Raw genomic sequence first — 57671 nt, forward strand, 5'->3', positions numbered from 1 at the left:
GACGAAGATTATGCGATGGTACGTTGAATCTCGATGATCTCGAACACTTCGATCATATCGCCAACGCGAACGTCGTTGTAGTTCTTCACGCCGATACCACATTCCATACCGTTACGGACTTCGTTCACGTCATCTTTGAAGCGGCGCAGGGATTCCAGCTCGCCTTCGTAGATAACCACGTTGTCACGCAGGACGCGGATTGGGTTGTGACGTTTGATCGTCCCTTCGGTCACCATACAGCCCGCGATGGCACCAAATTTCGGTGATTTAAACACATCACGAACTTCAGCCAAACCGATGATCTGCTGTTTCAGTTCCGGAGACAGCATACCGCTCATCGCCGCTTTCACTTCGTCGATCAGGTTATAGATGACGGAGTAGTAGCGCAGATCCAGGCTTTCGGATTCAATCACTTTACGCGCAGAAGCATCCGCACGAACGTTGAAACCAACCAGAATCGCGTTGGACGCTGCGGCCAGGGTTGCGTCGGTTTCGGTGATACCACCGACACCAGAACCGATGATCTTCACTTTCACTTCGTCGGTAGACAGTTTCAGCAAGGAGTCGGAGATCGCTTCCACAGAACCCTGAACGTCGGCCTTCAGCACGATGTTCACTTCGTGAACTTCGCCTTCGGTCATGTTGGCGAACATGTTCTCGAGTTTAGATTTCTGCTGACGTGCCAGTTTCACTTCACGGAATTTGCCCTGACGATACAGTGCAACTTCACGTGCTTTCTTCTCGTCACGTACCACGGTCACTTCGTCACCGGCTGCCGGAACACCGGACAGACCCAGGATTTCCACCGGAATGGACGGACCTGCTTCCAGAACTTCCTGACCCAGTTCGTTACGCATCGCACGAACGCGACCGTATTCGAAGCCGCACAGTACGATATCGCCTTTGTGCAGCGTACCTTCACGCACCAGAACGGTTGCAACCGGGCCACGACCTTTATCCAGGAAGGATTCAATCACTGCACCGCTCGCCATCCCTTTACGGATCGCTTTCAGTTCGAGAACTTCGGCCTGCAGCAGGATCGCATCCAGCAGTTCGTCGATACCAGTACCTGCTTTTGCAGAAACGTGGACGAACTGGCTCTCACCGCCCCACTCTTCCGGCAGAATGCCGTACTGGGACAGTTCGTTTTTAACGCGATCCGGATCGGCTTCCGGCTTATCGATTTTGTTTACTGCAACCACAACCGGCACACCCGCCGCTTTCGCGTGCTGGATAGCTTCGATGGTCTGCGGCATCACGCCGTCGTCTGCTGCAACAACCAGAACCACGATATCCGTTGCCTGTGCACCACGAGCACGCATGGAGGTAAACGCGGCGTGGCCCGGGGTGTCCAGGAAGGTGATCATACCGTTGTCGGTTTCAACGTGGTAAGCACCGATGTGCTGGGTAATGCCGCCCGCTTCGCCAGAGGCCACTTTCGTTGAACGAATGTAGTCCAGCAGAGACGTTTTACCGTGGTCAACGTGACCCATGATGGTCACCACCGGTGCGCGCGGTTCAGCCGCAGCACCCGTATCACGGTCGCTCATTACGGCTTCTTCCAGCTCGTTCTCACGACGCAGGATAACTTTGTGGCCCATTTCCTCGGCAACCAGCTGTGCGGTTTCCTGGTCGATCACCTGGTTGATGGTCGCCATTGCACCCAGCTTCATCATCGCTTTGATGACCTGAGAGCCTTTAACCGCCATCTTGTTCGCCAGATCGCCAACGGTGATGGTTTCGCCAATCACAACGTCACGGTTAACAGCCTGCGCAGGCTTCTGGAAGCCCTGCTGCAGTGCGGAACCTTTACGCTGTTTGCCGCCTTTACCACCGCGAACCGCGGCACGCGCTTCTTCACGGTCGGCTTTGGATTCAGCGTGTTTGTTGCCTTTCTTCGCCGGACGCGCCGCTTTCGTGTTGCGGCCACGGCCACGACCGCCTTCCACTTCACGATCGTTTTCGTCTTCGGCCTGGCGAGCGTGCTGAGAAGTGGTGACATGATAATCGCTCTTATCTTCTTCCACTTTTTCCTGCTCAGCCCACACGCCTGCGTTCTCTTCCGCCATACGGCGAGCTTCTTCCGCTACGCGGCGCGCTTCTTCTTCAAGCTTGCGACGTGCTTCTTCTTCCGCTTTACGCTTCAGCTCTGCAGCTTCATTCTCACGGCGGGCTTTCTCGGCCTGGGCGGTTTTGGTCATATCGTCAGTCTGTTGATTGCTCACTTTGTCTTTTTCCGCAGCTTCGCGTTTCGCTTTATCAGCGGCGTCACGCTTAGCTTGTTCTGCGGCCTCACGGTCAGCTTTTTGTTGCGCCTCGCGTTTGGCCATTTCTTCTGCCTCACGACGGGCCTGCTCTTCCGCTTCACGCTGCGCTTGCTCTTCCGCGGCAAGGCGTTCGGCCTCTTGCGGATCACGTTTCACAAAGGTGCGCTTCTTGCGGACTTCGATTTGTACCGATTTGCTTTTTCCACCGGTACCTGGAATGTTCAGGGTGCTACGCGTTTTACGCTGCAGCGTCAGCTTATCCGGGCCAGAACCATTTTCACGGTTCAGGTGCGCCAGTAAAGTCTGTTTTTCTTGTGCGGACACAGAGTCATCAGCAGACTTCGGGATACCGGCATCAGCAAATTGCTGTACCAGGCGATCCACGGAGGTCTGTATCTCTGCGGCCAGCGTTTTTACGGTTACATCTGTCATGCTGTTCCTTCCTGCTACAGTTTATTACGCTTCGTCGCCGAACCAGCAAATATTACGGGCAGCCATAATCAGCTCACCGGCTTTTTCGTCGGTCAACCCTTCGATATCAGCCAGATCATCAATGCCCTGTTCGGCGAGATCTTCCAGCGTACAAACACCACGGGCAGCCAGTTTGAAGGCCATATCGCGATCTAATCCTTCCAGATTCAGCAGATCGTCAGCCGGCTTGTTATCACCGAGGCTTTCTTCCTGGGCCAGTGCCAGAGTGGTCAGTGCGTTTTTAGCACGCTCGCGCAGTGCTTCAACGGTCGGCTCATCAAGGCCATCGATTTCCAGCAGTTCTTTCATTGGCACGTAGGCCAGTTCTTCCAGAGTGGCAAACCCTTCTTCAACCAGAACAGTGGCGAACTCTTCATCAATATCGAGATATTTGGTGAAGGTATCGATCGCGGCATGTGCTTCAGCCTGATGTTTAGCCTGGAGGTCATCAACGGTCATCACGTTGAGTTCCCAACCGCTTAATTGCGAAGCCAGGCGGACGTTCTGACCATTACGTCCAATTGCTTGCGCCAGGTTACCGGCTTCAACGGCGATATCCATGGTGTGTTTATCTTCATCCACCACGATAGACGCAACGTCAGCCGGTGCCATTGCGTTAATCACGAACTGCGCCGGGTTATCATCCCACAGGACGATATCGATGCGCTCGCCGCCCAGCTCGGTCGAAACCGCCTGAACGCGTGCGCCACGCATACCAACACACGCGCCGACCGGGTCGATACGCTTGTCGTTGGTTTTCACCGCGATTTTCGCACGGGAACCCGGATCGCGAGCGGCGGCTTTAATTTCAATCACTTCTTCGCCAATTTCCGGCACTTCAATGCGGAACAGTTCAATCAGCATTTCCGGCTTGGAACGGGTCACGAACAGTTGCGCGCCGCGTGCTTCCGGGCGAACAGAGTAAAGAACGCCACGAATACGGTCGCCAGGGCGGAAGTTTTCACGCGGCAGCATGTCTTCGCGCAGGATCACCGCTTCAGCATTGCTGCCCAGATCCAAAGAGATATTGTCGCGGTTCACTTTCTTCACCACGCCGGTGATGATTTCACCTTCGTGTTCACGGAACTGATCAACAACCATCGCGCGTTCAGCTTCACGAACCTTCTGTACGATAACCTGTTTTGCGGTCTGGGTAGTGATACGGTCAAAGGTCACAGATTCAATCTGATCTTCAACGTAATCGCCCAGGTTCAGGCTTTCGTCTTCAAAACGTGCGGCTTCCAGCGTGATTTCTTTCGTCGGCTGGGTCACTTCTTCAACAATCACCCAACGACGGAAAGTGTCAAAATCACCGCTTTTACGATCGATTTCTACGCGAACGTCAATCTCTTGTTCATATTTTTTCTTTGTCGCTGTAGCCAGCGCACTTTCCAACGCTTCAAAAATTTTCTCGCGTGGCAGCGCCTTTTCATTGGATACGGCTTCAACAACAGCCAAAATTTCTTTGTTCATCGCGGGCTTTTCACCTCATCCAGACTGTTAAAAGTGGGGAACCAGGTTCGCCTTCTGGATATTACTCAGCGCGAACACTTCATCTTTTCCTTCGACTGTGACGGTGATCATTTCACCATCTACCGCTTTGATAACGCCCTGCCATTTACGGCGGTTCTGTACCGCCATGCGGAGTACCAGCGAAACTTCTTCACCCAGGAAACGCACATAGTGTTCAGCAGTGAACATTGGGCGGTCGAGACCCGGTGAGGAGACTTCCAGGTTGTAAGCCACAGTAATAGGATCTTCAACGTCCAGAACTGCGCTCACCTGGTGGCTCACATCAGCACAATCATCAACATTGATGCCATCTTCACTATCAATATAGATGCGCAGTGTGGATGTGCGACCGCGAATAAATTCGATGCCGACCAGTTCGTAACCTAAGGCCTCAACTGGCGCTGTAATCATCTCTGTTAATTTTTGCTCTAATGTGGACAAGCCCACCCCCAAGACATAAAAAAAGGGCCTAAAGCCCAGTTATTCTGTAGTCAGATAACAAAAAACCCCGATAAATCGGGGCTTTAGATAACTGAACCCTATAACCGCAACTGCGGTCTGGAGAACCTTCCGAAAGAATTTTTTTCAAATCCAGCTACGAAGGCCATGGTCTTCACAGTATATTTGAAAAAGAACTCTAAGGGAAAGTGGTTGCGGGGGCCGGATTTGAACCGACGACCTTCGGGTTATGAGCCCGACGAGCTACCAGGCTGCTCCACCCCGCGCCTGAAACGTGGCAAATTTTACTCGTTTTGGGTAAAAGATGCAAATACTGCTGGGATTTGGTACCGAGGACGGGACGTAAAATCTGCGCGTATTATATTGATTCCCCCCCCATTGTGTCAACCTTGTTAACGACATAACCTGACATGCCGTCATCAGCGTAATTTACGGAAATAAACACGAAACTCTTCCTGTCTTCGTAAAAAGATGATTAAATGAAAACTCATTTATTTTGCATAAACATGCACTGAGAGCAGAAAGCCGATCTCACCATCAGTCTATCAAGCAGGGTTTTATTTTATGACGACGATTCTCAAGCATCTTCCGGTAGGTCAACGTATTGGTATCGCTTTTTCCGGCGGCCTGGACACCAGCGCGGCACTGCTGTGGATGCGACAAAAAGGGGCTGTCCCATATGCATATACTGCGAACCTGGGTCAGCCAGACGAGGAGGACTATGATGAGATCCCTCGTCGTGCAATGGAATACGGTGCAGAGAACGCTCGACTGATCGACTGCCGTAAACAACTGGTTGCTGAAGGTATCGCCGCGATTCAGTGTGGGGCATTCCATAACACCACTGGCGGGCTCACCTATTTCAATACTACGCCGCTGGGTCGTGCAGTCACCGGCACTATGCTGGTTGCAGCGATGAAAGAAGACGGCGTCAATATCTGGGGCGACGGCAGTACCTATAAAGGAAACGACATCGAGCGTTTCTATCGCTATGGCCTGCTGACCAACGCTGAACTACAGATCTACAAACCGTGGCTGGATACGGACTTTATTGATGAACTGGGCGGTCGTCATGAGATGTCTGAGTTTATGATCGCCTGCGGTTTCGACTACAAAATGTCCGTCGAAAAGGCCTACTCCACGGACTCCAACATGCTCGGCGCGACGCACGAAGCCAAAGACCTCGAGTTTCTGAACTCAAGCGTTAAGATCGTCAACCCAATCATGGGCGTGAAGTTCTGGGATGAGAACGTGAAGATCGCCGCGGAAGAAGTCACCATTCGCTTCGAACAGGGTCATCCGGTCGCGCTGAATGGTAAGACCTTCAGTGACGATGTGGAAATGATGCTGGAAGCGAACCGCATCGGCGGGCGTCACGGACTGGGAATGAGTGACCAGATTGAAAACCGTATTATTGAAGCCAAAAGCCGCGGTATTTACGAAGCCCCTGGGATGGCGCTGCTGCATATCGCCTATGAGCGTCTGCTGACTGGTATCCACAACGAAGACACCATCGAGCAGTACCACGCCCACGGCCGTCAGTTAGGTCGCCTGCTCTATCAGGGCCGTTGGTTCGACTCTCAGGCGCTGATGTTGCGTGATGGTCTGCAGCGTTGGGTCGCCAGCCAGATTACCGGTGAAGTGACGCTGGAACTGCGTCGCGGCAACGACTATTCGATCCTCAATACCGTGTCCGACAACCTGACCTACAAGCCAGAGCGTCTGACAATGGAGAAAGGTGACTCCGTGTTCTCACCGGACGATCGTATTGGGCAGTTGACCATGCGTAACCTGGACATCACCGATACCCGCGAGAAGCTGTTCGGCTATGCACAGTCAGGGCTGCTTTCTGCCTCTTCGGCTACTGGTTTGCCCCAGGTTGAAAACCTGGAAAACAAAGCGAAGTAACGATTTGATTATTAAATGAAGGCCGCGAAAGCGGCCTTTTTTATCTATGCCAGATAAGTGCAATCCCATGGAGCATAACTTATTAATGATATCTGCTGGATATAGTAGAGAATTTCTACACATCAGAATGTAACAGCAAAAAAGCACTCCTGGGATTATTGATAAAAATATTATTCTATTCCCAATTGAGCGAATTTTTATTTATTTATCCTGTATTTCATTCACCTCGTAACTAATGAAAATTGTTCTTCAACGCTGATTTTCGGATTTTTATATTTGCACTCAAAAAGTCATCCTCGATATTCTTTTCATAAACGATGAAGATTAAACCAATTTGGTAATTATCTGAATCAATTGTTAATAAAGAAGCAAAAGGATGTTGCTTATGTATAGTTATAATGAAAATAATTGTCTGAAAATAAAAATGCTTACTATAACGATCATGATGGCGTTAGCACCGTGGAAGGCTATCGCGGTCAACGATGGTACCGTTATGGCTGGCGCAAACCAGATAATAACCTTAACGCCAGGTGGACAATATACGAATACCGCCTCCACTGTTGTTCTGGACGCTTACCGCACCGGAGGTATCATCAGCGGTAACAACGTGGAGATTTATGCTGACCGTACGCTTTATGGTGCGACATATACGCTTTTGAGAGCATATGGCGGTGGGGAAATTCGATTGTCGAATTCGACAGCCAGTCTTACTTCAACCACACAGTCAGGCTCTTATCACGATCGGCTTTTTTTGGCTCAGGATGCTGGAAGTCTATTAAATATTGCCAATACATCACTATGGAGTTATGCCTATCTTGGCGAAGTAAGTAATGGTGCATCTGCGGTTATCAGCAACAGTACAGTCTCCACTGGGCGAGGCGTGAAGGTTACTGGCACCGGCTCGCACCTGGATATAAACAATGATTCTGATATCACCATTCGTGGAGATAGCTACGGTTTAGATGATACAGGAATTAAAGTCACCGGCGGCGCCACGCTGAATATTGAGAACAGTCGGATTACTGTTCTGGATAACGGGGATGATTCAAGCTCATCATTACCGCCGAATCCGGCAGCCATTACCGTCTCGAATGCTCTGGCCCCGAGCGATCTTGCAACCAGAGCCACATTAAATAACCTCTCGATTGAAACAAGAGGTTATCAGTCAAATGCCGTGACTGTCACTCACGGAAATGTCTCCGCAGCGATGAACAATCTCACTATTGTCACACGCGGTCTGGGATCACATGGACTTTATATTGATGCAACTGCAAATGTTGCCTCTTCACTCTCCAATTCTTCCATTGAGACGTTTGGTTACTCCGGCGTAGGGGCGCAAGTCATAGATAATACAGAGTTGACACTGGATAACATCGATATCACATCTCACGGATACCGCTCAACCGGGATGATCGCTGCCCAGAGGGGGAGCGGTTTACCCCAGACAACAATCCTGACCGCCACAGACATCGATATTACCATGAATGGTAAAGACAGTGTCGGTGTGGAAAATACCCGGTCTAAAACCTACCTGAATGATATTCGACTCACGCTTAGAGGTGATAACTCTACGGCCGTCAGTGTTGGTGCGTATATTTATGAGGCCACAGCCCATATTGACAACCTGACAGCACAAGTTTCAGGCAATAACTCGACGGGGATGTTTCTCGGCGGAAGCCCGGATATCAGATTCAATCAGAACAGCATAAACATGACAGGTAATAATAGTCATGGTTTGCTGGTCGGCTACCAGACAATAAGCTCCAGCAGCGCGTTACCGATGGTTGATAGCCATATTGAAACCCGGGATGGCTACGCAGTGCGAACGATTAATACCGACCTTAATCTTGATTTAACCCGCTCGACGCTGACGGGACGTAGCGGCGGAGAGGCAGGTACAGCGATCAGTGTCGAAGACAACGGCGCGTACCAGTCCGGTGTGGTGAACGTCGCTGCCAACGACAATTCGCACATTTTTGGTGATGCGGTTTCGCGTTCTGCTAATGCCACGGCGCTGAATATCGCCCTGAATGGTTCATCAACAATGACCGGTCGTATTGTTCGCGGGTACAGTATGGCGCTGGATGAGACCAGCCGCTGGAATGTGACAGGGGATTCCGACATTACGAGCCTGACGAATACAGGCACAGTGGCATTTACTCCACCGGGGGAGAACGGCGTCTTCAAAACCATTACTGTCGGAAATTATCTGGGTGGCGGTACGTTAATCATGAATACTGCGCTGGGCGATGATAGCTCAGCAACCGACAAACTGGTCGTGACAGGTGATACTGCCGGAACCACCAGACTGTATGTAAACAATTTCCATGGGTCCGGCACCACAACGGTAGATGGTATAGAAGTGATAAGCGTGGGCGGGCAATCAGATGGCCTGTTTACGCTTGAAAATCGCGCTCTGGCCGGGGCATACGAATATTTCCTGCATCAGGATGAGGGTGACTGGTATTTGCGCTCTGCACTGGCTCCAGAACCAGAGCCAGAGGACCCTGTGGAACCGGAAATACCGGTCAACGATCCTGAAGAACCAGAATCACCAGAAATACCGGGCAATGACACGCCAGTTGCACCTCCATCGCCCGCTGCGGAAACCGAGCAGAAACCGCAAATTTATCGCCCTGAAGCCGGGGCCTATCTCGCCAACATGGCAGCGGCAAATCGTCTTTTCAGCCATACCCTGAAAGATCGTGAAGGTCGGGCACAAGATTCCAGTATATGGTTACGGCAACAGGCGTTCCGTAGTAAATCACAAGACGGCAGCGGTCAGTTGCAGATGCGCGGAAACAGCTATGTCATTCAGGGAGGCGGTGAACTGTGGAGTGGTCAATTCAGCGAAAAGGATAGACTCGGTGTAGGCATCATGGCGGGCTATGGCTACAGCCGCGGGAATACGCAATCCACAAAAACACATTATGACGCCAAAAATAGCCTCCATGGCTACAGCGTGGGCACTTACGCCACCTGGTATCAAAATTCAGAGTCCCGCAACGGCTTGTATTTCGACAGCTGGTTGCAATACAGTGCGTTTCGCGCATCGGTGAATGGCGATGGAGTGGCGAGCGAAAGTTATAACATCAGTGGTCTGAGCGGTTCACTGGAGAGTGGCTATCGTCAACCGCTGCACCAGAGCGCAAATGGCTCGCTTTTCATCACCCCGCAGGCACAAGTCATCTGGAGTGGCATTAAAGCCGATCCTCATCAGGAAGTGAACGGTACACGAGTTGACGGTAGCGCCGGCACCCAAACACGTCTTGGTCTGAATCTTTCGTACGACACGCTGAATGCGCAAACCAGGGGTAAGCAGCTTACCGTTTACGGTGAGGTCAATTGGCTGCACAACACCCGGAATGTCAATGCCACGCTGGACAACGTCAGGGTTGAACAAGCTGGAAGTCGCAATGTCGGGGAAGTGAAACTGGGTCTTGAGGGTCAGGTGACGGACACCCTCACTCTCTGGACAAACCTTGCACATCAGGTGGGAACGAAGAGCTACAGTGATACCTCGGCAAATATCGGTATTAAGTACCATTTTTGAGTCGATGATAACGCACTGAAGCGACCGTATTCTGGAAACAATCTCAGTCCGCACAGAGAAGCCGTGTCGATGTTCTCCTGACTGACTTTTCAGGGTATGGTTATCAAATAACTCCAACCTAATCGACAATATCTGCCCGGGCTAGTCCCGGGTTCTTTTTATCCGCATCCTGATGCGCCAGCGAACGGTAAGATCGCCGTAGAGGCATTCTGGGTTATCAAAGGAGCGGGTAAAAATGAGGAAGGACATCAGCATTACGCAGGCTTCAGATACGACAATGGACGTCTATTGACGTCCATTGCTTGAATATTGGTACCGAGGACGGGACTTGAACCCGTAAGCCCTATTGGGCACTACCACCTCAAGGTAGCGTGTCTACCAATTCCACCACCTCGGCACAGAAATCTTACTGTGGGATATCGCTGGTCGGCTTAGCCGGAGCAGTTGGCTGAGGCTGTTCGGTTTTCGCCGGCGCGCTCAGATTTTCCCACTCACTTCCTTTATTGGTTTTGTTGCTGTTGATATTGCCCAGCACCAGACTGATGATAAAGAACAACGTCGCCAGCACAGCCGTCATACGGGTCATGAAGTTACCAGAACCACTTGAACCAAACAGCGTAGCGGAAGCGCCTGCTCCGAAGGAGGCTCCCATATCAGCGCCTTTACCTTGCTGCAGCATGATCAAGCCCACAAGGGCAATTGCCACAATAAGGAAAACTACCAAAAGAGCTTCGTACATAATCAACCTGTTCCTTGCGGAGTTGCCGCATACCAATTGCTTCTAACCAATAAAGCGGGATATTTTACTGTTTCCCACTGAAGCGGGTGTGAATACTAACCAAAGCGAATGACCTTCGCAAGGGCAATTTTAGTGCATTGTATCAACTGCGGAAAAAAACAGCAAAAGCCGGGTTTCCCTTTAATAAAAAGGCAGCAAATGCCGCCTTTTTATGCAGTTAAGTCTGTATTACACCGCTTTAACCGCATCCGCAATGCGATGGGCAAACTCGGTCACCAGGGCTTCATCTTCGCCTTCAACCATCACGCGGATTAACGGCTCAGTGCCCGATTTACGCAGCAATACACGCCCACGACTTCCCAGCGCAGATTCTACGTCCGCAGTCACGGCTTTCACCGTATCATTTTCCAGCGGATCGCCGCTACCGGCGGTGTAACGCACATTTACCAGGATCTGCGGGAACATTTTCATGCCGCTGCAGAGATCGTGAAGGCTCATGTGGTTACGCACCATCGCCGCTACTACCTGCAAACCGGCAACAATGCCGTCACCGGTGGTGGTTTTATCCAGCAGAATGACGTGACCAGAGTTTTCCGCCCCGATACGCCAGCCTTTTTCCTGCATTTTTTCCAGCACGTAGCGGTCACCGACTTTCGCACGGGTAAACGGAATGCCGAGTTGCTTGAGCGCCAGTTCCAGCCCCATATTGCTCATCAGCGTCCCGACCGCGCCACCGCGCAGTTGTCCCTGACGCAGGGCTTCACGGGCGATGATATACATGATCTGATCGCCATCGACTTTATTGCCTTCATGGTCAACCATGATCACGCGGTCACCGTCGCCATCCAGCGCGATACCCAGATCGGCTTTTTCCGCGAGCACGCGGGCCTGCAAGGCACGCACATCGGTGGCACCGACTTCTTCGTTAATATTCACGCCATTGGGCTCACAGCCAATGGTAATCACTTTCGCACCCAGTTCACGCAGCACGTTAGGCGCAATGTGGTAGGTTGCCCCGTTAGCGCAATCCACCACAATTTTAAGTTCGTTCAGGCTTAACTCGTTCGGAAAGGTGCCTTTGCAAAATTCAATGTAGCGCCCTGCTGCATCAACGATGCGGCTGGCTTTACCGAGCTCAGCGGAGTCCACACAGGTGATCTCTTTTTCCATCTCCGCTTCAATGGCTTCTTCGACGGCGTCGGGTAGTTTGGTACCGTCGATGGAGAAGAATTTAATACCGTTGTCATAGAACGGGTTATGCGATGCGGAGATCACAATCCCGGCTTCGGCGCGGAAAGTACGCGTCAGGTAAGCAACTGCAGGCGTCGGCATTGGGCCCGTAAACGAGGCGGACAACCCTGCTGCCGCCAGACCCGCTTCAAGTGCTGACTCCAGCATGTAACCGGAAATACGGGTATCTTTGCCGATGATGATTTTACGCGAGCCGTGGCGCGCCAGGACTTTACCGGCCGCCCAGCCCAACTTCAGTACAAAATCAGGCGTAATCGGCGCATCGCCCACACGGCCCCGGATCCCATCAGTGCCAAAATATTTACGGTTACTCATAGCGTTTGTTTTCCTTTGCGGACAATGTGGCTTCCACCACACGCATCGCTTCTACGGTTTCTTTGACGTCATGGACACGAATGATCTGCGCCCCCTGCATAGCAGCAATGACCGCACAGGCAAGGCTACCGCTCAGACGCTCTGATGGGCCCACATTGAGCAGTTGGCCCACCATCGATTTACGTGACATTCCCACCAGCAGCGGCAGGTTAAAATGGTGAAATTCAGCCAGTCGCGCCAGTAATGTATAGTTATGGGAGAGATTTTTACCGAAACCGAATCCCGGGTCGAGCAACAATTTCTCTTTTGCGATGCCTGCCCTTTCACAACGTGCTATTTGCTCAATAAAGTAGCGATTTACCTCCGCAAACACGTCCTCATATTTGGGCGCTTCCTGCATGGTCTTCGGCTGTCCCTGCATATGCATCAGACAAACCGGTAAACCGGTTTCTGCCGCCGCCTCCAGCGCGCCGGGTTCAGAGAGCGAGCGAATATCGTTAATGATGTGAGCACCGACTCTTGCCGATTCGCGGATCACTTCAGGCTTTGAGGTATCAACAGAAATCCAGACTTCAAAACGTTGGGCAATCGCCTCAACCACCGGGATAACACGCGCCAGTTCCTCTTCCACACTCACATCCGCCGCACCGGGGCGCGTAGACTCACCGCCGACATCAATGATAGTCGCCCCGGCATTAATCATCAGATTGGCATGTTTCACTGCCTCAATCAGCGTGTTGTGCGTTCCACCATCCGAGAAAGAGTCTGGCGTGACGTTAAGGATCCCCATCACATGAGGATGGCTGAGATCCAGTGAAGTGCCCTGGGCATAGAGTTTCATGGTGTTATCCCTGGTATAAATTGATAAGAAAAAACCCCGGAGCAAGCCCCAGGGTTTTCAATTAAACGCAGTCATCAACAACGGTAACTTATTTGTCGCCTAACTGCTCTGACATGGTATTACCTGGGTTCGGCGTGCGCGGTTCATCAACCGGGCGCGGCGCACGAGGCGTGCCATTGTTGTCAGAATTGTTAGAGCCCGGTTCTTCCCAGCCAGCTGGCGGGCGAACATCGCGGCGAGCCATCAGGTCATCAATCTGCGGCGCATCGATGGTCTCATATTTCATGAGCGCATCTTTCATGGCGTGCAGGATGTCCATGTTGTCATTCAGGAGCTGGCGTGCACGATTGTAGTTACGCTCAATCAGTGCTTTCACTTCCTGGTCGATGATACGCGCGGTTTCATCGGACATATGTTTCGCTTTTGCAACGCTACGACCGAGGAATACTTCGCCCTCTTCTTCCGCATACAACAGCGGACCGAGTTTGTCGGAGAAGCCCCACTGGGTCACCATGTTACGCGCCAGGTTAGTGGCCACTTTAATGTCGTTCGACGCACCGGTAGAAACATGTTCAACACCGTAGATGATCTCTTCTGCCAGACGACCGCCGTACAGCGTGGAAATCTGACTTTCCAGCTTCTGGCGGCTGGCGCTGATCGCATCGCCTTCAGGCAGGAAGAAGGTCACACCCAGCGCACGACCGCGCGGGATAATCGTCACTTTATGCACCGGATCGTGTTCCGGTACCAGGCGACCAATAATCGCATGGCCTGCTTCGTGGTACGCGGTTGATTCTTTCTGCGCTTCCGTCATCACCATGGAGCGACGTTCCGCACCCATCATGATTTTGTCTTTCGCTTTCTCGAACTCAACCATCGACACGACGCGCTTGTTGCCACGAGCAGCAAACAGTGCCGCTTCGTTCACCAGGTTCGCCAGGTCCGCACCGGAGAAGCCCGGCGTACCACGGGCAATGATTGCCGCGTCGATATCCGGCGCCAGCGGTACGCGACGCATATGTACTTTCAGGATTTGTTCACGACCACGCACATCCGGCAAGCCGACCACAACCTGACGGTCGAAACGGCCAGGACGCAGCAGTGCTGGGTCAAGAACGTCCGGTCGGTTAGTGGCTGCAATAACGATGATGCCTTCGTTACCTTCGAAACCATCCATCTCAACCAGCATCTGGTTCAGGGTCTGTTCACGTTCATCGTGACCGCCACCCAGACCTGCGCCACGCTGGCGACCTACGGCATCGATTTCATCGATGAAGATAATGCACGGTGCTGCTTTCTTGGCCTGTTCGAACATGTCACGCACACGAGATGCACCAACACCGACGAACATTTCCACGAAGTCAGAACCTGAAATCGTAAAGAATGGAACCTTCGCTTCACCTGCAATGGCTTTCGCCAGCAAGGTTTTACCGGTACCCGGAGGACCGACCATCAGGACGCCTTTCGGGATTTTACCGCCCAGTTTCTGGAAGCGGCTCGGCTCGCGCAGGTATTCAACCAGTTCCGCTACCTCTTCTTTCGCTTCGTCACAGCCTGCGACGTCGGCAAACGTGGTTTTGATCTGATCTTCCGTCAGCATGCGCGCTTTGCTCTTACCGAACGACATGGCACCTTTGCCACCGCCGCCCTGCATCTGACGCATAAAGAAAATCCAGACGCCGATCAACAGCAGCATTGGGAACCAGGAAATGAAGATGGAAGCCAACAGGCTCGGTTCTTCTGGTGGTTCACCCACAACCTTGACGTTCTTAGTCAGCAGGTTATCAAGCAGCTTCGGATCGCTTACCGGAATGTAGGTCGTGTAACGGTTACTATCTTTCTTGGTAACGTTGATCTCACGTCCGTTGATACGTGCTTCACGAACCTGGTCGTTGTTGACCTCTTGCAGGAAGGTAGAGTAATCCACCTTACGGCCATTAGACTCGCTGGGCCCAAAGCTCTGGAATACTGACATCAGCACAACGGCAATGACCAGCCAGAGTATTAGGTTTTTCGCCATGTCACTCAAGGGATTAACCTCTTATTACAACTGTGTTAAAAACAGCGTCAGGATACTCTATATCCAGCGTCTTTCAAACTTTCGTCTGAAATCGACCAGTTATGGTTTACGCCCGGTCGCTACAATATACACTTCACGCGAACGTGCGCGAGAAGAGTCCGGTTTACGAACTTTCACCTTCGTAAACAGGGAGCGAATTTCCCTTAGGTACTCATCGAAACCTTCGCCCTGGAACACCTTCACTACAAAACTGCCACCCGGCGCTAGCACATCACGACACATTTCTAACGCCAGTTCCACCAGATACATGGCACGGGGGATATCCACCGCTGGTGTTCCGCTCATGTTTGGTGCCATATCTGACATGACAACCTGGACTTTACTGTCACCCACGCGTTCCAGCAGCGCTTTCATGACAAGTTCATCACGAAAATCGCCCTGAAGAAAGTCCACACCAACGATAGGATCCATAGGTAAAAGATCACAAGCGATGATACGGCCTTTGCCGCCAATCTGCGAGACCACATACTGTGACCAGCCTCCTGGCGCAGCACCGAGATCGACTACCGTCATCCCCGGCTTAAAAAGTTTGTCACTTTGCTGTATTTCATCAAGTTTAAACCAGGCACGGGAACGCAACCCCTTTTTCTGTGCCTCTTGAACATATTTATCGCTAAAGTGTTCCTGAAGCCAGCGACTCGAGCTGGCAGAACGCTTCTTACCTGTCATTTAACTTTCCCATCGGGGCAGAACATCGTTGCCATACGGCGTAAATTTCCACGCACTATTTGGCGATATATGGGAGATGGCGGTAGAATGACCCGTTTTCAATCCCAACGTAAGCAAAAATATACGATGAATCTGAGTACTAAACAAAAACAGCACCTGAAAGGTCTGGCACATCCGCTCAAGCCGGTCGTTATGCTTGGCAATAATGGTTTGACCGAAGGGGTACTGGCCGAGATTGAACAAGCGTTAGAGCACCATGAACTCATCAAGGTGAAAGTCGCGTCTGAAGATCGCGAAACAAAAACCTTGATCGTGGACGCTATCGTGCGCGAAACCGGCGCCTGTAATGTACAGGTCATCGGTAAAATGCTGGTGCTTTATCGCCCGAGTAAAGAACGCAAAATCTCGCTGCCACGCTAAGAATATCCTAAAGTCGAACACAAAACCTGTGTAAAACGAGGGATTTCCCGCAAGCAGGAGAGCAAAATGCCACGCTCTCTTCGTTGATAAAAGGCCGCTATGCGGCCTTTTTCCTTTCTTTACAATACATCAACATCTTGAGCACTTACAGGTATTCTACCTTAGTGATTTCATATTCGACTTCGCCGCCTGGCGTTTTGATCACCACGACGTCATCCTGTTCTTTGCCAATCAGGCCGCGTGCAATCGGCGAATTGACGGAAATCAGGTTCTGTTTGAAGTCCGCTTCGTCATCGCCCACGATACGCCAGGTCTGCTCTTCGTCATTATCAAGGTTCAGAACGGTGACCGTCGCGCCAAAGACAACGCGACCGTTATTCGGCATTTTGGTGACATCAATGACCTGTGCATTCGACAGCTTCGCTTCGATGTCTTTGATACGACCTTCACAGAACCCCTGCTGTTCACGCGCCGCATGATATTCCGCATTCTCTTTCAGATCGCCATGCTCACGCGCTTCGGCAATAGAGGCGATAATTTCAGGGCGGCGCACAGATTTCAGAAAATCCAGCTCTTCGCGTAATTTTTCTGCACCACGTAAGGTCATCGGAATCGCTTGCATTTGTTATACCTCTTGAACATTCCTGTAGGGGGCGATTGCTATGCCCCGGCTGTTAAGCCTGCCCCGGTATGGCGTCATACCCGGACCAGAAGCAAAAAAATACCGACCCGGACGCAAGGTCCAGGTCAGCTACAATTCTTAATTTGATACTCATTTTACCCTGGAGTTCCCTATGGGTCATCGTTTACTTTCCAGGGCATTGCGCCGTAGTATGTCGGCTTGTTTCCAGGTTGTTAGCGCGAGATTATGCGATTTTCCAGATTTATCATCGGATTGACCACCAGTGTAGCGTTCAGCGTCCAGGCCGCGAACGTTGACGAGTACATCAACCAGCTCCCTGCCGGAGCTAACCTTGCCCTCATGGTCCAGAAGGTCGGCGCCCCGACCCCCGCAATTGATTATCATAGTCAGCAAATGGCACTTCCTGCCAGTACGCAGAAAGTGATTACCGCGCTGGCGGCCTTAATTCAGCTTGGCCCTGACTTCCGCTTTACCACCACGCTGGAGACCAAAGGCAGCGTTGATGCGGGCGTTCTCAAAGGTGATTTAGTGGCGCGATTTGGTGCCGATCCGACGCTAAAAAGGCAGGATATTCGGAATATGGTGGCGAACCTGAAAAAAGCAGGCGTCACGCAAATCACCGGAAACGTCCTGATTGATACCTCTGTTTTTGCCAGTCACGATAAAGCGCCGGGATGGCCCTGGAACGACATGACCCAGTGCTTCAGCGCGCCGCCTGCGGCCGCCATTGTCGATCGAAACTGCTTCTCGATTTCGCTCTACAGCGCGCAAAAAGCGAACGATTTGGCCTATATTCGCGTAGCGTCTTACTACCCGGTCACCATGTTCAGCCAGGTTCGCACCCTCCCACGCGGCTCTGCGGAGGCGCAATATTGTGAACTGGACGTGGTTCCGGGCGATTTAAACCGCTTCACGTTGACCGGGTGTCTGCCGCAGCGTGCCGACCCTCTGCCGCTGGCATTTGCCATTCAGGACGGCGCCAGCTATGCCGGGGCGATCCTGAAAGATGAACTCAAACAGGCCGGTATCACCTACAGCGGAACCTTATTACGCCAGACACAGGTTAATGAGCCAGGCACCATTGTGGCCAGTAAGCAGTCTGCGCCGCTGCACGATCTGCTTAAGATTATGCTGAAAAAGTCGGACAACATGATTGCCGACACCGTCTTCCGAATGATTGGTCACGCACGGTTTAATGTACCGGGAACGTGGCGTGCGGGCTCCGATGCTGTGCGGCAGATCCTGCGTCAACAAGCCGGAGTCGATATTGGCAACACGATTATTGCCGATGGCTCCGGCCTGTCGCGCCATAACCTGATCGCCCCTGCCACCATGATGCAGGTTCTGCAATACATCGCGCAGCATGACAACGAGCTGAATTTCATCTCAATGCTGCCGCTGGCGGGCTATGACGGCTCTCTGCAGTACCGTGCGGGTCTGCATCAGGCGGGCGTCGATGGTAAGGTCTCAGCGAAAACGGGATCATTGCAGGGGGTGTACAACCTGGCAGGCTTTATTACCACCGCCAGCGGGCAACGGATGGCGTTTGTACAATATCTGTCGGGTTATGCGGTAGAACCTGCCGATCAACGTAACCGCCGCATTCCTCTGGTTCGCTTTGAAAGCCGATTGTACAAAGATATCTATCAGAATAACTGAGTCCGCAAAAACAAAAACCCCGGCAACATGTCCGGGGTTTTCCTGAGATTAACGCTTATAGATGAACTCGACGCCTTCTTCGTCGTCTTCGTCCCAGTCGTCATCCCAGTCGTCTTCCGCTTCTTCTTCCACTTCAGCGATTTGTTGGCGATGATAATCATCCCACATGAACTCGACTTTCTCTGGCTGCTTCGCTTCTTCCGCCTGAGTAATCGGGTTCTCGATAATAAAGGTCATCACATCCCAGCAGAGATCTTTCACGCCCAGTTGGCTGGCGGCAGAGATCAGATAGTATTTATCTTCCCAGCCCAGCGCCTGCGCGATAGCTTTGGCTTTCTCTTCCGCTTCGGCTTTGTCCAGCAAATCGATCTTGTTGAACACTAACCAGCGCGGTTTAGCTGCCAGATCCTGACTGTATTTTTCCAGCTCGCCGATGATGATGCGCGCATTCTCAACCGGATCGGAACCGTCGATAGGATCGATGTCGATGAGATGCAGTAGTACGCGGCAACGCTCAAGGTGTTTCAGGAAGCGGATGCCCAGACCGGCACCTTCCGCAGCGCCTTCAATCAGCCCCGGAATGTCCGCCACCACAAAGCTTTTCTCGTTATCCATACGGACAACACCGAGGCTCGGCACCAGCGTGGTAAACGGATAATCCGCCACTTTAGGCTTCGCCGCAGAGACCGCACGGATAAAAGTCGATTTACCGGCATTTGGCATCCCCAGCATGCCCACATCCGCCAGCAGCATCAGCTCCAGCAGCAGATCACGCTTGTCACCCGGCGTCCCCATCGTTTTCTGACGTGGCGTACGGTTGACGGAAGATTTGAAACGGGTGTTACCCAGACCGTGCCAGCCGCCTTTTGCGACCATCAGACGCTGACCGTGCTTAGTCATGTCGCCCATGGTTTCGCCCGTGCCCTGATCGATCACACGCGTACCTACCGGCACTTTAATCGTGACATCTTTCCCGCGTTTACCGGTACAGTCACGGCTGGCGCCATTCTGGCCTCGTTCTGCGCGGAAAGATTTCTCAAAACGGTAATCGATCAGGGTGTTCAGGTTTTCGTCGGCTTCCATCCAGACGTCGCCACCATCACCGCCATCGCCGCCGTCCGGGCCGCCTTTCGGGATGTATTTCTCACGGCGGAAGCTTACGCAACCATTGCCGCCATCGCCTGCAACGACCAGAATCGTTGCTTCATCAACAAACTTCATTTTACTCTCCGTAAATCATTCGCCTGAGCGGGGCTGCGATACCACCGATTCATGCTTACGTAATCCGCCCCAAATACGATGACCAATGGCGGAGTACATCGCGCCCGCAACCACGACAAACGCACCGAGATAACCGAGAAGGTTTAACATCGGTCTGGCGAAGAAATCGGGCCAGGCCATAGATAAAAGATCTGAAAATAACAGCGTAAACAGCGGGGTGAGTGTGATTAATGCGCTCACCTGCGCTGCCTGCCAACGCGCCATCGCTTCCGCCAGGGCGCCATATCCTACCAGTGTATTCAGCCCACAGAAAATTAAACAGGCAAGCTGCCAGTCATTGAGCTGGGCTATCACGCCGGGCTTCGCCAGCGGCAATAGCGCTATCGTACATAAAGTGTACAGTAAAAACAGGATCTGCGGTGATGCCAGACGCCGCAATAACACCTTTTGCGCGACACCATAGCTTACCCAGACCGTAGCAGCACCGACGCCAAAAATGACGCCCCAGGTGTAATCGGTCAGCCTGGTAAAAATTTCGATCAGACTGGTGTTGAAGAACATCACCAGTCCGCACATCAGCATTATCGCGCCGACAATCTGCGTACCGCGCATTTTCTCTTTAAGGATAAATACGCTCGCGACCATCATGCCCACTGGCGACAGTTGGCCGATCACCTGCGAAGCCGTTGGGCTTAAATACTGCAGGGAAGAGCTAAACAGGATGAAGTTGCCAAAAAGCCCACCGGTAGCAATCGCCAGCAGAACCAGCCAGCGCGCTTTGCGAAAAATTCGCAGCGGCGGAAGCTTACGCTTCGCGGCCAGAATCGCTCCGAGGCCAATACTGGCGATTAAAAAACGGTAAAAAACGATGGTAGGAGGCTCCATCACCTCCAGCACCTGCTTCATAGCAATTGGCAAAGCCCCCCAACACACCGCCGTTGTGAGCGCCAAAAGAATACCAATGCCAGCCTGCTGCTTCATGCCCGTTTCCCTGCAAGGGCTCGTTATCCGGTACAAAGCGGTTTCACGAGCATATTTACCGGTCGTCGAATGTAAAAAGCCCCGCAACAGGGTGCGGGGCTTTTATCCGTTACCGGACCACGAAAAACTTACTCAGCAACGATGCTGATGTATTTACGGTTGTTCGGGCCTTTAACTTCAAATTTCACTTTACCGTCTGCTTTAGCAAACAGAGTGTGGTCACGACCGCAACCTACGTTAGTGCCAGCGTGGAACTTGGTACCACGTTGACGAACGATGATGCTACCCGCCAGAACGGATTCGCCACCGAAACGCTTAACGCCCAGGCGTTTAGCTTCTGAATCGCGACCGTTACGAGTTGAGCCGCCAGCCTTTTTATGTGCCATTTAAATCTCTCCTCAGGTCTTAGGCGCTGATGCCAGTAATTTTCACATCAGTGAACCACTGACGATGGCCCTGCTGCTTACGATAGTGTTTACGACGACGAAACTTAACGATTTTAACTTTCTCGCCACGACCGTGAGCAACAACTTCAGCTTTGATAACGCCGCCATCAACGAAAGGAACGCCGATTTTGACTTCTTCACCGTTTGCGATCATCAGAACTTCAGCGAATTCAATAGATTCGCCAGTTGCGATGTCCAGCTTTTCCAGGCGAACGGTCTGACCTTCGCTTACTCGGTGTTGTTTACCACCACTTTGGAAAACCGCGTACATAAAAAACTCCGCTTCCGCGCACACCTTTTCAATGATTCAGAGTGCGCTATAAATATTCACAATAGGGCGCGAATATTACGCAAAACGTGAGCCTTTGACAAGTGCTACAGTCAATACATGAAGAAAAAAAACACAACGTGTACGGTAACGTTTATCTGCGGCGTTTTTTCAGTACAATCAGCATATATTTCTAACCCTAAACCCTAAGTTACCTTGCCGCATGATGAGGTAAACGGGGCGAAAAGCCCGGCTTTTGCGATGAATTTAGAAAAAATCAACGAGTTAACCGCGCAAGATATGGCGGGTGTCAATGCGACAATCCTTGAACAGCTTAATTCCGACGTCCAACTGATCAATCAGTTAGGCTATTACATTGTGAGCGGTGGCGGTAAACGCATTCGCCCGATGATTGCCGTCCTCGCGGCGCGCGCCGTTGGCTATCAGGGAAATGCCCATGTCACGATTGCGGCATTGATCGAATTTATCCACACCGCCACCCTGCTTCATGACGATGTAGTGGATGAATCCGATATGCGCCGGGGTAAAGCCACGGCGAACGCTGCGTTTGGTAATGCCGCCAGCGTGCTGGTTGGCGATTTTATCTATACCCGAGCTTTCCAGATGATGACCAGCCTCGGCTCCCTGAAAGTGCTGGAGGTGATGTCTGAAGCCGTAAACGTCATTGCTGAAGGTGAAGTCCTGCAGTTAATGAACGTTAACGACCCGGATATTACGGAAGACAGCTATATGCGGGTGATCTACAGTAAAACAGCGCGTCTGTTTGAAGCGGCAGCGCAGTGTTCCGGTCTCCTCGCGGGCTGTAGTGAAGCCGAGGAAAAAGGACTGCAGGACTATGGTCGCTATCTGGGCACTGCATTCCAGTTGATTGACGATCTGCTGGACTATAACGCCGACGGCGAACAGCTCGGTAAAAATGTCGGTGATGACCTGAACGAAGGCAAACCGACGTTACCGCTGCTACATGCGATGCGTAACGGTACGCCAGAGCAGGCACAAATGATTCGCCATGCGATCGAGCAAGGCAATGGCCGACATCTCCTGGAGCCCGTGCTGGAAGCGATGAACGCCTGCGGCTCACTGGAATGGACACGTCAGCGTGCGGAAGAAGAGGCTGACAAAGCCATCGCCGCGCTGCAGGTGCTGCCGGATTCGCAATGGCGCGAAGCGTTGATCGGCCTGGCGCATATCGCCGTCCAGCGCGATCGCTAATAACGATGGAATCATCCCACCACTCTGCGCGGGATGATTCATAAAAGATCTAATAAAACCCACCAAACCTCTCTATTCCGCTGCAAGCAAAGCAATAACTCTTAATAAATTCTGAATATTCAAACTCTTTACTTGAACATATTAGAACAACAATTCTCTGGGAGTATAGTGTCTTCTGCAAATTGATGGTGCAAATCAACGATGAATGACCATAAACGAGGGGATAAATGGAGAGCAAACTCATTGACTGGCATCCGGCAGATATCATTGCTGGATTACGTAAAAGAGGGACATCAATGGCTGCCGAGTCACGCAGAAACGGATTAAGTTCCTCCACGCTGGCAAACGCCTTAACCCGACCATGGCCGAAAGGCGAGCTGATCATTGCGAAAGCGCTCGGAACGGATCCCTGGGTGATCTGGCCTTCACGATACCATGACGCAAAAACTCATGCGTTTATCGACAGAACGCGCATGATGCGGGCGTCACGTCGTGACAAGCAGGATGTAGAGTAAGGCACAAAGCAGTAGCCCCAGCCATTGGCAATGGGGCTACTGATTTCATTGACGCTTATTCGGCTTTCACGCGCTCGATATTGGCACCAAGGGCGCGCAGTTTATCTTCGATACGCTCGTATCCGCGATCGATATGATAAATACGATCCACGACCGTCGTCCCTTCTGCAATACATCCCGCCAGCACCAGACTGGCCGACGCACGCAGATCCGTTGCCATCACCTGCGCACCGGAGAGCTTATCCACACCGTGACAAATCACGGTATTGCTTTCGATTTCGGCATGAGCGCCCATACGGCTCAGCTCAGGCACGTGCATAAAGCGGTTTTCAAACACGGTTTCCGTAATGAATCCGGTCCCTTCCGCTACCAGGTTCAGCAGCGTGAACTGGGCCTGCATGTCCGTCGGGAATGCCGGGTGCGGTGCGGTGCGCACGTTGACAGCTTTCGGACGTTTACCGTGCATGTCGAGGCTAATCCAGTCTTCACCCACTTCGATATCCGCGCCGGCATCGCGCAGTTTCGCCAGTACCGCGTCCAGCGTATCCGGCTGCGCGTTACGACAGAGGATTTTGCCGCGAGAAATTGCCGCTGCGACCAGGAAAGTCCCGGTTTCGATACGGTCCGGCAATACGCGATAGACACCACCGCCCAGACGTTCTACGCCTTCGATGGTGATACGATCGGTACCCTGGCCGGAAATTTTCGCTCCCAGCGCAATCAGGAAGTTGGCCGTGTCGACAATTTCTGGTTCACGTGCGGCGTTTTCAATGATGGTGGTGCCTTCCGCCAGCGTGGCGGCACACATGATGGTGACCGTTGCGCCAACGCTGACTTTATCCATGACGATATGCGCGCCTTTCAGACGGCCATCCACGGAGGCTTTCACATAGCCTTCTTCCAGCGTGATCGTGGCGCCTAGTTGCTCCAGACCGGTGATATGCAGGTCAACCGGACGTGCGCCGATCGTGCAACCGCCAGGCAGAGAAACCTGGCCCTGACCAAAACGGGCCACCAACGGTCCCAGCGCCCAAATTGATGCGCGCATGGTTTTTACCAGGTCATACGGTGCGCAGAAAACATTAACGTCGCGGGCATCGATGTGCACGGAGCCATTGCGTTCCACTTTGGCGCCAAGCTGACTTAGCAGTTTCATCGAGGTATCAACGTCCTTCAGTTTCGGGACGTTCTGGATCTCTACCGGCTCTTCCGCCAGCAACGCCGCAAAAAGGATCGGCAGAGCGGCGTTTTTCGCGCCAGAAATTGTGACTTCGCCCTCGAGCCGGGTTGGCCCTTGTACACGAAATTTATCCATGATGTTGTTCTCAGTTAAAATTCATCGTCGTTACCGGTGTGACACCCGTAACTCAAAAACCGTTTAGTTTGCGATCGCGCGCCCATTCTGCGGGGGTATACGCTTTGATCGACAGGGCATGAATGCGATTGTCCGCAATGTACTCCATCAGCGGCGCATAGACCGACTGCTGCTTCTTCACCCGGCTCATGCCGTCAAACATCTCACCCACGGCAATAACCTGAAAGTGACTGCCATCGCCAGAGACGTGGACTTCCTGGAGGGAGAGTGCGTTCATCAGCACGCTCTGAATTTCATTATTTTCCATGGGCTCTTCATTCGTCAGATTGTGAATACAGCCCAACATCTTAGAGCAAAGTTGCGCTGTCATAAATAAGCAAAAAGCCTCGCGGGTCAATCCAGCGAGGCTGTAGATAATAACGTACTGATATTACTGACGCGGAAGCACGTCAGCAGGCAGATTATAGAGTTCCGCCAGGGTAAAGACTTTGTCATTCACCCCCGACAACGACACGTTGTTGCCCTGCTGTTTCGCCAGACTGATGAGATGGACCAGCAGCGCCAGTCCCCCCGTATCCACTCGAGAAACCTGACTGAGGTCGATGCAGGTGACACCGGTCATTGCTTCAATGCGCGCATCCCACAAAGGATTAAGCACATCCTGGTCCAGTTCTCCCACCAGCGCCAGCTTGTCACCGTCACGCATCCAGTTGAGTGACTGAGTCATTACTTCTTCTCTTCCAGCGTGATTTTTTGCTGCGCGATAGATTTCAGTTGCGCCGTCAGTCCATCGATCCCTTTAGTACGCAGCAGATCGCTCCACTCGTTCTGTTTGGTAGTGATCATGCTGACGCCTTCTGCGATCATGTCATAGGCCTGCCAGTGACCCGTCTGAGTGTTTTTACGCCACTGGAAGTCCAGACGCACCGGAGGACGGCCGTTGGGATCGAGAATGGTTACACGGATCGGAACGATGCTCGCATCACCCAACGGTTGTTCCGGAGCAATCTGATACGTCTGACCGTGATACATCGCCAGCGCCTGGCCGTAGGCCTGTTTCAGGTATTCACGAAACGCGGCGAAGTAGGCTTCACGCTGAGCCGGAGTGGCTTCTTTGTAGTAACGCCCCAACACCAGCGCGCCAGCATATTTCACCTGCACATACGGCAGCAGTTCCTGGTCAACCACGTCACGCAGATAGTCCGGATTAGAACGGATTTTCGGCTGTTCGTTTTTCAGGCGGTCGAAGGTTTTCTGCGCCGCTTCATTCATCAACTTGTAAGGGTTGGTCTGATCGGCTGCAATGGCGGTGCTCAGCGGTGCAATCACCAGCAGAGCCACCATCATTAAACGCTTAAGCATAATTCGATTCTCCTGAGATTAATTCGTTGTGCCCGCAGGCCCAGTGGCTTCATTATGGCCTTCGGTCGGCGCCGACGCATCGCCAGAATTCTTATTGTCATCGCCTTTACTGTTGCTGTTGTAAAGGAACTGACCAATCATATCTTCCAGCACCATCGCGGATTTGGTGTCCTGGATTGTGCCGCCATCTTTGAGGATAGACGTTCCCAGCTCAGGATCTTCAAAACCAACGTTAAGCGCCAGATACTGTTCCCCCAGCAGACCGGACGTCCGGATGCTCAGCGAACTGGTATCAGGGATGTGGTTATAGCGCTCTTCTATGTCCAGCGTCACGCGCGGTAAATAGGTCTTCGGATCCAGAGAGATATCCGCCACGCGCCCCACCACCACACCACCGATACGCACCGGCGAGCGCACTTTCAGGCCGCCGATATTATCGAATGTCGCGTAAATCGTGTAGGTCGGTTCTGTGCGCATAGAGGTCACATTGGCCGCCTTCAGGCAGATAAACAGCGCGGCAAGCAATGCGGCTAATAAGAAGATCCCCACCCAAATTTCATTTTTTTTCGTTTGCATGAACTCAATTCCCAAACATCAATGCGGTCAGTACAAAGTCCAGACCCAGAACGGCCAGCGACGAGTGCACAACGGTGCGTGTGGTTGCCCGGCTGATTCCCGCCGAGGTCGGAATCGCATCATACCCATTGAATAATGCAATCCAGGTTACCGTAATGGCGAACACCACGCTTTTAATCAAACAGTTGACCAGATCCAGACGCCAGTCGACGGCACTCTGCATCGCGGACCAGAAGAAGCCAGCATCAATCCCCTTCCAGCTTACGCCGACCAGAGAACCGCCCCAGATCCCGACGGCCACAAACAAAATCGTCAGCATCGGCAGCGAAATCACGCCCGCCCAGAATCGCGGAGAGATCACCCGGCGCAGGGGATCGACAGCCATCATTTCCATACTGGAAAGCTGCTCGGTCGCGCGCATCAGGCCAATTTCAGCGGTGAGTGCAGAGCCTGCACGCCCCGCAAATAACAACGCGGCGACAACCGGACCGAGTTCACGCAGCAGCGACAGTGCCACTAACATCCCCAGACTGGTTTCCGCGCTATAGGTGGTAAGTACCAGATAGCCCTGCAGCCCCAGCACCATGCCGATAAACACGCCAGAAACAATAATGATCAGCATCGACAGGACGCCCACATTATAAAGCTGGCGCACCAGCAACGGCGCGTGCTTACGAAATTCCGGTTTGCCGACCAGCGCATTGAACAACATTAACCCGGCGCGCCCGAACGTTCTGAGAGTTTTAATCCCCTTATGTCCCAGCGTCGCCAGTGCATTTAACAGCATGAGTAGCTTAACTCCCTGTTCCGAGTAAATCAGAGTGATAATCGCCCGCAGGATAGCGGAACGGGACCGGCCCGTCTGCAATGCCATCCAGGAACTGACGCACACGCGGGTCGTCATTCTCTTGCAACGCCTGCGCGCTGCCGTGGGCCACAATCTTTTTGTCCGCCATAATATAGGCGTGATCGGCAATGCTCAGGACTTCCGGCACATCGTGAGAGACCACGACGCAGGTCACGCCCAGCGCATTGTTTAATTCAGAAATCAGTTTGACCAGCACGCCCATGGTGATCGGATCCTGTCCGACAAACGGTTCATCAAACATGATGAGGTCCGGCTCCAGCGCAATGGCGCGTGCTAACGCCGCCCGGCGCGCCATCCCACCGGACAGTTCAGAGGGCATCAGTTTTGCCGCGCCGCGCAGACCGACAGCTTCCAGTTTCATCATCACCGTGCTCTTCAGTAACGGCGGGGGAAGCGTGGTATGTTCGCGTAGCGGATAGGCCACGTTATCAAACACGTTCATGTCGGTGAACAGCGCCCCGGACTGAAACAGCATACTCATCCGTTTACGTACCGTGTAGAGGCGCGAGCGAGACATCTCAGGAATGTTCTCGCCATCAAACAAGATCTCCCCCTTGTCTGGCACAATTTGTCCGCCGATCAGACGCAAGAGCGTCGTTTTACCGATGCCAGATGGCCCCATGATCGCGGTTACCTTGCCACGCGGCACGGTCAGAGAGATGTTATCGAAAATGCAGCGGTCGCCGCGCGTAAAGCTGACATCGCGCATATCGACTAAATTCGCCACAGACTGCCCCATTGATTCATCCTTCGTGTTGCTTGTTGATCTCAGCATGGCGTGGAATTCAGCCATGAACCCAACATATTTACAGAATATTACCCGTGCTGGTTAGCTAAAGCTGGCATTTGTTTTACTTTTTAGCTGCATAAAGTCAAAATTAAGACTTCGTTACGGTTTCCAGACGATCCCGGTGGACCGGCGAGTATACCTGAAGAAAGGACTTTAGATGCTTTTAGCAACGGCGCTGTTAATTATTGGTTTATTATTGGTCGTCTACGGCGCCGACCGCCTGGTTTTTGCCGCGTCAATCTTATGTCGAACCTTTGGGATCCCGCCGCTGATTATCGGTATGACGGTAGTCAGTATAGGCACATCTCTGCCTGAAATTATTGTTTCTGTCGCCGCCTCTCTGCACGGGCAGTTAGATTTAGCCGTCGGCACCGCGCTCGGCTCTAACATTACTAACATTTTGTTGATCCTCGGGCTTGCCGCGCTGATCCACCCTTTTACCGTGCATTCCGATGTTCTGCGTCGCGAATTACCGCTAATGTTGCTGGTTAGCGTGGTGGCCGGATCCGTACTGTATGACGGACAACTCAGCCGCAGCGATGGTATCTTTCTTTTACTGTTAGCCGTGTTATGGCTGCTGTTCATTGTTAAAATCGCCCGTCTCGCTGAGCGTCAGGGCAATGACAGCCTCACCCGGGAACAGGTTGCCGAGTTGCCGCGTGAAGGCGGATTACCGGTGGCGTTTTTATGGCTGGGCATTGCGCTGATTATCATGCCGATGGCGACCCGAATGGTGGTGGATAACGCCACTGTGATTGCCAATTACTTCGCGATGAGCGAACTGACAATTGGCCTGACGGTGATCGCAATTGGCACCAGCCTGCCTGAACTGGCAACCGCTATCGCGGGCGTGCGCAAAGGTGAGAATGATATCGCGGTGGGCAATATCATCGGCGCGAACATTTTTAACCTCACCATTGTTCTCGGCCTTCCCGCTCTGATTACGCCGGGTGACGTCAATCCGCTGGCGTTCAGCCGTGACTACAGCGTGATGCTGCTGGTGAGCATCATCTTTGCATTACTTTGCTGGCGGCGTCCCCGCCAGTCCGGTCGCGGCGCGGGCGTGCTGCTGACCGGCGGTTTTATCGTATGGCTGGCGATGCTGTATTGGCTATCGCCACTTCTCGTTGGATAACTGGAAACAGACATATGTCGCACTTAGCGTTACAACCGGGTTTTGACTTTCAGCAAGCCGGCAAAGAAGTTCTGGCGATTGAACGTGAAGGCCTGGCGGAGCTCGATCAGTACATCAACCAGGATTTCACTCTCGCCTGTGAGAAAATGTTCAACTGCACCGGCAAAGTGGTGGTGATGGGCATGGGGAAATCGGGGCATATTGGCCGCAAAATGGCCGCGACCTTTGCCAGCACCGGCACCTCTTCCTTCTTCGTTCATCCGGGCGAAGCCGCCCACGGCGATCTGGGAATGGTGACCTCGCAGGATGTAGTGATTGCCATCTCCAACTCCGGGGAATCCAGCGAGATCGCGGCCCTGATTCCGGTTCTTAAGCGACTGCAGGTTCAGCTTATCTGCATCACCGGTCGACCAGAAAGCAGCATGGCGCGTGCTGCGGATGTCCATCTGTGTGTTAAAGTACCGCAAGAAGCCTGTCCGCTTGGGCTGGCCCCGACAAGCAGCACCACCGCTACATTAGTGATGGGCGATGCGCTGGCGGTGGCGTTATTAAAGGCGCGCGGCTTTACCGCTGAGGATTTTGCTCTGTCGCATCCGGGCGGTGCGCTAGGGCGTAAACTGCTGTTGCGCGTGAACGATATTATGCATACGGGTGATGAAATCCCGCATGTCACCAAAGAAGCCAGCCTGCGCGATGCGCTGCTGGAGATAACCCGCAAGAACCTCGGGATGACCGTGATTTGCGATGATGCGATGAAGATCGACGGTATCTTCACCGACGGTGATTTACGTCGCGTCTTTGATATGGGCGTTGATGTGCGCCAGCTCGGTATCGCCGACGTGATGACGCCAGGGGGCATTCGCGTGCGTCCAGGAATACTGGCGGTCGATGCCCTGAACTTAATGCAGTCTCGTCATATCACCTCCGTAATGGTTGCCGATGGCGACCAGTTACTCGGTGTGTTACATATGCATGATCTCCTGCGTGCAGGCGTTGTGTAGAAATTCAAGGATAAAAAGAAATGAGCAAAGCAGGTGCGTCGCTTGCGACCTGTTATGGACCCGTCAGCGCAGACGTCATCGCCAAAGCAGAGAATATCCGTCTGCTGATTCTTGATGTCGATGGCGTGCTGTCGGATGGCCTGATTTATATGGGCAACAACGGTGAAGAGCTGAAGGCTTTCAACGTCCGTGACGGTTACGGGATCCGTTGTGCGCTGACGTCTGATATCGACGTCGCCATCATTACCGGACGAAAGGCTAAACTAGTAGAAGATCGGTGTGCCACACTGGGGATCACGCACCTGTATCAGGGGCAGTCGGACAAGCTGGTCGCCTTTCACGATCTGTTGGCAAAACTGGCGATTGCGCCGGAAAATGTGGCCTACGTCGGTGACGATCTGATTGACTGGCCGGTGATGGAAAAAATTGGCCTGAGCATTGCCGTTGCGGATGCGCATCCGTTACTGCTTCCGCGCGCGGATTATGTCACGAAAATCGCGGGCGGACGCGGCGCGGTACGAGAAGTCTGTGATTTATTATTACTGGCGCAGGGTAAGCTTGATGAGGCCAAAGGGCAATCGATATGAGTAAAGCCAGACGTTGGGTTATCATTCTACTGTCATTGGCCGTGCTGGTGCTGATTGGGATTAACCTGGCCGATAAAGACGACACGGCACAGGTGGTGGTGAATACGAGCGATCCGACCTATAAGAGCGAGCATACGGATACCGTTGTCTACAGTCCGGAAGGCGCGCTGAGCTATCGTTTGATCGCCCAACATGTTGAATATTATTCCGATCAGGCCGTTTCGTGGTTCACACAACCCGTATTAACGACGTTTGATAAGGACAAGATCCCGACGTGGTCAATCAAGGCTGATAAAGCCAAGCTGACCGAGGATCGAATGCTGTATCTTTATGGTCACGTTGAAGTCAACGCGCTGGTGCCTGACGCTCAACTTCGCAGAATTACCACCGATAACGCGCAGATCAATCTGGTGACGCAGGATGTTACCTCTGAAGACCTCGTCACGTTATACGGAACAACATTTAACTCCAGCGGACTGAAAATGCGCGGCAACTTACGCAACAAGAACGCCGAGCTGATTGAAAAGGTTAGAACCTCCTATGAAATTCAAAACAAACAAACTCAGCCTTAATCTTGTGCTTGCCAGCTCACTTCTGGCCGCCAGCATTCCGGCGTTCGCCGTCACGGGCGATACCGAACAGCCGATCCACATCGAATCGGACCAGCAGTCTCTGGATATGCAGGGCAACGTCGTGACCTTCACCGGTAATGTCATTGTGACCCAAGGCACTATCAAAATTAACGCCGATAAAGTGGTCGTTACCCGCCCTGGCGGTGAAGAGGGTAAAGAGGTCATTGATGGCTTCGGCAACCCGGCCACGTTCTATCAAATGCAGGACAACGGTAAGCCGGTAAAAGGCCATGCGTCGAAAATGCATTATGAACTGGCGAAAGATTTTGTCGTGCTCACCGGCAATGCGTATCTGGAACAGCTCGACAGCAACATCACCGGGGACAAAATTACCTATCTGGTGAAAGAGCAGAAAATGCAGGCCTTCAGTGAGAAAGGCAAGCGTGTGACCACCGTTCTGGTTCCGTCGCAGTTGCAGGACAAAAACAAAAACCAGGCTCCGGCTCAGAAAAAGAGTAACTAATTCGTTATGGCAACATTAACTGCAAAGAATCTGGCGAAGGCCTACAAAGGCCGCCGCGTCGTGGAAGATGTCAGCCTGACCGTCAACTCAGGCGAGATTGTCGGTCTGCTTGGGCCGAACGGTGCGGGTAAAACCACCACCTTCTACATGGTCGTCGGCATTGTGCCGCGCGATGCCGGTAACATCATTATTGATGATGAAGACATCAGTCTGCTGCCGTTGCACGCCCGCGCGCGCCGCGGAATTGGCTACCTGCCGCAGGAAGCGTCGATTTTTCGCCGCCTGAGCGTGTACGATAACCTGATGGCCGTACTACAAATTCGTGACGATCTCACCAGCGAACAGCGTGAAGACCGCGCTAACGAGCTGATGGAAGAGTTCCACATTGAGCATCTGCGCGACAACATGGGTCAGTCACTCTCCGGCGGGGAACGTCGCCGTGTGGAAATCGCCCGCGCCCTCGCCGCCAACCCGAAATTTATCCTGCTGGATGAACCCTTTGCCGGCGTTGACCCCATCTCCGTTATCGATATCAAACGCATTATTGAGCATCTGCGTGACAGCGGTCTCGGCGTGTTGATTACCGACCATAACGTCCGCGAAACGCTGGCCGTGTGTGAACGCGCCTATATCGTGAGCCAGGGACACCTGATCGCACACGGCACGCCGACAGAAATCCTGCAGGACGAACACGTGAAGCGCGTATACCTTGGGGAAGACTTCAGACTCTGATAGGGTAGAAGTTTGCGACGTCATAGCGGGAGAAAACGACTCTGAACATGAAGCAAGGTTTGCAACTCAGGCTGAGCCAACAACTGGCGATGACGCCGCAGCTACAACAGGCGATTCGTCTGTTGCAGTTGTCCACGCTGGAACTGCAGCAGGAACTCCAGCAAGCGCTGGAAAGCAATCCGTTGCTGGAACAAACCGATCTTCACGACGAAGTTGATACCCGCGAAACTCAGGACAGCGAAACGCTGGATACCGCCGACGCTCTCGAACAAAAAGAGATGCCGGAAGAGTTGCCGCTTGACGCCAGCTGGGATGAAATCTACACCGCCGGTACGCCGTCGGGCACCAGCGGCGACTACATTGACGATGAGCTCCCCGTTTACCAGGGTGAAACCACGCAGACCCTACAGGATTACCTGATGTGGCAGGTGGAACTCACCCCGTTCTCCGATACCGACCGCGCAATCGCCACGTCGATTGTAGATGCCGTTGACGATACCGGTTATCTCACCGTTTCGCTGGACGACATCCTCGAAAGCATGGGCAATGAAGAGGTCGGCCTTGATGAAGTCGAAGCCGTACTCAAACGTATTCAGCGGTTTGATCCCGTAGGCGTGGCGGCAAAAGATCTGCGCGATTGCTTACTGATCCAGCTCTCGCAATTCGACAAATCGACCCCCTTCCTTGAAGAAGCCCGGTTGATCATCAGCGATCATCTCGATCTGCTGGCGAACCACGACTTCCGCACTCTGATGCGCGTCACACGTCTCAAAGAAGAGGTGCTCAAAGAGGCGGTCAATCTGATTCAGTCACTCGATCCCCGACCGGGTCAGTCGATCCAGACCGGCGAACCGGAATACGTGATCCCGGATGTGCTGGTACGCAAGCATAACGGCCACTGGACGGTTGAGCTCAACGGTGACAGCATCCCCCGCTTGCAGATCAATCAGCACTACGCCGCCATGTGCAACGGTGGGCGTAATGACGCCGACAGCCAGTACATCCGCAGTAATTTGCAGGATGCGAAGTGGTTGATTAAGAGTCTGGAAAGCCGCAATGATACCCTGCTGCGTGTCAGCCGTTGCATCGTTGAGCAGCAGCAAGCCTTCTTTGAGCAAGGCGAAGAATTTATGAAACCGATGGTGCTGGCTGACATCGCCCAGGCCGTTGAGATGCACGAATCGACCATTTCTCGTGTGACGACGCAGAAGTATCTGCACAGTCCACGCGGCATTTTTGAACTGAAGTATTTTTTCTCCAGCCATGTGAATACCGAGGGGGGTGGCGAAGCGTCCTCCACGGCGATCCGCGCACTGGTGAAGAAGTTGATTGCGGCGGAAAACCCCGCGAAGCCTCTGAGCGACAGCAAGCTAACATCAATGCTGTCGGAACAAGGCATCATGGTGGCGCGCCGCACCGTTGCGAAGTACCGAGAGTCTTTATCCATTCCGCCGTCAAACCAGCGCAAACAACTGGTTTGACCCAACCGATAAGGAAGACACTATGCAGCTCAACATCACTGGAAACAACGTCGAGATCACAGAAGCCCTGCGTGACTTTGTGAATACCAAGTTCGCCAAACTCGAACAGTATTTTGACAGGATCAATCAGGTCTATATTGTGTTGAAAGTGGAAAAGGTTACCCACATCTCGGATGCAACACTGCATGTAAACGGTGGCGAAATTCACGCCAGCGCGGAAGGTCAGGATATGTATGCGGCCATTGATGGCCTGATTGACAAGCTGGCAAGACAGCTCACCAAACACAAAGATAAATTGAAACAACACTAATTGTCCGGGCAGTTAGCGGGTGCAGGACGGCCTGTTGTGCAGAACAACAGGCCATTTGTACAGTTAGCGCTCCGAATCCGTTCCGCTGTTGTGGGACGGATTCTTAGGTGAAATTATGATAAATAACGATACGACTCTACAACTGAGTAGTGTACTTAACCAGGAATGTACGCGCAGTGCCGTTCACTGCCAGAGCAAAAAACGCGCGCTGGAAATCATCAGTGAACTGGCTGCAAAACAGCTCAGTCTACCGCCGCAGGTCGTTTTTGAAGCGATCCTGACGCGCGAAAAAATGGGCAGTACCGGCATCGGCAATGGGATCGCCATCCCGCACGGTAAGCTGGAAGAAGATACCCTGCGCGCCGTCGGCGTGTTTGTGCAACTGGAAACGCCCATCGCCTTCGATGCGATTGATAATCAACCTGTTGATCTGCTTTTTGCCCTGCTGGTGCCTGCGGATCAAACCAAAACGCACCTGCATACACTATCGCTGGTGGCTAAGCGTCTGGCGGATAAAACCATCTGCCGTCGACTGCGCGCCGCACAGAGCGATGAAGAGTTGTATCAAATCATCACTGACACCGAAGGCGGTCAGGATGAAGCGTAACTCCCCTTTTTCCGTGGTGAGGAGAAACAGTACATGGTACTGATGATCGTCAGCGGTCGTTCAGGGTCAGGTAAATCTGTCGCCCTGCGCGCGCTGGAAGATATGGGCTTTTACTGCGTGGATAACCTTCCCGTCGTATTGTTACCCGATCTGGCTCGCACGCTTGCCGAACGCCAGATTTCGGCTGCCGTCAGCATTGACGTACGCAATATGCCAGAGTCGCCGGAAATATTTGAGCAGGCGATGAACAACCTGCCCGAGGCGTTCTCGCCGCAGTTGCTGTTCCTCGATGCCGATCGCAACACGTTGATTCGTCGCTACAGCGATACGCGTCGTCTGCACCCTCTCTCCAGCAAGAACCTGTCGCTGGAAAGCGCCATTGATCAGGAAAGTGACCTGCTGGAACCGCTGCGTTCTCGCGCCGACCTGATCGTCGACACCTCAGAAATGTCGGTGCATGAACTGGCTGAAATGCTGCGGACCCGCCTGTTGGGTAAACGTGAGCGTGAACTGACGATGGTGTTTGAGTCCTTCGGCTTTAAGCACGGTATCCCCATCGATGCCGATTACGTTTTCGACGTCCGCTTTCTGCCAAACCCGCACTGGGATCCGAAACTGCGTCCAATGACTGGTCTCGACAAGCCCGTCGCCGCCTTCCTCGACAGACACACAGAAGTACACAATTTTATCTACCAGACTCGCAGCTATCTTGAGCTATGGTTACCCATGCTGGAGACCAACAACCGTAGCTATCTGACCGTTGCTATCGGTTGTACCGGCGGGAAACACCGTTCGGTGTATATTGCAGAACAGCTGGCAGACTACTTCCGCTCACGCGGTAAAAACGTACAGTCACGCCATCGTACGCTGGAAAAACGCAAAACATGACCGTGAAGCAAACTGTTGAAATCACGAACAAGCTGGGCATGCATGCCCGGCCAGCAATGAAGCTCTTTGAATTAATGCAGGGATTTGACGCGGAAGTCCTGCTACGAAATGATGAAGGCACCGAAGCGGAAGCCAACAGCGTCATCGCATTACTGATGCTGGACTCCGCCAAAGGCCGACAGATTGAAGTTGAAGCCTCCGGTCCGCAAGAGGTTGAAGCGCTGGCGGCCGTCATCGCTCTTTTCAATTCGGGATTCGACGAAGACTGAGTTTTCTCGTTCCGCGGATACCTTCACAGAAAACGCCACCAGGCGTTTTTTTCGTTTTTGCTCCCTTAAACTGTACAATTCGTGCGCTTTTTAACTTAAGAATTACCTTAAGAAAACCTTAAGACAAGTCGTTTAGGTTTCATTTAACCTGAGTGTTCATACTGGATTATTGTCAGTAAATATTTCCAGGATATCACTCATGATTCGTTTATCAGCAGAGACTCCCCTGGGCACCGGACGACATCGTAAGTGTTATGCGCATCCGGATGATGCCCAACGTTGTATTAAGATCGTTTACAACAGTGGACAGGGCGGCGACAAAGAGACACAGCGTGAACTGAAGTACTATGCTCACCTCTCTCGCTACCTGAAAGACTGGAGCGGTATCCCACGCTATTACGGCACGGTCGAGACCGACTGCGGAACGGGTTACGTTTACGATGTGATTGCCGATTACGACGGCAAGCCGTCCATCACTCTCACCGAATTTGCCAAACAATGTCGTTACGAAGACGACTTTGCCGTGCTGCGTCAGCTGTTGAAGACGCTAAAACGCTACCTGCGTGACAACCATATCGTCACCATGACGCTGAAACCACAGAACATTCTTTGTCACCGTATCAGCGAATCGGAAGTGGTGCCGGTGGTTTGCGATAATATTGGCGAAGGGACGTTGATCCCGCTGGCGACCTGGTCAAAATGGTTCTGCCATCGTAAGCAGGAAAGACTGTGGCAGCGTTTTATCGCCCAACCGGTACTGGCCGTCGCGCTAGAAAAAGACGTCCACCCGAAAGAACGCAGCGGACTGTCACTCTCTTCGCGCGAGGCGTAATGCAGATTTAATGCAGGTGGTGGCGGGTCATAAACGACTCCCCACCCAACTGTCGCATTTGACGCAGTATCCACGCCTGACGGCTACGCACATAGCCTGAAGGTGCTGCGGCCTTAAAGCGCAGAGGATTGGGTAATACAGCGGCAAGCAGCGCCGCTTCTGACTGAGTCAATCGGCTGGCCGGTTTGCCAAAATAGCGCTGTGCGGCGGCTTCGACACCAAATACGCCATCACCAAATTCCGCGATATTCAGGTAAACCGTCAGGATCCGCTTCTTGCTCCAGACCGTCTCTACACCGACGGTAAGTCCGGCTTCCAGCCCTTTCCGCAACCAGCTCCGCCCATCCCAGAGAAAGAGGTTTTTAACCGTTTGCTGTGACAATGTTGACGCGCCGCGAATGCGGTTTTCATTACGTTCGTTATGTGACAGCGCTTTTTCGATGGCAGCAACGTCAAAACCCCAGTGGTCCGGGAAGGTCTGGTCTTCTGCGGCAATCACCGCTAACCCCATCCACGGAGAGATTTCATCCATGCTCACCCAGTCGGAATGAGCAATATAGCCAAAGTCACCCTGTAGCCAGGCACCGATCTGCCGCTCAACCATTACCGCTGAAAAAGGCACAGGCACCACGCTAAACAGCGCAATGCCACCGCCCCAGAAAACGGCGAGGATAATCACGACGCGCAATATCACTCGCCTCAGAAAGGCGAAAACTCCTTTTTTCATTCCGCCAGGACCAGCACGCGTGATACCAGTTTTTCGATCCCCATTGCCGCCTGAGCGATGTCCTGCGCCAACATGTAGGCCGGTGTGGTGACGATTTTATTATCTTCATCAACGACGATATCATCGACCGGGCACGGCACATGCTCCGCCCCCATCTCTTCCAGCACTTCCGCTGTATCAATATCGGTCCCGATTGTCAGACGTAGCGGAAAGTCGAAGATTTTCGGCAGCATCGCCGGGGCGATGCACATAAAACCCAGCGGCTTGCCCGACTGATGCATCGCCAGAGCGAGCCCGGCTAAATCCGGATCAACCCGGCATTCACTGCCCTGACTGGCAAAGTTGCTCAAATTTTTGGCCGCGCCAAAACCACCGGGAACAATCAGCGCATCCAGATCGGCTGAGACTGCCTGAGAAAGCGGACGAATGTTGCCGCGTGTAATACGGGCCGCTTCAATCAGTACATTACGGGTTTCCGCCATCGGTTCGCCCGTCAGATGATTAATCACATCGGCCTGCGCTTTGTCGGGCGCAAAGCAGACGGCCTGCGCGCCGCTGCGGGCAATGGACAGCAACGTCAGTACGGTTTCATGAATTTCAGCACCGTCATACACACCGCATCCACTGAGAACTACGCCAATTTTTTTCATTCAAATGTCCTTTTCACCACTATCTGCAGCACATTAATAATTGTGATTAAAATGCTACGCTTCACACATTTAACTGATTCATGTAACAAAGCATTTAAGATTTGCTATCTTAACTGCGTGCGGCCCGAATTTACGCGCTGCGCCTTTTAAATCACAATTATAACTTACGGCGCAGCCATGATTTCCCTGGTGTTGGCGCAGTATTCGCGCACCCCGGTCAAGCCGGGGTCATTTTTTTCCAGCGTTTGCCACCCAGGCCTTTAATACCGCAACGTCGTGTTGCCACTCCTGCTTCATCTCTTCAATCCATTCCCCCACGTTATCTTCCCATGCCGGAAGATCGGGTGACTGGATCTGCTGCCCCAGCTGTTGCAGATGACGAAGGCCAACAGAACCCGCCGCCCCTTTAATTTTATGCCCTTCTTCAACCACGCCTTTTTTGTCACGCGCGGTCAGATTGGATTCCAGAACGCTTAAATAACCTGGCATCATCTTCTCGAACACCGCCAGGCCATCGGTAATTAGTTTCGGCCCCACCAGCTCTATGTACTGTTCCAGCATCGGAATATCTAATAGCGCTTGCGATTTACTGCTCTCTTCAGATTTCACCGTGCACTCCTCCTCATCTTGGGTATCCCAGTACTTCTTAATCATGGCGGTTAACGCCGGTACCGACAGCGGCTTGCTCAGCACGTCATCCATACCGGCATCCAGATACTCTTTTTTATCTTTCAGGACGTTTGCCGTCAGCGCCACCAGCGGCGGCAGATCTTCACGCGCATAACGCTGGGTCAGTTCGCGTGAAATATCGAGGCCCGTCATATCCGGCAACTGAATATCCAGCAACACCAGGTCGTATTCGCCCGGCGTGAACATCTCCAGCGCCGCTTTCCCGGTCATCGCGACATCCACGCTATTGCCGAGTTTTTCCAGCACCGAGCGCGCCACAATGACGTTCAGTTCGATATCTTCTACCAGCAGGACATTTAACGCCGGCAGCGGCAAATCGTCATCCTCAAACGCATCTTCAACTTCTTCTGCCACCGCTGGCGCATGGACGGTCAGAGTAAAGATAGAGCCTTTACCTGGCTGACTTGCCACGGTGATATCTCCACCCATGTTTTTCGCCAGACGACGCGAGACCGCCAGACCGATGCCTGTACCGGTCGCTGGTTTTCCGCCGTGACTGTCTTTCACCTGATAATACATGGCGAAAATTTTGTCCTGCTCATCCTGCGGAATGCCGATGCCGGAATCTTCCACTTCAAAGTGCAGAGTACTGCCGGCATCGTAACGTACGCGCACGGTCACCTGGCCCTGCTGGGTAAATTTCACCGCGTTGCTGATCAGGTTCCACAGGATCTGCCGCAGACGCGTGCCGTCAGTCACCACTTTATGCGGCAGCGGCAAGGTCGGGTCGAGCACAAAACGCAGCCCTTTCTGCTGCGCCTGCAGGCCGGAGAGGTTCTCCAGATCGGCCATGAAGCTGGTGAAATCCACTGGCTGGTTATCCAGTTGAACCTTACGCCGCTCCATCTTATCCATATCAATGATATCGTTGAAGATGTTCCCCAACGTCACGGCGGAGACATGGATCGTTTTCAGGTATTTTTCCTGTTCAGCCGTCAGCTCAGTGTCCAGCAGAATACGACTCAGACCGACAATTCCGTTCAGCGGTGTGCGCAGCTCGTGGCTAATGGTGGAAATAAAGGTGGTTTTATCGCGGCTGGCGCGCTCAAGCGCATCCTGATAGCGCTTGCGCTCGGTAATATCGCGACCAAAACCCATCAGGCCATGACGTTTACCAACGCGATCGTAATAAGGCACTTTGCGGATTTCAAAACAGGCTTTGCGCCCGTCGGGATAATCAAGCCATTGCTCATAGGTCAGCGACACATTATGGCGGAAAACTTTTTCGTCGGTCTCAATGACTTTTTCGGCGGCTTCCGGCGAGTACACATCAGCAGGCTTTAAATGAACCAGTTGTTTTTCGCTTTTGCCGGTGAGCAACTCCATCGCCCGGTTACAGCCGGAAAACTCTTTATCTTCGTTGCGATAAAAAACCAAATCCGGCGAGGCATCCAGAAAAGAACGTAAAAAAGAGGATTGCTGTTCAAGTTGGATCTGCGCCTCTTCGCGCTCTTTGATCTCAACTTTGAGCTGCTCAAACGTGGACTGGCGTTCCGCCTCTGCCTTTTCGCGGTCGGCAATCTCCTGATTCAGCTGCGAAATATTATCTTTCAGTTGGACGTTGAGCTTGAGGTCGCGCTCACGCATCTCTTCCAGCTTTTGCACCAGTCGGGATAACCGCTGACGGGATTCTTCCAGTTGCTCCACCACCACCGACAAAAAATAGACCGCCCAGGGGGTGATTAACAAACCAAAGAAAATGGAGCGGATGACATCGATCTGTTCGACCCGACCATGTAGCACCATGGTGACCGCCATCTGCACCACAATTGCCAGCACAACGAGCGCTAACGCCAACAACAGCGAAAAGCGCACCAGACCCAATTTCATCATCAGGTCCACATAGTACTGCGCCAGCATACGAATTTGCTTCATCAGGGATTTCCTTTACGACAACCTGGCACAATAATACTCAATTCTGGGCAAGACGTTGAAGAATGTGCAAGAAATGCGAATGCCCGTCATAGTTCAGGCGTCAGGCGGAACCCATGCCCGTCCGATCGCAGAACCCTGCACGCCGTGCGTATTCAGATAACGATCCAGCTCGACCATCCCAGTCCAGCGGTTTTCGCACCACAACGGTGCCAGCAGCGTGGGACGGCGCGCGCTGGCGGAAATACGATGATAAATCACCTCCGGCGGGGTATGACGGATCATCTCGCCTGCGGTTCGCGTGTAGTCATCCAGTTCAATCCCGTTCAGACGCCCTGCTTCCCACGCTCTGGCCATAATGCTGCCCTTCACGATGTGCAGCGGATGCAGTTTGATGCCATCCACTCCCGTCTCCACCACCCGCTCAAGCGTTTGCAGGCATTCCGCTTGCCGTTCTCCCGGCAGGCCGACAATAAGGTGCGAACAAACTTTCAGGCCGCGCTCACGGGCAAGGCGGGTCGTGCGCTGATAACAGGCAAAATCGTGACCACGATTAATACGGTGCAGCGTTTTGTCATGCGCGGTCTGCAGCCCCAGCTCCAGCCACACTTCATAGCCCTGGTCTTTATACTCACAGAGCAGATCGAGAACCGCCTCCGGTACGCAGTCGGGACGCGTTCCCACGCACAGCCCGACAATACTGGCCTGACTGACCGCCTGCTGATACATCGAGCGCAACACCTGCACTTCAGCAAAGGTACTGGTATAGGCCTGGAAATAGGCCAGATAGCGTTTCGCACGATTAACCAGATGCGCCTGGTGCGCGAGTTGTTCGGCGATCGAATGATGCTGCTGCGCTTCATCCGCAAAAGAGGCAACATTACAGAAAGTGCAGCCGCCGCGTCCGATGGTGCCATCGCGATTTGGGCAGCTAAATCCGCCGTGGAGCGTCAGTTTATGAACCTTTTGCCCATAACGCCGAGAAAGATCCCCACCAAACATATTGACTAATTTCTGTAACTGCATAATCTGATAGACCGCGCCTTGAAAAGAGGCCAAAGCCTGCCATTTTTAGCCCTTGTCGGCGATGACCTGGATCAATCGCCCCGGCAGGCTTTTATCAATTGCATATCCATTCAAAATAAACGATATTTCATTCACAACCCAGCCAATTACTTTTCCTTATCTCCGGTCATTTTTTTTATCTTCTGACGTCGATTGCGCAAAAACAGTATCATGAGATGTCATATCGCAACAAACCAGCACAAAACACTACATCTGACGACGAATAAAGCGGAGACATGAGCTAACAAGCGGTTATGACAGTGAGACAGATCACACTCCTCGCCTCGTTTCCAGTACGTTAATTCAATGTCAAAATGATATTATTTTCAGTATTTTCATGAAGATAAATGTTCTATAGCACATTATTAGAGAAATAAGATTGCCATTTGACCTGTGTGTGGATTCCCGATAACGTGGAAATCCGCTGGAAGCTTTCTGGATGAGCGGTGTGCTCATCATATTTATGCAGTAATTGAGATTCCCTCTGACAGCAAGTCCTCAAACTTGTTTGACCTAAGCGAAATGGATAAAGAGGGCGAATGCGAGGTACGCGTATGACACGCAAACCCCGTCGCCATGCTCTTGGTGTGCCCGTGCGCAAACGGTATCGGAAGGGGGTCTCGCAGAGCCTGGGGAGGTTCACTGATATGTTGTACGATAAATCCCTTGAGAAGGATAACTGTGGTTTCGGCCTGATCGCCCACATAGAAGGCGAACCTAGCCACAAGGTAGTGCGTACCGCCATACACGCACTGGCCCGAATGCAGCACCGTGGCGCAATCCTCGCTGATGGTAAAACCGGCGATGGTTGTGGTCTGCTGCTGCAAAAACCTGACCGCTTTTTCCGCATCGTTGCGCAAGAGCACGGCTGGCGTTTAGCCAAAAACTACGCGGTTGGCATGATCTTCCTGAACAAAGACCCTGAACTGGCCGCCGCCTCTCGCCGTATTGTCGAAGAAGAGCTTCAGCAGGAAACTCTGTCGATTGTTGGCTGGCGTGATGTACCAACCAACGAAGGTGTACTGGGTGAAATCGCCCTCTCCTCCCTGCCGCGTATTGAACAAATTTTCGTGAATGCCCCTGCGGGCTGGCGTCCGCGCGATATGGAACGTCGTCTGTTCATCGCCCGTCGCCGTATTGAAAAACGACTACAGGAAGACAAAGACTTCTACGTCTGTAGCCTGTCAAACCTGGTCAACATCTATAAAGGTCTGTGTATGCCGGCGGATCTGCCGCGCTTCTACCTGGACCTGGCGGACTTGCGTCTGGAATCGGCCATTTGCCTGTTCCACCAGCGTTTTTCCACCAACACCGTGCCGCGCTGGCCGCTGGCGCAGCCGTTCCGCTATCTGGCGCACAACGGCGAAATCAACACTATTACCGGTAACCGCCAGTGGGCTCGCGCCCGTACCTATAAATTCCAGACCCCGCTGATACCGGATCTGCACGACGCCGCGCCGTTCGTTAACGAAACCGGCTCCGACTCCAGTTCCATGGATAATATGCTGGAACTGCTGCTGGCGGGCGGGATGGACATCATCCGCGCCATGCGTCTGCTGGTGCCGCCAGCCTGGCAGAACAACCCGGATATGGATCCGGATCTGCGCGCCTTCTTTGACTTTAACTCCATGCATATGGAGCCATGGGACGGCCCGGCCGGTATCGTCATGTCCGACGGGCGTTTCGCCGCCTGTAACCTCGACCGTAACGGTCTGCGTCCGGCGCGCTATGTCATCACCAAAGACAAGCTGATCACCTGCGCATCTGAAGTCGGGATCTGGGACTACCAGCCTGACGAAGTGGTCGAAAAGGGCCGTGTCGGCCCCGGCGAACTGATGGTTATCGACACCCGCAGCGGTTGCATTCTGCACTCCGCCGAAACGGACGACGACCTGAAAAGCCGCCATCCGTATAAAGAGTGGATGGAGAAAAACGTCCGCCGCCTGGTGCCGTTTGAAGATCTGGCAGACGATCAGGTGGGCCAGCGTGAACTGGACGACGATACGCTCGCCAGCTACCAGAAACAGTTTAATTACAGCGCCGAAGAACTGGATTCCGTTCTCCGCGTGCTCGGCGAAAACGGTCAGGAAGCGGTCGGTTCAATGGGTGACGATACCCCGTTTGCCGTGCTTTCCAGCCAGCCGCGCATCATTTACGACTACTTCCGCCAGCAGTTTGCCCAGGTGACGAACCCACCTATCGATCCGCTGCGTGAAGCGCATGTCATGTCGCTGGCGACCAGCATCGGTCGCGAGATGAACGTCTTCTGCGAAGCGGAAGGCCAGGCGCACCGTCTGAGCTTTAAATCACCAATTCTGCTGTACTCGGATTTCCAGCAGCTCACTACGATGAAAGAAGAGCATTATCGCGCCGACCGGCTCGATATCACCTTCGATGCAACGCAAACCACGCTGGAAGAGACAGTCAAAGCGCTATGCGATACCGCCGAGCAAATGGTCCGCAGCGGCACCGTTCTGTTGGTACTGACAGACCGTAATATCGGCAAAAACCGCCTGCCGGTACCGGCACCGATGGCCGTCGGCGCAGTACAAACGCGCCTGGTTGATCAGAACCTGCGCTGCGACGCCAACATCATTGTCGAAACCGCAAGCGCTCGCGATCCGCATCACTTCGCCGTGCTGCTGGGCTTTGGCGCGACGGCCATTTACCCGTACCTCGCGTATGAGACGCTGGGCCGTCTGATCGACACTCAGGCGATCGCCAAAAACTACCGTACCGTGATGCTGAACTACCGTAACGGCATCAATAAAGGGCTGTACAAAATCATGTCCAAAATGGGCATCTCGACCATCGCCTCCTACCGCTGCTCCAAACTGTTTGAAGCGGTGGGCCTGCATGATGATGTCGTGAATCTCTGCTTCCAGGGCGTGGTCAGTCGCATCGGCGGCGCGGGCTTTGCAGACTTCCAGCAGGATCTGCTGAACCTGTCCAAACGCGCCTGGCTGGCACGTAAACCTATTTCACAGGGCGGCCTGCTGAAGTATGTGCATGGCGGCGAATACCACGCCTACAACCCGGACGTGGTACGAACCCTGCAACAGGCGGTTCAGAGCGGGGAATACAGCGACTATCAGGAATACGCAAAACTGGTCAACGAGCGTCCCGCGACGACACTGCGCGATCTGCTGGCAATTAATCCTGGCGACAACGCGGTCAGCATCGAGGAAGTCGAACCGGCGAGCGAACTATTCAAACGTTTTGATACCGCTGCAATGTCGATCGGCGCACTAAGCCCGGAGGCACATGAAGCACTGGCCGAAGCGATGAACAGCATCGGCGGTAATTCCAACTCCGGCGAAGGCGGCGAAGACCCGGCGCGCTACGGCACCAATAAAGTGTCACGCATTAAGCAGGTGGCCTCTGGTCGCTTCGGTGTCACCCCGGCGTACCTGGTTAACGCCGACGTGATTCAGATTAAAGTCGCCCAGGGTGCGAAACCGGGAGAAGGTGGTCAGCTACCGGGTGATAAAGTGACCCCGTACATCGCCAAACTGCGCTACTCGGTACCGGGCGTGACGCTGATCTCCCCGCCACCGCACCACGATATCTACTCTATCGAGGATTTAGCGCAGCTGATTTTCGATCTGAAGCAGGTGAACCCGAAGGCGATGATCTCCGTGAAGCTGGTGTCCGAACCGGGCGTCGGTACCATCGCGACCGGCGTGGCGAAAGCCTACGCTGACCTGATCACCATCGCCGGCTACGACGGCGGTACCGGCGCGAGCCCGCTCTCTTCGGTAAAATACGCAGGCTGTCCGTGGGAACTGGGCCTGGTGGAAACCCAGCAGGCGCTGGTCGCCAACGGCCTGCGTCATAAGATCCGTTTGCAGGTCGATGGCGGTCTGAAAACCGGCGTGGATATCATCAAAGCGGCGATCCTCGGTGCAGAAAGCTTCGGCTTCGGTACCGGCCCGATGGTGGCGCTGGGCTGTAAATACCTGCGTATTTGCCATCTCAACAACTGTGCAACCGGTGTGGCAACCCAGGACGACAAACTGCGCAAGAACCATTATCACGGTCTGCCGTTCAAAGTAACCAACTACTTTGAGTTTATCGCTCGCGAAACGCGCGAACTGATGGCGCAGCTTGGCGTGACGCGTCTGGTGGATCTGATTGGCCGTACCGACCTGCTGAAAGAACTGGACGGGTTTACCGCCAAACAGCAGAAACTGGCGCTGTCCCGACTGCTGGAAACCGCGGAGCCGCATCCCGGCAAAGCGTTGTACTGCACCGAGAACAACCCGCCGTTTGATAACGGTGTACTGAACGCACAGTTGCTGCAACAGGCGAAACCGTATGTTGATGAGCGCCAGAGCAAAACCTTCTGGTTCGATATTCGTAATACCGATCGTTCTGTTGGCGCGTCGCTCTCGGGATATATTGCTCAGACCCATGGTGATCAGGGGTTAGCCTCTGACCCAATAAAAGCGCACTTCAGCGGTACCGCAGGCCAGAGCTTCGGCGTCTGGAACGCGGGCGGCGTGGAGCTGTACCTGACCGGCGATGCTAACGACTATGTCGGCAAAGGCATGGCGGGTGGTCTGCTGGCGGTGCGTCCTCCGGTCGGTTCCGCTTTCCGCAGTCATGAAGCGAGCATCATTGGCAACACCTGCCTGTATGGCGCGACCGGGGGTCGTCTGTATGCCGCAGGGCGTGCGGGTGAGCGTTTCGGGGTGCGTAACTCCGGTGCGATCACCGTGGTGGAAGGGATTGGCGACAACGGGTGCGAATACATGACCGGCGGAATCGTCTGTATCCTCGGCAAAACCGGAGTGAACTTTGGCGCGGGTATGACGGGCGGGTTCGCCTACGTGCTGGATGAAGATGGTGAGTTCCGTAAACGTGTAAACCCGGAACTGGTCGAAGTGCTGGGCGTTGACGAACTGGCTATCCACGAAGAGCATCTGCGTGGCCTGATCACCGAACACGTGCAGCATACCGGTTCACAGCGCGGGGAAGAGATTCTGGCTAACTGGTCAGCTTTCGCTAACAAATTCGCGCTGGTTAAACCGAAGTCCAGTGATGTGAAAGCACTGTTGGGTCACCGTAGTCGTAGCGCAGCAGAGCTGCGTGTGCAGGCGCAGTAAGGGGTAGCAGCAATGAGTCAGAACGTATACCAATTTATCGACCTGCAGCGCGTTGATCCGCCGAAGAAGCCGCTGAAGATCCGCAAAATCGAGTTTATCGAAATCTACGAACCGTTTTCAGAAGGTCAGGCAAAAGCACAGGCGGATCGTTGTCTTTCCTGCGGTAACCCGTACTGTGAGTGGAAATGCCCGGTTCATAACTACATTCCGAACTGGCTGAAGCTCGCCAATGAAGGACGCATTTTTGAAGCTGCGGAACTGTCTCACCAGACCAACACGCTGCCGGAAGTGTGCGGTCGCGTGTGCCCGCAGGACCGTTTGTGTGAAGGTTCTTGCACGCTGAACGACGAGTTCGGTGCCGTCACCATCGGCAACATCGAGCGTTATATCAATGATAAAGCGTTCGAAATGGGCTGGCGTCCGGATATGACCGGCGTTCGCCAGACTGACAAGCGGGTTGCGATCATCGGTGCCGGTCCAGCCGGGCTGGCTTGTGCCGACGTGTTGACCCGCAATGGTGTGAAGGCCGTGGTGTTTGACCGTCATCCAGAGATTGGCGGCCTGCTGACCTTTGGCATTCCGGCCTTCAAGCTGGAAAAAGAGGTGATGACTCGCCGCCGTGAAATTTTCACTGGCATGGGAATCGAGTTCAAACTGAATGTGGAAGTGGGACGTGACGTACAGCTCGACGACCTGTTGCAAGAGTACGATGCGGTATTCCTCGGCGTCGGCACCTATCAGTCCATGCGCGGCGGGCTGGAAAACGAAGACGCCGATGGCGTATTTGACGCCCTGCCGTTCCTGATCGCCAATACGAAGCAGATCATGGGCTTTGGTGAAACCACCGACGAACCGTACGTCAATATGGAAGGTAAACGCGTGGTGGTGCTGGGCGGTGGCGATACCGCCATGGACTGCGTGCGGACCTCCGTTCGTCAGGGCGCAACGCATGTCACTTGTGCCTATCGCCGTGACGAAGAAAACATGCCGGGTTCCCGACGCGAAGTGAAAAACGCGCGTGAAGAAGGTGTGGAGTTCCAGTTCAACGTGCAGCCGCTGGGTATTGAAATCAATGCGAATGGTAAAGTCAGCGGCGTGAAAATGGCACGTACCGAAATGGGTGCGCCGGATGCGAAAGGCCGCCGTCGCGCGGAAATCGTTCCCGGTTCCGAACATGTGGTTCCGGCGGATGCCGTTGTGATGGCGTTTGGCTTCCGCCCCCATAACATGGAGTGGCTGGCAAAACACAGCGTCGAACTGGATTCTCAGGGCCGTATTATCGCGCCGGAAGGCAGCGATAACGCCTTCCAGACCAGCAATCCGAAAATCTTCGCTGGCGGTGACATTGTGCGTGGTTCGGATCTGGTGGTGACCGCCATTGCCGAAGGCCGCAAAGCGGCTGACGGGATCATGAACTGGCTGGAAGTGTAGTAAACCTTTCTGACTCCCCTGCTCTGAGTTCTCGCTCAGGGATGGGGAGTCACCCTTTCTTTTCGCTATATCCCACCTTCATTCTTCGAAAGCGGCTCGCAAATTTCGCCGTAAATGAATGTAATGGGCTGAGTAGAATTGACCGTATATCCCTTTAAATGTACTGATAGCGAGATATTTTCAATCCGTAACTATCATGTCAGGGATAATATGATGGCAACAACATCGGCACAGCCCGCCGGCGATTATCAGCAAATCCACAACGGCATAATCCATCTGCTGGATACTGCCAGGACAGAGACCGTCCGCAATATCAACGCGATCATGACGGCGACGTACTGGGAAATAGGTCGACGTATTGTCCAGTTTGAGCAGGACGGTGAAGCGCGGGCAGCTTATGGTGCTCAACTGATTGAGCAACTGTCCATAGATTTAACCCGGCGCTATAAGCGTGGTTTCTCAACCAGCAACCTGCGGCAAATTAGAGCTTTTTACCTTTATTTTCAGCATATTGAAATTCACCAGACACTGTCTGGCGAATCTTTAAATCTCAAACAACTCGCCAGGATATTCCCGCTGCCCTGGTCAGCCTATGTCCGTCTCCTGTCAGTTAAAAACCCCGATGCCCGCACCTTTTACGAGAAAGAAACATTACGCAACGGTTGGTCAGTACGACAACTCGATCGGCAAATCGCGTCTCAGTTTTACGAACGTACGCTGCTGTCTCATGATAAACCCGCGTTGCTGCAACAGGCTGCGCCCACCGTGCCCGAAGTCTTACCAGAATACGCAATACGCGATCCCTTTATTCTCGAATTCCTCGATCTGAAAGATGAGTATTCTGAATCCGATCTGGAAGAAGCACTGATTAACCATCTGATGGAGTTTATGCTTGAACTCGGGGACGATTTTACGTTTGTCAGCCGACAGCGCCGGTTACGCATTGACGATAGCTGGTTTCGCGTCGACCTGCTTTTCTTCCATCGCCGCTTGCGTTGTCTGTTAGTTGTTGACCTGAAAGTGGGCAAATTCAGCTATGCCGATGCAGGACAAATGAACATGTACCTTAACTACGCCAAAGAGCACTGGACAATGCCGGGGGAAAATCCGCCAGTAGGGTTAATCCTGTGTGCGGGAAAAGGGGCTGGAGAAGCGCACTACGCGCTGAACGGTTTACCGAATACCGTGATGGCAAGTGAATATAAAGTGCAATTGCCTGACGAAAAATTACTGGCAGATGAACTCATTCGTTCGCAATTGGCGCTGACAGCGCAGCAAGCGGTATCCCCAGAAACATCATTGACAAAATAATGAACGGGATGGATGTGTAAAGCGTAAGACCGGATGGTAATAACCATCCGGCATTTTCATGCGCCTAACAGGCTGGCGCGAACCTTGACGACAACTTTCTTAATCTCTTTCGGTTCTTCCACGCTGCACCCCGGTTTGTGCGGCTCTCCGGGCATAAACACCGCGAACATGCCTGGCTGTAGGGTAATGGTCTGACTACCCGCTATCTCGCGACAAAGCTGATAATCCTCCTCAACATGTACCTCTTCACATTGCCGCGCAGAATCCGCCACGCCGAAATGAATGCGTTCCTCTCCCGCCAGCAGTAGCTGGATATCGATGTATTGCTCGTGCAGTTCGGCCTTTTTCTCTGAGGCCGATTGCGTGGCAAACTGCATTACGTTCATAAAGATATCGTCCCCGCGTAGCTCAACGCGACCAGGGGATTGCTCCTGCGGTCTGGCGGTCAACGCCAGCGTCAGCGCCTCTTCCAGAACGGGATGTAAACCGGCAGCAGACAACGAACGAACTTCACCTAATATCATCTTTCTCCCCTTTCGCTAACAATGCCGCGCCCAGCAGTCCCGCGTCGTGGCGGTAGTGTGCCGGGCTTAATTCTACGTGATAAACCGAAGGCATCCGTTCGAGACAGGCGCGGACCTGCGACAGATACCCCTGCGCCAGCCCAACGCTGCCGCCGACAACCACCCGCTGACAATCGGTGACCGCTTTCGTATCGGCAATCAACCGTGCCAGCACCTGTGCGGAGTCAGCAACCAGTCGGCGGGCCTGTTCATCGCCCTCTGCCGCACGGGCAAAAATGGTTTTCGCATCGCATCCGGCAAGCGAGCCTTGCGCTGCGGCAGCAATACCGCGTCCCGACGCGATAGCCTCGACGCATCCCACTCGTCCACAGCCGCACACCGGCCCATTAGGGTCCGCGAGGGTATGACCCAGGTGTCCGGCCAAACCACCTGTACCGGTGACTAGCTGACCGTCGTTGACCACACCGCCGCCGACGCCGGTTGAAACGGTGATAAACACCATATCCCGCGTTTCATCGGCAATTGCATGATATTCCGCCCATGCGGCAGCCTGTGCATCGTTGATCGCCAGCGTTGGTAAGCCGGTGAGGGCTTCTAACGTCTGCACCAGTGGAAAGTGAAGCAACCCGCCCAAATTAGAGGGATTTATCGCCAACAGGTGGCCTTCGCGGATAATCCCCGTCGAGGCTATCGCCACCCGATGCGCTTGCGACTGCAACGGTTGCACCAGTGTTTTCAGCGCGTCGCGTAGTGCCGGAGACGTTTTACTGGCAGGGGTGGGCAGCTCACGACGTTCGCGAATCTGCAAATCATCCTCCACCAGCGCGGCGGCGAGTTTCGTACCGCCAATATCAATGGCCAGCGTCGTCATAGCACCGCCCTTTTCAACGCTGTGTTATACCATTCACAGATGTGCTCCAGCCGGGTAATCGCAGATCCGACCGTCACTGCCCAGGCGCCGTGACGCATTGCTTCACCGGCCTGCGCCGGGGTATTGTAGCGACCTTCAGCAATCACCCGGCACCCGGCTTCACTCAGCGATTTCACTAGCACCAGATCCGGTTCATCAGGGGTTTCTGCGGTGGTGTAACCCGAAAGCGTGGTGCCAATAATGTCTGCACCGAGCGCCTGACAGGCCAGGCCGTCCTCCTGCGAGGAGCAATCGGCCATTGCCAGCAACTGGTGGTGATGGACACGCGCCAGTAGCGCCGCAACTGGCACCGGACGCACGCGGTCGGTGCCATCAATCGCGATAATGTCCGCGCCGGCCTGCGCCAGCGCATCGACATCCTCCAGAAACGCGGTGATGCGCACAGGAGAATCCGCGAGATCGCGTTTGAGAATGCCGATTATCGGTACGGAAACCACGGCACGCGTCGCCTTCAGATTCTCAATCCCTTCAATACGTAACGCGACGGCCCCAGCCTGCTCTGCCGCCAGCGCCATCGCCGCCACAATCTCGGGTTTATCCAGTGGACTGCCGGGAACCGGCTGGCAGGAGACAATCAAACCACCACGCGCGGCAATGCTTTTATCCAGTTGTGCAAGTAACGACATACTTCTTCCCTTACGTGTATTGCCCGGTGCAGGACCGGGCAAGTGGATTAACTTTTGCTTTTGACTAAGGGGCTTTTATCGCCGCCGAACGGGATAGCGCCGCTGAACGGCTTACCGTCAATGGCGTCATGGGTACGCAGCGCCTCCGGTCGCAGCCAGCGCTGGACGCGGGATGGCATATCCAGACCAATCAGTAGAATCACCACAAAGGTCAGGCTGAAAGAGAGCGATCCCAGCGCGGTGCCCAGATCCAGTCGTTGGGCAATCAGCGCCCCCAGGATCGGTGCCAGCGCCCCGCCGAGCGCCCCGACGTTATAGGTGAAACCCAGACCCGCCGCACGCTGATCGGTATCGAAATAACCGCCAATCAGTTTCGGTAAGATTCCGGAGATCCCTTGCCCCAGCATCTGCTGGAAAAACAGAAGTAAACCAAGTACCCAGACATTGGTACCGCCAATGGCAAACACCGGAATGATCAGCAGTTGTGAGGCCAACAGACTGTAAACATAAGCTTTGCGGGTCCCCAGCCAGTCACCAAGGAAGCCACCGACGCAGCAGCCGACCGCAGCACCAAAGCCGCTAAAGAAGAGTACGCGCGCCACGGTGGAAGGATCGTATGCCAGTTCCGTTTTCAGATAGGTGGGCAACAGCGCCTGAATCGGCCACGAGTAGAGGAAAGCAAACAGGACAACAATCATGAGCATCACGCCCGTCGGCCAGCGCTTGCCGCTACTTTGTACCATGAAGCTGATAAAGATCACCGCACACAGCAAACCCAGTACCGCGACAATCGCCGCATTTTGCAGGTCCCCGGCAAAACAGAACCACAGTGCGATCGCCGCCGCTGTCGTCATCAGAATGTTGACGACACGATGTTCACCCCGATAAAGAATATCGACCATCGTGCGTACCGGCGCTTTGCCTTCATGCTTCTCTTTCCAGTCCTCTGCTTCCGGTATGTTTTTGCGTAGCCAGAGGGCAAAAATAATCGGCAGAATGCCAATGAAGAACAGCGCGCGCCAGCCCCAGACCGGCACCACCAGGCTGTAGACCTGAGCCGCAATCACGGCACCAACGGAGAACCCCGAGATCAGAAAACCACTGGCCTTATTACGCAGATGTTTTGGCCAGCTTTCAATAACATAGGTCGCACTGGAACCGTATTCGCCCGCCATCCCCATGCCAATCACCAGTCGGGCGATAAACATAGTGGTGTAACCCGGCGCAAAACCACAGGCCAGCGTTCCCATTGAGAACAGAATAATACTGGTGACCATCGCCAGACGACGCCCATACCGGTCACCCATCGCGCCCAGCATTAACCCGCCAAACCAGCGGGAAATAAAGGCTGCCGAAATCAGGCTCGCCGCCTGAACCGTCGTCAGCCCGAACTCTCCTTGTACTTCCGTCAGCACAAGGGCTATCAACACAAAATCAAAACCATCCAGCAAATATCCCAACCATGCGGCGGAGAATGCCCGCCATTGCGCCCGGTTGAGATGGCGATACCACGGGATGCTTTGGGTAGAAGTACTCATTTTACTCTCCCGACGATTTTTGTTGTTGTGCCGGATGACGACTCTGCCTTATCCGGCACACGATGCTTTTTTGTCGGCCGGGTAAGCGCAGCGCCCCCGGCACTACGTTACGCGGTTACGCCTTCTCTGCCATTAACTGCTGCGCCAACGCCTTCAGTTCCGGCAGATATTTTTCATCCACGGGGGCAAACGGCTTACGGCACAGCGGTACAGAAACCACGTCCATATAGTGCAGAACCGTTTTCAGCCCACGGAACACGCCAGCCTTAATGAGGAGATCGATAACCTTATTGCACTCTGTTTGCAGTTTTTGCGCAGTCCGGATATCTCCTTCTTTGAGCGCTTTCACAATTCCCAGATATCGCCAGCCCATGATGTTGTAAGTGCTGCCGATACCGCCGTCCGCTCCGGCCAGCAGGCCTGAAGCGAAAATTTCGTCATAACCGTTATAAAGCACCAGATCCGGATGCGCGCGACGGATCTGCTCCATCTGGAACAGATCGCCCGACGTTTGTTTCAGTGCGCCAACGCCAGGCAACGTCACCAACGTGTTGATCTGATCCAGCGTTAACTTCACGCCGCTCAACGCCGGAATGTTATAGACCACCATCGGCAAACCATCCGCCGAATCAATAATGGCCCGGTAATGATCGCAGTGCTCTTCAAAGCTGAACGGATAGTAGAACGGCGTCACCGCAGAGACCGCGTCAAAGCCGTAACGATGCGCGGCACGGGCGAGCTGCTGGCTCTCATGGGTGCTGACCGTTCCAACGTGAGCGATCAGCGTGACTTTGCCCTTCGCCTCTTCCGCGACGACTTCCAGCACCTGCTCCCTTTCCGCACAGCTCTGTACAAAGGCTTCGCCGGTGGAACCGCCCACGTACAGCCCATCGATCCCCTGAGCGATGTTAAAACGCACCAGCCGGCGCAGGCTTTCAATATCCAGCTTCTGTTGGTTATCGAAAGGGGTTAACAACGCTGGCATTACGCCTCGTAAATCTTTTGCCATAACGACCTCTGTCATGATTAGTGTTATCTAACTGCATACCTTTATACCTGTTATACCAGATCAAATAAGCAGCAATACAATACAGAACGCTTATAGTGCGATCTGCTTCACTAAACGATCGTCAGGATCGCGATCACTTACGCATTTTTGAATGTTGACCGAGGGCGTGCCAGGTGGCGGAAACGCTGTTGAGATGAGATTGCAGTGCGCGATCGGCCTCATCTGGATCGCGTCGGCGAATCGCATCAACGATAGCGATATGCTGCTGATAACTTACATTATTATGCTCGAAAAGCTCGCGATCCGGCACGGTCGGGCGAGCGGCGATCAGCCAGTCCAGCAGCGCTACGTGGATCGCCATAAAGATCGGATTGCCGGGGATCTCCGCCAGCACGCGATGAAAATCGACATCTGAACGGATGAACAGCGTATTGTCATCCAGCGACTGGCTGTTGATCTCCAGCGCTTTTGCCAGCAGATCGATCTGTTCTTCTGTGGCATTCTCCGCTGCATAACGCACGAGACTGGACTCAAAGAACAGGCGCAACTGCTCAAAGTGGGCAATGCCGCCAGGATGTGCGAGGAAATCTTTTGCCATTCCGGACAGCTCACCAATGATGGTATCCGCCGAAGGACGGGAAACACGGGCACGTTCGCCGTTGTTGATTTGCACCAGGCCTTTACGCTTCAGCGCGGCCAGTGCCTCACGCACAGAGGGACGACCGACGTTGAAAAAGGCCATCAGTTCCCGTTCGGACGGCAACTGTTCCCCCTCGCCGAACTCACGGCGACGGATCATCTGCTCTAACTCTTCCTCGACCATTTCCGACAGCTTTTTTCGCGCCAGCGGACGACGGCGAAGGCTACGCCCAATAGTGGCTGGAGAATCTTCTGCTTGAGAATCGAATGCGTTCATAAGACCTATTTGCGAGTCACGGTGACAAACAACAGCAGGCTCATCGTAACACAGGATCGGAAGGAGGGTGAAACCACGGTCGGTGCGATCAAAAACAGGCCCAGCGGGGCCTGTTTTCATCTATTTAACAACACGTAATGCCGGTCGTCCACCACGCGGCGGCGGCGGATCGTCATCCGGATTGTTGTCATCGTCATGATCCGGTTTATCACCATCAATGACTGACATAACGGTTTCGCTCTCTGCGCCAGATGTCGCGTCATCATCATTAAGACTGGCAACATCTTCGTCATAGGCCGCTTCCGGTTCAAACATCGTTCCGGCACCGTTTTCACGCGCATAAATAGCCAGCACCGCCGCTAATGGCACAGAAACCTGACGCGGAACGCCGCCGAAACGCGCATTAAAACGCACCTCATCGTTAGCCAGTTCCAGATTCCCCACCGCGCGCGGTGCAATGTTCAGGACAATCTGCCCGTCGCGGGCATATTCCATCGGAACATGCACACCCGGCAACGTCACATCCACCACCAGGTGCGGCGTGAGCTGGTTGTCCAGCAACCACTCATAAAATGCACGCAGCAGATACGGACGGCGCGGTGTTAGCTGTGACAAATCCATCAGTATTAACCCCGGCCAAGACGCATTTCGCGTTCAGCTTCGGTTAAGGACGCCAGGAAAGAATCACGCTCAAAGACGCGGGTCATGTAACCCTTCAGCTCTTTCGCGCCCGCACCGCTGAACTCAATACCCAGCTGCGGCAGACGCCACAACAGCGGCGCCAGGTAGCAATCCACCAGGCTGAATTCATCGCTCAGGAAATACGGTTTCTGACCGAATACCGGTGCAATCGCCTGCAGTTCTTCACGCAGTTGTTTGCGAGCAACGTCAGCTTCTGATGCAGACCCGTTAACGATGACGTTCATCAGCGTATACCAGTCTTTTTCGATACGGTGCATGTACAGGCGGCTTTCGCCACGTGCTACCGGGTAAACCGGCATTAATGGCGGATGCGGGAAACGCTCATCCAGGTATTCCATAATGATGCGAGATTCCCACAGGGTCAGCTCACGATCTACCAGTGTCGGGACGCTCTGATTCGGGTTGAGGTCAATCAGATCCTGAGGTGGATTGTCCTTTTCCACGTGTTCGATCTCGAAACTTACACCTTTCTCAGCCAGCACAATGCGGACCTGATGGCTATAGATGTCAGTAGGACCAGAAAACAGCGTCATTACCGAACGTTTGTTGGCAGCGACAGCCATGAAAACCTCCAGGTATATTCAGAATTTTTACTGCTACCAGCCATCGCATGGCCAGTCAGAAGTGATGTCACCCACGTCGGAAAAGTCATCATCGTTCAAAAAGCAAACAAAAAATGAGCAATACCCGATATTTGGGCAGAAAATTGGATGATAGTTTACCAGATTTTGTGACCTTTGTGGTGAGTCGATTCTGGAAATGGGGAAAAAGAGGGTTTTGTCAGAGGATTACGCCAGATTTATCCATAAAAAAACCCGCCGAAGCGGGTTTTTTCGCCAACCGTAATCTGCCAAAGGCAGAAAACAATTAACGTTTGGAGAACTGCGGACGACGACGTGCTTTACGCAGGCCGACTTTCTTACGTTCAACCTGACGAGCATCACGAGTAACGAAGCCTGCTTTACGCAGTTCGGAACGCAGGGACTCGTCGTACTCCATCAGAGCGCGGGTGATACCGTGACGGATCGCACCAGCCTGACCAGAGATACCACCACCTTTAACAGTGATGTACAGATCCAGTTTCTCAACCATGTCGACCAGTTCCAGCGGCTGACGAACTACCATGCGGGCAGTTTCACGACCGAAGTACTGTTCCAGAGAACGTTGGTTGATAACGATTTTGCCGTTGCCCGGTTTGATGAAAACGCGAGCTGCGGAACTTTTGCGGCGACCAGTGCCGTAGTATTGATTTTCAGCCATTGCCTATAATCC

General features: G+C 53.3%; 54 protein-coding genes and 2 tRNA genes. 21 read left to right on the plus strand and 35 right to left on the minus strand.

Annotation, left to right across the window (positions count from 1 at the left end; translation table 11 throughout):
• Nucleotides 1-8 precede the first annotated feature (8 nt).
• The 4 genes from infB to JTI98_RS02325 all read right to left on the minus strand — a co-directional run bounded on the left by infB (nucleotide 9) and on the right by JTI98_RS02325 (nucleotide 4975).
• On the minus strand, nucleotides 9-2699 hold the full coding sequence (gene infB, locus JTI98_RS02310; RefSeq protein WP_058587522.1) for a translation initiation factor IF-2: 2691 nt from the start codon (nucleotides 2697-2699) through the stop codon (nucleotides 9-11).
• 24 nt (nucleotides 2700-2723) lie between these two features.
• On the minus strand, nucleotides 2724-4211 hold the full coding sequence (gene nusA, locus JTI98_RS02315; protein WP_042325113.1) for a transcription termination factor NusA: 1488 nt from the start codon (nucleotides 4209-4211) through the stop codon (nucleotides 2724-2726).
• Nucleotides 4212-4238: 27 nt separating this feature from the next.
• On the minus strand, nucleotides 4239-4691 hold the full coding sequence (gene rimP / locus JTI98_RS02320) for a ribosome maturation factor RimP (protein WP_043001756.1): 453 nt from the start codon (nucleotides 4689-4691) through the stop codon (nucleotides 4239-4241).
• Nucleotides 4692-4898: 207 nt separating this feature from the next.
• Nucleotides 4899-4975, minus strand: a tRNA-Met gene (locus tag JTI98_RS02325).
• 298 nt (nucleotides 4976-5273) lie between these two features.
• On the opposite strand from JTI98_RS02325, the gene argG reads away from it, so the two are divergent.
• Nucleotides 5274-6617, plus strand: coding sequence for an argininosuccinate synthase (gene argG, locus JTI98_RS02330; protein ID WP_042998285.1), 1344 nt, complete (start codon nucleotides 5274-5276; stop codon nucleotides 6615-6617).
• Between the two features lie 385 nt (nucleotides 6618-7002).
• The gene (locus tag JTI98_RS02335; protein WP_216081889.1) at nucleotides 7003-10170 is read left to right on the plus strand and encodes an autotransporter outer membrane beta-barrel domain-containing protein; all 3168 of its coding nucleotides are present in this window, start codon (nucleotides 7003-7005) and stop codon (nucleotides 10168-10170) included.
• Between the two features lie 310 nt (nucleotides 10171-10480).
• Here the strand turns inward: JTI98_RS02335 and JTI98_RS02340 are convergent.
• From JTI98_RS02340 to rlmE, 6 genes are all read right to left on the minus strand, one after another.
• A tRNA-Leu gene (locus JTI98_RS02340) sits at nucleotides 10481-10567 on the minus strand.
• A gap of 9 nt (nucleotides 10568-10576) precedes the next feature.
• The gene (gene secG / locus JTI98_RS02345; protein ID WP_042998286.1) at nucleotides 10577-10909 is read right to left on the minus strand and encodes a preprotein translocase subunit SecG; all 333 of its coding nucleotides are present in this window, start codon (nucleotides 10907-10909) and stop codon (nucleotides 10577-10579) included.
• Nucleotides 10910-11137: 228 nt separating this feature from the next.
• A complete protein-coding gene (gene glmM / locus JTI98_RS02350) occupies nucleotides 11138-12475 on the minus strand; it encodes a phosphoglucosamine mutase (RefSeq protein WP_044326668.1) in 1338 nt (445 codons plus the stop codon).
• Complete coding sequence (gene folP, locus JTI98_RS02355) at nucleotides 12468-13316, minus strand: dihydropteroate synthase (RefSeq protein ID WP_042998288.1); 849 nt, start codon at nucleotides 13314-13316, stop codon at nucleotides 12468-12470. The genes glmM and folP overlap by 8 nt, the downstream gene beginning before the upstream one ends.
• Nucleotides 13317-13404: 88 nt before the next feature.
• Nucleotides 13405-15336, minus strand: coding sequence for an ATP-dependent zinc metalloprotease FtsH (ftsH, locus tag JTI98_RS02360; RefSeq protein WP_044255934.1), 1932 nt, complete (start codon nucleotides 15334-15336; stop codon nucleotides 13405-13407).
• Nucleotides 15337-15435: 99 nt separating this feature from the next.
• Nucleotides 15436-16065, minus strand: coding sequence for a 23S rRNA (uridine(2552)-2'-O)-methyltransferase RlmE (gene rlmE, locus JTI98_RS02365; protein WP_042291855.1), 630 nt, complete (start codon nucleotides 16063-16065; stop codon nucleotides 15436-15438).
• A gap of 126 nt (nucleotides 16066-16191) precedes the next feature.
• Between rlmE and yhbY the strand changes: the two genes are divergently transcribed.
• Complete coding sequence (yhbY, locus tag JTI98_RS02370; protein ID WP_041686369.1) at nucleotides 16192-16485, plus strand: ribosome assembly RNA-binding protein YhbY; 294 nt, start codon at nucleotides 16192-16194, stop codon at nucleotides 16483-16485.
• 145 nt (nucleotides 16486-16630) lie between these two features.
• Here yhbY and greA read toward each other — a convergent pair whose 3' ends face one another.
• Nucleotides 16631-17107 carry a transcription elongation factor GreA gene (greA, locus tag JTI98_RS02375; protein WP_042998290.1) on the minus strand — a complete coding sequence of 159 codons (477 nt, stop codon included), beginning with the start codon at nucleotides 17105-17107 and terminating at the stop codon, nucleotides 16631-16633.
• A gap of 246 nt (nucleotides 17108-17353) precedes the next feature.
• Here greA and dacB point away from each other — a divergent pair, with 246 nt between their 5' ends.
• The gene (gene dacB / locus JTI98_RS02380; RefSeq protein ID WP_044263639.1) at nucleotides 17354-18787 is read left to right on the plus strand and encodes a serine-type D-Ala-D-Ala carboxypeptidase; all 1434 of its coding nucleotides are present in this window, start codon (nucleotides 17354-17356) and stop codon (nucleotides 18785-18787) included.
• Between the two features lie 48 nt (nucleotides 18788-18835).
• Here dacB and cgtA read toward each other — a convergent pair whose 3' ends face one another.
• From cgtA to rplU, 4 genes are all read right to left on the minus strand, one after another.
• Nucleotides 18836-20008 (minus strand): Obg family GTPase CgtA, encoded by a 1173-nt coding sequence (gene cgtA / locus JTI98_RS02385; protein WP_042325080.1) that lies wholly within the window; start codon nucleotides 20006-20008, stop codon nucleotides 18836-18838.
• 15 nt (nucleotides 20009-20023) lie between these two features.
• Complete coding sequence (locus tag JTI98_RS02390; protein WP_216081890.1) at nucleotides 20024-20989, minus strand: DMT family transporter; 966 nt, start codon at nucleotides 20987-20989, stop codon at nucleotides 20024-20026.
• A 128-nt stretch (nucleotides 20990-21117) separates the two neighbouring features.
• Nucleotides 21118-21375 (minus strand): 50S ribosomal protein L27, encoded by a 258-nt coding sequence (gene rpmA / locus JTI98_RS02395; protein ID WP_003861831.1) that lies wholly within the window; start codon nucleotides 21373-21375, stop codon nucleotides 21118-21120.
• A gap of 19 nt (nucleotides 21376-21394) precedes the next feature.
• Entirely contained in the window at nucleotides 21395-21706 is a 312-nt protein-coding gene (gene rplU, locus JTI98_RS02400; RefSeq protein ID WP_042325074.1) for a 50S ribosomal protein L21, read from the minus strand.
• A gap of 258 nt (nucleotides 21707-21964) precedes the next feature.
• On the opposite strand from rplU, the gene ispB reads away from it, so the two are divergent.
• Complete coding sequence (gene ispB / locus JTI98_RS02405; RefSeq protein ID WP_042998294.1) at nucleotides 21965-22936, plus strand: octaprenyl diphosphate synthase; 972 nt, start codon at nucleotides 21965-21967, stop codon at nucleotides 22934-22936.
• A gap of 227 nt (nucleotides 22937-23163) precedes the next feature.
• Entirely contained in the window at nucleotides 23164-23451 is a 288-nt protein-coding gene (gene sfsB, locus JTI98_RS02410) for a DNA-binding transcriptional regulator SfsB (protein WP_042998295.1), read from the plus strand.
• Nucleotides 23452-23506: 55 nt separating this feature from the next.
• Here sfsB and murA read toward each other — a convergent pair whose 3' ends face one another.
• The 7 genes from murA to mlaF all read right to left on the minus strand — a co-directional run bounded on the left by murA (nucleotide 23507) and on the right by mlaF (nucleotide 28311).
• A complete protein-coding gene (gene murA, locus JTI98_RS02415) occupies nucleotides 23507-24766 on the minus strand; it encodes a UDP-N-acetylglucosamine 1-carboxyvinyltransferase (protein WP_044329009.1) in 1260 nt (419 codons plus the stop codon).
• A 52-nt stretch (nucleotides 24767-24818) separates the two neighbouring features.
• Nucleotides 24819-25073: a BolA family iron metabolism protein IbaG gene (gene ibaG, locus JTI98_RS02420; protein WP_042325065.1), complete on the minus strand. Its 255-nt coding sequence runs from the start codon at nucleotides 25071-25073 to the stop codon at nucleotides 24819-24821.
• Between the two features lie 123 nt (nucleotides 25074-25196).
• On the minus strand, nucleotides 25197-25493 hold the full coding sequence (mlaB, locus tag JTI98_RS02425) for a lipid asymmetry maintenance protein MlaB (RefSeq protein WP_044329010.1): 297 nt from the start codon (nucleotides 25491-25493) through the stop codon (nucleotides 25197-25199).
• A complete protein-coding gene (mlaC, locus tag JTI98_RS02430; protein ID WP_042998298.1) occupies nucleotides 25493-26128 on the minus strand; it encodes a phospholipid-binding protein MlaC in 636 nt (211 codons plus the stop codon). Before mlaC ends, mlaB begins: the two co-directional genes overlap by 1 nt.
• An 18-nt stretch (nucleotides 26129-26146) precedes the next feature.
• The gene (mlaD, locus tag JTI98_RS02435) at nucleotides 26147-26704 is read right to left on the minus strand and encodes an outer membrane lipid asymmetry maintenance protein MlaD (RefSeq protein ID WP_043001758.1); all 558 of its coding nucleotides are present in this window, start codon (nucleotides 26702-26704) and stop codon (nucleotides 26147-26149) included.
• A gap of 4 nt (nucleotides 26705-26708) precedes the next feature.
• Nucleotides 26709-27491, minus strand: a complete 783-nt coding sequence (mlaE, locus tag JTI98_RS02440; protein ID WP_042998299.1) for a lipid asymmetry maintenance ABC transporter permease subunit MlaE — start codon at nucleotides 27489-27491, stop codon at nucleotides 26709-26711.
• 7 nt (nucleotides 27492-27498) lie between these two features.
• On the minus strand, nucleotides 27499-28311 hold the full coding sequence (gene mlaF, locus JTI98_RS02445) for a phospholipid ABC transporter ATP-binding protein MlaF (RefSeq protein ID WP_042998300.1): 813 nt from the start codon (nucleotides 28309-28311) through the stop codon (nucleotides 27499-27501).
• A 208-nt stretch (nucleotides 28312-28519) separates the two neighbouring features.
• Between mlaF and JTI98_RS02450 the strand changes: the two genes are divergently transcribed.
• From JTI98_RS02450 to yrbL, 12 genes are all read left to right on the plus strand, one after another.
• On the plus strand, nucleotides 28520-29497 hold the full coding sequence (locus tag JTI98_RS02450) for a calcium/sodium antiporter (protein WP_044263648.1): 978 nt from the start codon (nucleotides 28520-28522) through the stop codon (nucleotides 29495-29497).
• Nucleotides 29498-29511: 14 nt separating this feature from the next.
• Nucleotides 29512-30498: an arabinose-5-phosphate isomerase KdsD gene (kdsD, locus tag JTI98_RS02455; RefSeq protein ID WP_042998302.1), complete on the plus strand. Its 987-nt coding sequence runs from the start codon at nucleotides 29512-29514 to the stop codon at nucleotides 30496-30498.
• Nucleotides 30499-30518: 20 nt separating this feature from the next.
• Nucleotides 30519-31085, plus strand: coding sequence for a 3-deoxy-manno-octulosonate-8-phosphatase KdsC (kdsC, locus tag JTI98_RS02460; protein WP_042998303.1), 567 nt, complete (start codon nucleotides 30519-30521; stop codon nucleotides 31083-31085).
• Entirely contained in the window at nucleotides 31082-31657 is a 576-nt protein-coding gene (lptC, locus tag JTI98_RS02465; protein ID WP_044255950.1) for an LPS export ABC transporter periplasmic protein LptC, read from the plus strand. The genes kdsC and lptC overlap by 4 nt, the downstream gene beginning before the upstream one ends.
• A complete protein-coding gene (gene lptA, locus JTI98_RS02470) occupies nucleotides 31626-32180 on the plus strand; it encodes a lipopolysaccharide ABC transporter substrate-binding protein LptA (RefSeq protein ID WP_042325045.1) in 555 nt (184 codons plus the stop codon). The genes lptC and lptA overlap by 32 nt, the downstream gene beginning before the upstream one ends.
• Nucleotides 32181-32186: 6 nt before the next feature.
• Nucleotides 32187-32912 (plus strand): LPS export ABC transporter ATP-binding protein, encoded by a 726-nt coding sequence (gene lptB, locus JTI98_RS02475; RefSeq protein ID WP_044263650.1) that lies wholly within the window; start codon nucleotides 32187-32189, stop codon nucleotides 32910-32912.
• A 47-nt stretch (nucleotides 32913-32959) separates the two neighbouring features.
• Nucleotides 32960-34393, plus strand: coding sequence for an RNA polymerase factor sigma-54 (gene rpoN, locus JTI98_RS02480; protein ID WP_046401907.1), 1434 nt, complete (start codon nucleotides 32960-32962; stop codon nucleotides 34391-34393).
• A 22-nt stretch (nucleotides 34394-34415) separates the two neighbouring features.
• Nucleotides 34416-34703 carry a ribosome hibernation promoting factor gene (hpf, locus tag JTI98_RS02485; RefSeq protein ID WP_003025078.1) on the plus strand — a complete coding sequence of 96 codons (288 nt, stop codon included), beginning with the start codon at nucleotides 34416-34418 and terminating at the stop codon, nucleotides 34701-34703.
• A 115-nt stretch (nucleotides 34704-34818) separates the two neighbouring features.
• A complete protein-coding gene (gene ptsN, locus JTI98_RS02490; protein WP_042325036.1) occupies nucleotides 34819-35310 on the plus strand; it encodes a PTS IIA-like nitrogen regulatory protein PtsN in 492 nt (163 codons plus the stop codon).
• Nucleotides 35311-35343: 33 nt separating this feature from the next.
• Nucleotides 35344-36198 (plus strand): RNase adapter RapZ, encoded by an 855-nt coding sequence (rapZ, locus tag JTI98_RS02495; RefSeq protein ID WP_012908509.1) that lies wholly within the window; start codon nucleotides 35344-35346, stop codon nucleotides 36196-36198.
• The gene (npr, locus tag JTI98_RS02500) at nucleotides 36195-36467 is read left to right on the plus strand and encodes a PTS phosphocarrier protein NPr (protein WP_042998307.1); all 273 of its coding nucleotides are present in this window, start codon (nucleotides 36195-36197) and stop codon (nucleotides 36465-36467) included. The genes rapZ and npr overlap by 4 nt, the downstream gene beginning before the upstream one ends.
• Nucleotides 36468-36666: 199 nt before the next feature.
• Nucleotides 36667-37299, plus strand: a complete 633-nt coding sequence (gene yrbL / locus JTI98_RS02505; RefSeq protein WP_216081891.1) for a PhoP regulatory network protein YrbL — start codon at nucleotides 36667-36669, stop codon at nucleotides 37297-37299.
• Nucleotides 37300-37306: 7 nt separating this feature from the next.
• On the opposite strand, the gene mtgA is transcribed toward yrbL, so the two are convergent.
• The 4 genes from mtgA to JTI98_RS02525 all read right to left on the minus strand — a co-directional run bounded on the left by mtgA (nucleotide 37307) and on the right by JTI98_RS02525 (nucleotide 42264).
• Entirely contained in the window at nucleotides 37307-38026 is a 720-nt protein-coding gene (gene mtgA, locus JTI98_RS02510; RefSeq protein WP_044328817.1) for a monofunctional biosynthetic peptidoglycan transglycosylase, read from the minus strand.
• The gene (gene elbB / locus JTI98_RS02515; RefSeq protein WP_042998310.1) at nucleotides 38023-38676 is read right to left on the minus strand and encodes an isoprenoid biosynthesis glyoxalase ElbB; all 654 of its coding nucleotides are present in this window, start codon (nucleotides 38674-38676) and stop codon (nucleotides 38023-38025) included. Before elbB ends, mtgA begins: the two co-directional genes overlap by 4 nt.
• A gap of 228 nt (nucleotides 38677-38904) precedes the next feature.
• A complete protein-coding gene (arcB, locus tag JTI98_RS02520; protein WP_042998311.1) occupies nucleotides 38905-41241 on the minus strand; it encodes an aerobic respiration two-component sensor histidine kinase ArcB in 2337 nt (778 codons plus the stop codon).
• Between the two features lie 93 nt (nucleotides 41242-41334).
• Entirely contained in the window at nucleotides 41335-42264 is a 930-nt protein-coding gene (locus JTI98_RS02525; protein WP_081048487.1) for a TIGR01212 family radical SAM protein, read from the minus strand.
• A 686-nt stretch (nucleotides 42265-42950) separates the two neighbouring features.
• Between JTI98_RS02525 and gltB the strand changes: the two genes are divergently transcribed.
• The 3 genes from gltB (at nucleotide 42951) to JTI98_RS02540 (ending at nucleotide 50153) form a co-directional block, all read left to right on the plus strand.
• Nucleotides 42951-47411 (plus strand): glutamate synthase large subunit, encoded by a 4461-nt coding sequence (gene gltB / locus JTI98_RS02530; RefSeq protein WP_216081892.1) that lies wholly within the window; start codon nucleotides 42951-42953, stop codon nucleotides 47409-47411.
• Nucleotides 47412-47423: 12 nt separating this feature from the next.
• Nucleotides 47424-48842 carry a glutamate synthase subunit GltD gene (gene gltD / locus JTI98_RS02535; RefSeq protein ID WP_042998313.1) on the plus strand — a complete coding sequence of 473 codons (1419 nt, stop codon included), beginning with the start codon at nucleotides 47424-47426 and terminating at the stop codon, nucleotides 48840-48842.
• Nucleotides 48843-49055: 213 nt separating this feature from the next.
• A complete protein-coding gene (locus tag JTI98_RS02540; protein ID WP_193762928.1) occupies nucleotides 49056-50153 on the plus strand; it encodes a YhcG family protein in 1098 nt (365 codons plus the stop codon).
• A 56-nt stretch (nucleotides 50154-50209) separates the two neighbouring features.
• On the opposite strand, the gene nanQ is transcribed toward JTI98_RS02540, so the two are convergent.
• The 9 genes from nanQ to rpsI form a co-directional block, all read right to left on the minus strand.
• A complete protein-coding gene (gene nanQ / locus JTI98_RS02545) occupies nucleotides 50210-50677 on the minus strand; it encodes an N-acetylneuraminate anomerase (protein WP_058587507.1) in 468 nt (155 codons plus the stop codon).
• Nucleotides 50664-51548, minus strand: a complete 885-nt coding sequence (locus JTI98_RS02550) for an N-acetylmannosamine kinase (RefSeq protein WP_044263659.1) — start codon at nucleotides 51546-51548, stop codon at nucleotides 50664-50666. The genes nanQ and JTI98_RS02550 overlap by 14 nt, the downstream gene beginning before the upstream one ends.
• Nucleotides 51545-52234, minus strand: a complete 690-nt coding sequence (locus tag JTI98_RS02555) for an N-acetylmannosamine-6-phosphate 2-epimerase (RefSeq protein WP_044263661.1) — start codon at nucleotides 52232-52234, stop codon at nucleotides 51545-51547. The genes JTI98_RS02550 and JTI98_RS02555 overlap by 4 nt, the downstream gene beginning before the upstream one ends.
• A gap of 47 nt (nucleotides 52235-52281) precedes the next feature.
• Nucleotides 52282-53772 (minus strand): MFS transporter, encoded by a 1491-nt coding sequence (locus tag JTI98_RS02560; RefSeq protein ID WP_044263663.1) that lies wholly within the window; start codon nucleotides 53770-53772, stop codon nucleotides 52282-52284.
• 115 nt (nucleotides 53773-53887) lie between these two features.
• Nucleotides 53888-54781, minus strand: a complete 894-nt coding sequence (gene nanA / locus JTI98_RS02565) for an N-acetylneuraminate lyase (protein ID WP_058587505.1) — start codon at nucleotides 54779-54781, stop codon at nucleotides 53888-53890.
• A 133-nt stretch (nucleotides 54782-54914) separates the two neighbouring features.
• Complete coding sequence (gene nanR, locus JTI98_RS02570; protein WP_080343284.1) at nucleotides 54915-55706, minus strand: transcriptional regulator NanR; 792 nt, start codon at nucleotides 55704-55706, stop codon at nucleotides 54915-54917.
• A gap of 111 nt (nucleotides 55707-55817) precedes the next feature.
• Nucleotides 55818-56318 (minus strand): ClpXP protease specificity-enhancing factor, encoded by a 501-nt coding sequence (sspB, locus tag JTI98_RS02575; protein WP_042998320.1) that lies wholly within the window; start codon nucleotides 56316-56318, stop codon nucleotides 55818-55820.
• 5 nt (nucleotides 56319-56323) lie between these two features.
• Nucleotides 56324-56962: a stringent starvation protein SspA gene (sspA, locus tag JTI98_RS02580; RefSeq protein ID WP_042998321.1), complete on the minus strand. Its 639-nt coding sequence runs from the start codon at nucleotides 56960-56962 to the stop codon at nucleotides 56324-56326.
• Nucleotides 56963-57266: 304 nt separating this feature from the next.
• On the minus strand, nucleotides 57267-57659 hold the full coding sequence (gene rpsI / locus JTI98_RS02585) for a 30S ribosomal protein S9 (RefSeq protein ID WP_000829818.1): 393 nt from the start codon (nucleotides 57657-57659) through the stop codon (nucleotides 57267-57269).
• Nucleotides 57660-57671 lie beyond the last annotated feature (12 nt).

It is taken from the genome of Citrobacter sp. MGH 55 (assembly GCF_016906145.1).
Taxonomy (GTDB): domain Bacteria; phylum Pseudomonadota; class Gammaproteobacteria; order Enterobacterales; family Enterobacteriaceae; genus Citrobacter_A; species Citrobacter_A amalonaticus.

What these genes read in the sequence shown, in the direction of transcription:
- infB (WP_058587522.1), bottom strand. Translation starts at nt 2,699, where the DNA reads ATGACAGATGTAACCGTAAAAACGCTGGCCGCAGAGATACAGACCTCC.
- kdsD (WP_042998302.1), top strand. Translation starts at nt 29,512, where the DNA reads ATGTCGCACTTAGCGTTACAACCGGGTTTTGACTTTCAGCAAGCCGGC.
- kdsC (WP_042998303.1), top strand. Translation starts at nt 30,519, where the DNA reads ATGAGCAAAGCAGGTGCGTCGCTTGCGACCTGTTATGGACCCGTCAGC.
- ibaG (WP_042325065.1), bottom strand. Translation starts at nt 25,073, where the DNA reads ATGGAAAATAATGAAATTCAGAGCGTGCTGATGAACGCACTCTCCCTC.
- hpf (WP_003025078.1), top strand. Translation starts at nt 34,416, where the DNA reads ATGCAGCTCAACATCACTGGAAACAACGTCGAGATCACAGAAGCCCTG.
- dacB (WP_044263639.1), top strand. Translation starts at nt 17,354, where the DNA reads ATGCGATTTTCCAGATTTATCATCGGATTGACCACCAGTGTAGCGTTC.
- rplU (WP_042325074.1), bottom strand. Translation starts at nt 21,706, where the DNA reads ATGTACGCGGTTTTCCAAAGTGGTGGTAAACAACACCGAGTAAGCGAA.
- gltD (WP_042998313.1), top strand. Translation starts at nt 47,424, where the DNA reads ATGAGTCAGAACGTATACCAATTTATCGACCTGCAGCGCGTTGATCCG.
- murA (WP_044329009.1), bottom strand. Translation starts at nt 24,766, where the DNA reads ATGGATAAATTTCGTGTACAAGGGCCAACCCGGCTCGAGGGCGAAGTC.
- rpsI (WP_000829818.1), bottom strand. Translation starts at nt 57,659, where the DNA reads ATGGCTGAAAATCAATACTACGGCACTGGTCGCCGCAAAAGTTCCGCA.
- lptC (WP_044255950.1), top strand. Translation starts at nt 31,082, where the DNA reads ATGAGTAAAGCCAGACGTTGGGTTATCATTCTACTGTCATTGGCCGTG.
- mtgA (WP_044328817.1), bottom strand. Translation starts at nt 38,026, where the DNA reads ATGAAAAAAGGAGTTTTCGCCTTTCTGAGGCGAGTGATATTGCGCGTC.
- yhbY (WP_041686369.1), top strand. Translation starts at nt 16,192, where the DNA reads ATGAATCTGAGTACTAAACAAAAACAGCACCTGAAAGGTCTGGCACAT.
- JTI98_RS02555 (WP_044263661.1), bottom strand. Translation starts at nt 52,234, where the DNA reads ATGTCGTTACTTGCACAACTGGATAAAAGCATTGCCGCGCGTGGTGGT.
- folP (WP_042998288.1), bottom strand. Translation starts at nt 13,316, where the DNA reads ATGAAACTCTATGCCCAGGGCACTTCACTGGATCTCAGCCATCCTCAT.
- lptA (WP_042325045.1), top strand. Translation starts at nt 31,626, where the DNA reads ATGAAATTCAAAACAAACAAACTCAGCCTTAATCTTGTGCTTGCCAGC.
- yrbL (WP_216081891.1), top strand. Translation starts at nt 36,667, where the DNA reads ATGATTCGTTTATCAGCAGAGACTCCCCTGGGCACCGGACGACATCGT.
- lptB (WP_044263650.1), top strand. Translation starts at nt 32,187, where the DNA reads ATGGCAACATTAACTGCAAAGAATCTGGCGAAGGCCTACAAAGGCCGC.
- ftsH (WP_044255934.1), bottom strand. Translation starts at nt 15,336, where the DNA reads ATGGCGAAAAACCTAATACTCTGGCTGGTCATTGCCGTTGTGCTGATG.
- nanA (WP_058587505.1), bottom strand. Translation starts at nt 54,781, where the DNA reads ATGGCAAAAGATTTACGAGGCGTAATGCCAGCGTTGTTAACCCCTTTC.
- ptsN (WP_042325036.1), top strand. Translation starts at nt 34,819, where the DNA reads ATGATAAATAACGATACGACTCTACAACTGAGTAGTGTACTTAACCAG.
- mlaE (WP_042998299.1), bottom strand. Translation starts at nt 27,491, where the DNA reads ATGCTGTTAAATGCACTGGCGACGCTGGGACATAAGGGGATTAAAACT.
- mlaC (WP_042998298.1), bottom strand. Translation starts at nt 26,128, where the DNA reads ATGCTTAAGCGTTTAATGATGGTGGCTCTGCTGGTGATTGCACCGCTG.
- gltB (WP_216081892.1), top strand. Translation starts at nt 42,951, where the DNA reads ATGTTGTACGATAAATCCCTTGAGAAGGATAACTGTGGTTTCGGCCTG.
- ispB (WP_042998294.1), top strand. Translation starts at nt 21,965, where the DNA reads ATGAATTTAGAAAAAATCAACGAGTTAACCGCGCAAGATATGGCGGGT.
- rapZ (WP_012908509.1), top strand. Translation starts at nt 35,344, where the DNA reads ATGGTACTGATGATCGTCAGCGGTCGTTCAGGGTCAGGTAAATCTGTC.
- JTI98_RS02540 (WP_193762928.1), top strand. Translation starts at nt 49,056, where the DNA reads ATGGCAACAACATCGGCACAGCCCGCCGGCGATTATCAGCAAATCCAC.
- elbB (WP_042998310.1), bottom strand. Translation starts at nt 38,676, where the DNA reads ATGAAAAAAATTGGCGTAGTTCTCAGTGGATGCGGTGTGTATGACGGT.
- JTI98_RS02525 (WP_081048487.1), bottom strand. Translation starts at nt 42,264, where the DNA reads ATGCAGTTACAGAAATTAGTCAATATGTTTGGTGGGGATCTTTCTCGG.
- JTI98_RS02550 (WP_044263659.1), bottom strand. Translation starts at nt 51,548, where the DNA reads ATGACGACGCTGGCCATTGATATTGGCGGTACGAAACTCGCCGCCGCG.
- greA (WP_042998290.1), bottom strand. Translation starts at nt 17,107, where the DNA reads ATGCAAGCGATTCCGATGACCTTACGTGGTGCAGAAAAATTACGCGAA.
- JTI98_RS02450 (WP_044263648.1), top strand. Translation starts at nt 28,520, where the DNA reads ATGCTTTTAGCAACGGCGCTGTTAATTATTGGTTTATTATTGGTCGTC.
- rpmA (WP_003861831.1), bottom strand. Translation starts at nt 21,375, where the DNA reads ATGGCACATAAAAAGGCTGGCGGCTCAACTCGTAACGGTCGCGATTCA.
- secG (WP_042998286.1), bottom strand. Translation starts at nt 10,909, where the DNA reads ATGTACGAAGCTCTTTTGGTAGTTTTCCTTATTGTGGCAATTGCCCTT.
- mlaB (WP_044329010.1), bottom strand. Translation starts at nt 25,493, where the DNA reads ATGACTCAGTCACTCAACTGGATGCGTGACGGTGACAAGCTGGCGCTG.
- sfsB (WP_042998295.1), top strand. Translation starts at nt 23,164, where the DNA reads ATGGAGAGCAAACTCATTGACTGGCATCCGGCAGATATCATTGCTGGA.
- argG (WP_042998285.1), top strand. Translation starts at nt 5,274, where the DNA reads ATGACGACGATTCTCAAGCATCTTCCGGTAGGTCAACGTATTGGTATC.
- sspA (WP_042998321.1), bottom strand. Translation starts at nt 56,962, where the DNA reads ATGGCTGTCGCTGCCAACAAACGTTCGGTAATGACGCTGTTTTCTGGT.
- rpoN (WP_046401907.1), top strand. Translation starts at nt 32,960, where the DNA reads ATGAAGCAAGGTTTGCAACTCAGGCTGAGCCAACAACTGGCGATGACG.
- rlmE (WP_042291855.1), bottom strand. Translation starts at nt 16,065, where the DNA reads ATGACAGGTAAGAAGCGTTCTGCCAGCTCGAGTCGCTGGCTTCAGGAA.
- nanQ (WP_058587507.1), bottom strand. Translation starts at nt 50,677, where the DNA reads ATGATATTAGGTGAAGTTCGTTCGTTGTCTGCTGCCGGTTTACATCCC.
- JTI98_RS02560 (WP_044263663.1), bottom strand. Translation starts at nt 53,772, where the DNA reads ATGAGTACTTCTACCCAAAGCATCCCGTGGTATCGCCATCTCAACCGG.
- nusA (WP_042325113.1), bottom strand. Translation starts at nt 4,211, where the DNA reads ATGAACAAAGAAATTTTGGCTGTTGTTGAAGCCGTATCCAATGAAAAG.
- arcB (WP_042998311.1), bottom strand. Translation starts at nt 41,241, where the DNA reads ATGAAGCAAATTCGTATGCTGGCGCAGTACTATGTGGACCTGATGATG.
- npr (WP_042998307.1), top strand. Translation starts at nt 36,195, where the DNA reads ATGACCGTGAAGCAAACTGTTGAAATCACGAACAAGCTGGGCATGCAT.
- JTI98_RS02335 (WP_216081889.1), top strand. Translation starts at nt 7,003, where the DNA reads ATGTATAGTTATAATGAAAATAATTGTCTGAAAATAAAAATGCTTACT.
- cgtA (WP_042325080.1), bottom strand. Translation starts at nt 20,008, where the DNA reads ATGAAGTTTGTTGATGAAGCAACGATTCTGGTCGTTGCAGGCGATGGC.
- mlaD (WP_043001758.1), bottom strand. Translation starts at nt 26,704, where the DNA reads ATGCAAACGAAAAAAAATGAAATTTGGGTGGGGATCTTCTTATTAGCC.
- glmM (WP_044326668.1), bottom strand. Translation starts at nt 12,475, where the DNA reads ATGAGTAACCGTAAATATTTTGGCACTGATGGGATCCGGGGCCGTGTG.
- sspB (WP_042998320.1), bottom strand. Translation starts at nt 56,318, where the DNA reads ATGGATTTGTCACAGCTAACACCGCGCCGTCCGTATCTGCTGCGTGCA.
- mlaF (WP_042998300.1), bottom strand. Translation starts at nt 28,311, where the DNA reads ATGGGGCAGTCTGTGGCGAATTTAGTCGATATGCGCGATGTCAGCTTT.
- JTI98_RS02390 (WP_216081890.1), bottom strand. Translation starts at nt 20,989, where the DNA reads ATGAAGCAGCAGGCTGGCATTGGTATTCTTTTGGCGCTCACAACGGCG.